At 72.7% G+C, this 54,354-nt stretch carries 68 protein-coding genes and 1 tRNA gene (1 of these 69 only partly in view); 51 read left to right on the plus strand and 18 right to left on the minus strand.

The window, feature by feature from the left end; translation table 11 throughout:
* Window positions 1-98: 98 nt before the first annotated feature.
* From murG to SH587_RS19620, 9 genes are all read right to left on the minus strand, one after another.
* Window positions 99-1,157 (minus strand): undecaprenyldiphospho-muramoylpentapeptide beta-N-acetylglucosaminyltransferase, encoded by a 1,059-nt coding sequence (gene murG / locus SH587_RS19580; protein ID WP_320672342.1) that lies wholly within the window; start codon window positions 1,155-1,157, stop codon window positions 99-101.
* On the minus strand, window positions 1,069-2,505 hold the full coding sequence (gene ftsW / locus SH587_RS19585; protein WP_320672343.1) for a putative lipid II flippase FtsW: 1,437 nt from the start codon (window positions 2,503-2,505) through the stop codon (window positions 1,069-1,071). Before ftsW ends, murG begins: the two co-directional genes overlap by 89 nt.
* 64 nt (window positions 2,506-2,569) lie before the next feature.
* Window positions 2,570-3,538, minus strand: a complete 969-nt coding sequence (gene mraY, locus SH587_RS19590; protein WP_320672344.1) for a phospho-N-acetylmuramoyl-pentapeptide-transferase — start codon at window positions 3,536-3,538, stop codon at window positions 2,570-2,572.
* A 3-nt stretch (window positions 3,539-3,541) separates the two neighbouring features.
* Window positions 3,542-4,894 (minus strand): UDP-N-acetylmuramoyl-tripeptide--D-alanyl-D-alanine ligase, encoded by a 1,353-nt coding sequence (locus SH587_RS19595; RefSeq protein ID WP_320672345.1) that lies wholly within the window; start codon window positions 4,892-4,894, stop codon window positions 3,542-3,544.
* Window positions 4,887-6,350, minus strand: a complete 1,464-nt coding sequence (locus tag SH587_RS19600) for a UDP-N-acetylmuramoyl-L-alanyl-D-glutamate--2,6-diaminopimelate ligase (protein ID WP_320672346.1) — start codon at window positions 6,348-6,350, stop codon at window positions 4,887-4,889. The genes SH587_RS19595 and SH587_RS19600 overlap by 8 nt, the downstream gene beginning before the upstream one ends.
* A 144-nt stretch (window positions 6,351-6,494) precedes the next feature.
* Window positions 6,495-8,192: a peptidoglycan D,D-transpeptidase FtsI family protein gene (locus SH587_RS19605; RefSeq protein ID WP_320672347.1), complete on the minus strand. Its 1,698-nt coding sequence runs from the start codon at window positions 8,190-8,192 to the stop codon at window positions 6,495-6,497.
* 198 nt (window positions 8,193-8,390) lie between these two features.
* Window positions 8,391-9,431 carry a hypothetical protein gene (locus SH587_RS19610; protein WP_320672348.1) on the minus strand — a complete coding sequence of 347 codons (1,041 nt, stop codon included), beginning with the start codon at window positions 9,429-9,431 and terminating at the stop codon, window positions 8,391-8,393.
* The gene (gene rsmH, locus SH587_RS19615; RefSeq protein ID WP_320672349.1) at window positions 9,428-10,399 is read right to left on the minus strand and encodes a 16S rRNA (cytosine(1402)-N(4))-methyltransferase RsmH; all 972 of its coding nucleotides are present in this window, start codon (window positions 10,397-10,399) and stop codon (window positions 9,428-9,430) included. Before rsmH ends, SH587_RS19610 begins: the two co-directional genes overlap by 4 nt.
* A gap of 3 nt (window positions 10,400-10,402) precedes the next feature.
* Window positions 10,403-10,900, minus strand: a complete 498-nt coding sequence (locus SH587_RS19620; RefSeq protein ID WP_320672350.1) for a division/cell wall cluster transcriptional repressor MraZ — start codon at window positions 10,898-10,900, stop codon at window positions 10,403-10,405.
* Window positions 10,901-11,394: 494 nt separating this feature from the next.
* Here SH587_RS19620 and SH587_RS19625 point away from each other — a divergent pair, with 494 nt between their 5' ends.
* Entirely contained in the window at window positions 11,395-13,134 is a 1,740-nt protein-coding gene (locus tag SH587_RS19625) for a hypothetical protein (RefSeq protein ID WP_320672351.1), read from the plus strand.
* Between the two features lie 61 nt (window positions 13,135-13,195).
* Here the strand turns inward: SH587_RS19625 and SH587_RS19630 are convergent, their stop codons facing one another.
* From SH587_RS19630 to SH587_RS19655, 6 genes are read right to left on the minus strand one after another with little or no spacing between them, the layout of a single operon-like run.
* Window positions 13,196-14,266, minus strand: coding sequence for a type II secretion system F family protein (locus tag SH587_RS19630; protein WP_320672352.1), 1,071 nt, complete (start codon window positions 14,264-14,266; stop codon window positions 13,196-13,198).
* Window positions 14,263-15,081 carry a type II secretion system F family protein gene (locus SH587_RS19635; protein ID WP_320672353.1) on the minus strand — a complete coding sequence of 273 codons (819 nt, stop codon included), beginning with the start codon at window positions 15,079-15,081 and terminating at the stop codon, window positions 14,263-14,265. Before SH587_RS19635 ends, SH587_RS19630 begins: the two co-directional genes overlap by 4 nt.
* A complete protein-coding gene (locus SH587_RS19640; RefSeq protein ID WP_320672354.1) occupies window positions 15,078-16,196 on the minus strand; it encodes a TadA family conjugal transfer-associated ATPase in 1,119 nt (372 codons plus the stop codon). Before SH587_RS19640 ends, SH587_RS19635 begins: the two co-directional genes overlap by 4 nt.
* Window positions 16,193-16,876 (minus strand): RcpC/CpaB family pilus assembly protein, encoded by a 684-nt coding sequence (locus SH587_RS19645; RefSeq protein ID WP_320672355.1) that lies wholly within the window; start codon window positions 16,874-16,876, stop codon window positions 16,193-16,195. The genes SH587_RS19640 and SH587_RS19645 overlap by 4 nt, the downstream gene beginning before the upstream one ends.
* A complete protein-coding gene (locus tag SH587_RS19650) occupies window positions 16,873-17,586 on the minus strand; it encodes a sensor histidine kinase (RefSeq protein ID WP_320672356.1) in 714 nt (237 codons plus the stop codon). The genes SH587_RS19645 and SH587_RS19650 overlap by 4 nt, the downstream gene beginning before the upstream one ends.
* Window positions 17,583-17,798 (minus strand): winged helix-turn-helix domain-containing protein, encoded by a 216-nt coding sequence (locus tag SH587_RS19655; RefSeq protein WP_320672444.1) that lies wholly within the window; start codon window positions 17,796-17,798, stop codon window positions 17,583-17,585. Before SH587_RS19655 ends, SH587_RS19650 begins: the two co-directional genes overlap by 4 nt.
* A gap of 45 nt (window positions 17,799-17,843) precedes the next feature.
* Here SH587_RS19655 and SH587_RS19660 point away from each other — a divergent pair, with 45 nt between their 5' ends.
* The 43 genes from SH587_RS19660 to SH587_RS19870 all read left to right on the plus strand — a co-directional run bounded on the left by SH587_RS19660 (window position 17,844) and on the right by SH587_RS19870 (window position 50,183).
* Window positions 17,844-18,392: a hypothetical protein gene (locus tag SH587_RS19660; protein ID WP_320672357.1), complete on the plus strand. Its 549-nt coding sequence runs from the start codon at window positions 17,844-17,846 to the stop codon at window positions 18,390-18,392.
* On the plus strand, window positions 18,389-19,132 hold the full coding sequence (gene tas / locus SH587_RS19665; protein ID WP_320672358.1) for a TIGR-Tas system RNA-guided endonuclease: 744 nt from the start codon (window positions 18,389-18,391) through the stop codon (window positions 19,130-19,132). The genes SH587_RS19660 and tas overlap by 4 nt, the downstream gene beginning before the upstream one ends.
* Window positions 19,129-19,311 carry a hypothetical protein gene (locus tag SH587_RS19670; protein ID WP_320672359.1) on the plus strand — a complete coding sequence of 61 codons (183 nt, stop codon included), beginning with the start codon at window positions 19,129-19,131 and terminating at the stop codon, window positions 19,309-19,311. The genes tas and SH587_RS19670 overlap by 4 nt, the downstream gene beginning before the upstream one ends.
* The gene (locus SH587_RS19675) at window positions 19,308-20,000 is read left to right on the plus strand and encodes a hypothetical protein (RefSeq protein WP_320672360.1); all 693 of its coding nucleotides are present in this window, start codon (window positions 19,308-19,310) and stop codon (window positions 19,998-20,000) included. Before SH587_RS19670 ends, SH587_RS19675 begins: the two co-directional genes overlap by 4 nt.
* Complete coding sequence (locus SH587_RS19680) at window positions 20,000-20,527, plus strand: hypothetical protein (RefSeq protein WP_320672361.1); 528 nt, start codon at window positions 20,000-20,002, stop codon at window positions 20,525-20,527. The genes SH587_RS19675 and SH587_RS19680 overlap by 1 nt, the downstream gene beginning before the upstream one ends.
* A complete protein-coding gene (locus SH587_RS19685) occupies window positions 20,527-20,793 on the plus strand; it encodes a hypothetical protein (protein WP_320672362.1) in 267 nt (88 codons plus the stop codon). The genes SH587_RS19680 and SH587_RS19685 overlap by 1 nt, the downstream gene beginning before the upstream one ends.
* Complete coding sequence (locus tag SH587_RS19690) at window positions 20,783-21,124, plus strand: hypothetical protein (RefSeq protein WP_320672363.1); 342 nt, start codon at window positions 20,783-20,785, stop codon at window positions 21,122-21,124. Before SH587_RS19685 ends, SH587_RS19690 begins: the two co-directional genes overlap by 11 nt.
* The gene (locus tag SH587_RS19695; RefSeq protein ID WP_320672364.1) at window positions 21,121-21,462 is read left to right on the plus strand and encodes a hypothetical protein; all 342 of its coding nucleotides are present in this window, start codon (window positions 21,121-21,123) and stop codon (window positions 21,460-21,462) included. Before SH587_RS19690 ends, SH587_RS19695 begins: the two co-directional genes overlap by 4 nt.
* A 161-nt stretch (window positions 21,463-21,623) precedes the next feature.
* Entirely contained in the window at window positions 21,624-22,064 is a 441-nt protein-coding gene (locus SH587_RS19700) for a hypothetical protein (RefSeq protein WP_320672365.1), read from the plus strand.
* Window positions 22,061-22,663, plus strand: a complete 603-nt coding sequence (locus tag SH587_RS19705; protein WP_320672366.1) for a hypothetical protein — start codon at window positions 22,061-22,063, stop codon at window positions 22,661-22,663. Before SH587_RS19700 ends, SH587_RS19705 begins: the two co-directional genes overlap by 4 nt.
* A gap of 401 nt (window positions 22,664-23,064) precedes the next feature.
* Window positions 23,065-23,136 (plus strand) — tRNA-Met (locus SH587_RS19710).
* Window positions 23,137-23,287: 151 nt separating this feature from the next.
* The gene (locus SH587_RS19715; protein WP_320672367.1) at window positions 23,288-23,572 is read left to right on the plus strand and encodes a hypothetical protein; all 285 of its coding nucleotides are present in this window, start codon (window positions 23,288-23,290) and stop codon (window positions 23,570-23,572) included.
* Window positions 23,573-23,675: 103 nt separating this feature from the next.
* Window positions 23,676-24,131, plus strand: a complete 456-nt coding sequence (locus SH587_RS19720; RefSeq protein WP_320672368.1) for a hypothetical protein — start codon at window positions 23,676-23,678, stop codon at window positions 24,129-24,131.
* On the plus strand, window positions 24,128-24,322 hold the full coding sequence (locus SH587_RS19725; RefSeq protein ID WP_320672369.1) for a hypothetical protein: 195 nt from the start codon (window positions 24,128-24,130) through the stop codon (window positions 24,320-24,322). The genes SH587_RS19720 and SH587_RS19725 overlap by 4 nt, the downstream gene beginning before the upstream one ends.
* Window positions 24,323-24,324: 2 nt before the next feature.
* Window positions 24,325-24,576 carry a hypothetical protein gene (locus SH587_RS19730; protein WP_320672370.1) on the plus strand — a complete coding sequence of 84 codons (252 nt, stop codon included), beginning with the start codon at window positions 24,325-24,327 and terminating at the stop codon, window positions 24,574-24,576.
* On the plus strand, window positions 24,573-24,908 hold the full coding sequence (locus tag SH587_RS19735) for a hypothetical protein (RefSeq protein ID WP_320672371.1): 336 nt from the start codon (window positions 24,573-24,575) through the stop codon (window positions 24,906-24,908). Before SH587_RS19730 ends, SH587_RS19735 begins: the two co-directional genes overlap by 4 nt.
* Window positions 24,909-25,247: 339 nt before the next feature.
* Window positions 25,248-25,685 (plus strand): hypothetical protein, encoded by a 438-nt coding sequence (locus SH587_RS19740; RefSeq protein ID WP_320672372.1) that lies wholly within the window; start codon window positions 25,248-25,250, stop codon window positions 25,683-25,685.
* A 61-nt stretch (window positions 25,686-25,746) separates the two neighbouring features.
* Complete coding sequence (locus SH587_RS19745) at window positions 25,747-27,123, plus strand: terminase large subunit domain-containing protein (RefSeq protein WP_320672373.1); 1,377 nt, start codon at window positions 25,747-25,749, stop codon at window positions 27,121-27,123.
* Between the two features lie 10 nt (window positions 27,124-27,133).
* Entirely contained in the window at window positions 27,134-27,313 is a 180-nt protein-coding gene (locus tag SH587_RS19750; protein ID WP_320672374.1) for a hypothetical protein, read from the plus strand.
* Window positions 27,310-28,542 (plus strand): phage portal protein, encoded by a 1,233-nt coding sequence (locus tag SH587_RS19755; RefSeq protein WP_320672375.1) that lies wholly within the window; start codon window positions 27,310-27,312, stop codon window positions 28,540-28,542. The genes SH587_RS19750 and SH587_RS19755 overlap by 4 nt, the downstream gene beginning before the upstream one ends.
* Complete coding sequence (locus tag SH587_RS19760; protein ID WP_320672376.1) at window positions 28,539-29,318, plus strand: HK97 family phage prohead protease; 780 nt, start codon at window positions 28,539-28,541, stop codon at window positions 29,316-29,318. Before SH587_RS19755 ends, SH587_RS19760 begins: the two co-directional genes overlap by 4 nt.
* A gap of 11 nt (window positions 29,319-29,329) precedes the next feature.
* Window positions 29,330-30,544, plus strand: coding sequence for a phage major capsid protein (locus SH587_RS19765; RefSeq protein ID WP_320672377.1), 1,215 nt, complete (start codon window positions 29,330-29,332; stop codon window positions 30,542-30,544).
* Between the two features lie 82 nt (window positions 30,545-30,626).
* The gene (locus SH587_RS19770) at window positions 30,627-30,803 is read left to right on the plus strand and encodes a hypothetical protein (RefSeq protein WP_320672378.1); all 177 of its coding nucleotides are present in this window, start codon (window positions 30,627-30,629) and stop codon (window positions 30,801-30,803) included.
* Entirely contained in the window at window positions 30,803-31,624 is an 822-nt protein-coding gene (locus tag SH587_RS19775) for a hypothetical protein (protein WP_320672379.1), read from the plus strand. Before SH587_RS19770 ends, SH587_RS19775 begins: the two co-directional genes overlap by 1 nt.
* Window positions 31,621-32,076 (plus strand): hypothetical protein, encoded by a 456-nt coding sequence (locus SH587_RS19780; protein WP_320672380.1) that lies wholly within the window; start codon window positions 31,621-31,623, stop codon window positions 32,074-32,076. The genes SH587_RS19775 and SH587_RS19780 overlap by 4 nt, the downstream gene beginning before the upstream one ends.
* 2 nt (window positions 32,077-32,078) lie before the next feature.
* Window positions 32,079-32,297, plus strand: coding sequence for a hypothetical protein (locus SH587_RS19785; RefSeq protein WP_320672381.1), 219 nt, complete (start codon window positions 32,079-32,081; stop codon window positions 32,295-32,297).
* 72 nt (window positions 32,298-32,369) lie between these two features.
* Window positions 32,370-33,359, plus strand: a complete 990-nt coding sequence (locus SH587_RS19790) for a phage tail tube protein (protein WP_320672382.1) — start codon at window positions 32,370-32,372, stop codon at window positions 33,357-33,359.
* Window positions 33,360-33,362: 3 nt separating this feature from the next.
* Complete coding sequence (locus tag SH587_RS19795; protein WP_320672383.1) at window positions 33,363-33,878, plus strand: hypothetical protein; 516 nt, start codon at window positions 33,363-33,365, stop codon at window positions 33,876-33,878.
* A gap of 102 nt (window positions 33,879-33,980) precedes the next feature.
* Window positions 33,981-34,331 (plus strand): hypothetical protein, encoded by a 351-nt coding sequence (locus tag SH587_RS19800; RefSeq protein ID WP_320672384.1) that lies wholly within the window; start codon window positions 33,981-33,983, stop codon window positions 34,329-34,331.
* A gap of 163 nt (window positions 34,332-34,494) precedes the next feature.
* Complete coding sequence (locus tag SH587_RS19805; protein ID WP_320672385.1) at window positions 34,495-40,293, plus strand: phage tail tape measure protein; 5,799 nt, start codon at window positions 34,495-34,497, stop codon at window positions 40,291-40,293.
* Window positions 40,293-42,335 (plus strand): hypothetical protein, encoded by a 2,043-nt coding sequence (locus SH587_RS19810; RefSeq protein WP_320672386.1) that lies wholly within the window; start codon window positions 40,293-40,295, stop codon window positions 42,333-42,335. The genes SH587_RS19805 and SH587_RS19810 overlap by 1 nt, the downstream gene beginning before the upstream one ends.
* A complete protein-coding gene (locus tag SH587_RS19815) occupies window positions 42,332-42,613 on the plus strand; it encodes a hypothetical protein (RefSeq protein ID WP_320672387.1) in 282 nt (93 codons plus the stop codon). The genes SH587_RS19810 and SH587_RS19815 overlap by 4 nt, the downstream gene beginning before the upstream one ends.
* On the plus strand, window positions 42,610-44,310 hold the full coding sequence (locus SH587_RS19820) for a hypothetical protein (protein ID WP_320672388.1): 1,701 nt from the start codon (window positions 42,610-42,612) through the stop codon (window positions 44,308-44,310). Before SH587_RS19815 ends, SH587_RS19820 begins: the two co-directional genes overlap by 4 nt.
* A 48-nt stretch (window positions 44,311-44,358) precedes the next feature.
* Window positions 44,359-44,739, plus strand: a complete 381-nt coding sequence (locus SH587_RS19825; protein ID WP_320672389.1) for a phage tail fiber protein — start codon at window positions 44,359-44,361, stop codon at window positions 44,737-44,739.
* A gap of 15 nt (window positions 44,740-44,754) precedes the next feature.
* Complete coding sequence (locus SH587_RS19830; protein ID WP_320672390.1) at window positions 44,755-46,143, plus strand: hypothetical protein; 1,389 nt, start codon at window positions 44,755-44,757, stop codon at window positions 46,141-46,143.
* Entirely contained in the window at window positions 46,144-46,419 is a 276-nt protein-coding gene (locus SH587_RS19835; RefSeq protein WP_320672391.1) for a hypothetical protein, read from the plus strand.
* A gap of 17 nt (window positions 46,420-46,436) precedes the next feature.
* Window positions 46,437-46,640, plus strand: a complete 204-nt coding sequence (locus SH587_RS19840; protein ID WP_320672392.1) for a hypothetical protein — start codon at window positions 46,437-46,439, stop codon at window positions 46,638-46,640.
* Window positions 46,633-46,995, plus strand: a complete 363-nt coding sequence (locus SH587_RS19845) for a hypothetical protein (RefSeq protein WP_320672393.1) — start codon at window positions 46,633-46,635, stop codon at window positions 46,993-46,995. Before SH587_RS19840 ends, SH587_RS19845 begins: the two co-directional genes overlap by 8 nt.
* Window positions 46,992-47,780: a peptidoglycan recognition protein family protein gene (locus SH587_RS19850; protein WP_320672394.1), complete on the plus strand. Its 789-nt coding sequence runs from the start codon at window positions 46,992-46,994 to the stop codon at window positions 47,778-47,780. The genes SH587_RS19845 and SH587_RS19850 overlap by 4 nt, the downstream gene beginning before the upstream one ends.
* 144 nt (window positions 47,781-47,924) lie before the next feature.
* Window positions 47,925-48,167 carry a hypothetical protein gene (locus SH587_RS19855; protein ID WP_320672395.1) on the plus strand — a complete coding sequence of 81 codons (243 nt, stop codon included), beginning with the start codon at window positions 47,925-47,927 and terminating at the stop codon, window positions 48,165-48,167.
* 200 nt (window positions 48,168-48,367) lie between these two features.
* Window positions 48,368-49,276 carry a hypothetical protein gene (locus SH587_RS19860; protein WP_320672396.1) on the plus strand — a complete coding sequence of 303 codons (909 nt, stop codon included), beginning with the start codon at window positions 48,368-48,370 and terminating at the stop codon, window positions 49,274-49,276.
* Between the two features lie 26 nt (window positions 49,277-49,302).
* Window positions 49,303-49,869: a hypothetical protein gene (locus tag SH587_RS19865; protein ID WP_320672397.1), complete on the plus strand. Its 567-nt coding sequence runs from the start codon at window positions 49,303-49,305 to the stop codon at window positions 49,867-49,869.
* A gap of 107 nt (window positions 49,870-49,976) precedes the next feature.
* A complete protein-coding gene (locus SH587_RS19870) occupies window positions 49,977-50,183 on the plus strand; it encodes a hypothetical protein (protein WP_320672398.1) in 207 nt (68 codons plus the stop codon).
* On the opposite strand, the gene SH587_RS19875 is transcribed toward SH587_RS19870, so the two are convergent.
* On the minus strand, window positions 50,174-50,437 hold the full coding sequence (locus SH587_RS19875) for a helix-turn-helix domain-containing protein (RefSeq protein ID WP_320672399.1): 264 nt from the start codon (window positions 50,435-50,437) through the stop codon (window positions 50,174-50,176). The genes SH587_RS19870 and SH587_RS19875 overlap by 10 nt on opposite strands.
* 58 nt (window positions 50,438-50,495) lie before the next feature.
* Between SH587_RS19875 and SH587_RS19880 the strand changes: the two genes are divergently transcribed.
* On the plus strand, window positions 50,496-50,699 hold the full coding sequence (locus SH587_RS19880) for a hypothetical protein (RefSeq protein WP_320672400.1): 204 nt from the start codon (window positions 50,496-50,498) through the stop codon (window positions 50,697-50,699).
* A 307-nt stretch (window positions 50,700-51,006) separates the two neighbouring features.
* On the opposite strand, the gene SH587_RS19885 is transcribed toward SH587_RS19880, so the two are convergent.
* Window positions 51,007-51,519, minus strand: coding sequence for a hypothetical protein (locus SH587_RS19885; RefSeq protein WP_320672401.1), 513 nt, complete (start codon window positions 51,517-51,519; stop codon window positions 51,007-51,009).
* 10 nt (window positions 51,520-51,529) lie between these two features.
* Entirely contained in the window at window positions 51,530-52,252 is a 723-nt protein-coding gene (locus SH587_RS19890) for a helix-turn-helix domain-containing protein (protein ID WP_320672402.1), read from the minus strand.
* A 282-nt stretch (window positions 52,253-52,534) separates the two neighbouring features.
* Between SH587_RS19890 and SH587_RS19895 the strand changes: the two genes are divergently transcribed.
* From SH587_RS19895 to SH587_RS19920, 6 genes are all read left to right on the plus strand, one after another.
* Window positions 52,535-52,717, plus strand: coding sequence for a hypothetical protein (locus SH587_RS19895; protein ID WP_320672403.1), 183 nt, complete (start codon window positions 52,535-52,537; stop codon window positions 52,715-52,717).
* A 66-nt stretch (window positions 52,718-52,783) separates the two neighbouring features.
* Window positions 52,784-52,990, plus strand: coding sequence for a hypothetical protein (locus tag SH587_RS19900; RefSeq protein WP_320672404.1), 207 nt, complete (start codon window positions 52,784-52,786; stop codon window positions 52,988-52,990).
* Window positions 52,987-53,202 (plus strand): hypothetical protein, encoded by a 216-nt coding sequence (locus tag SH587_RS19905; protein ID WP_320672405.1) that lies wholly within the window; start codon window positions 52,987-52,989, stop codon window positions 53,200-53,202. Before SH587_RS19900 ends, SH587_RS19905 begins: the two co-directional genes overlap by 4 nt.
* Window positions 53,199-53,687, plus strand: coding sequence for a hypothetical protein (locus SH587_RS19910; RefSeq protein WP_320672406.1), 489 nt, complete (start codon window positions 53,199-53,201; stop codon window positions 53,685-53,687). The genes SH587_RS19905 and SH587_RS19910 overlap by 4 nt, the downstream gene beginning before the upstream one ends.
* Complete coding sequence (locus SH587_RS19915) at window positions 53,684-54,031, plus strand: hypothetical protein (RefSeq protein WP_320672407.1); 348 nt, start codon at window positions 53,684-53,686, stop codon at window positions 54,029-54,031. Before SH587_RS19910 ends, SH587_RS19915 begins: the two co-directional genes overlap by 4 nt.
* Window positions 54,031-54,354: the beginning of a winged helix-turn-helix domain-containing protein gene (locus SH587_RS19920; RefSeq protein WP_320672408.1), read on the plus strand. It continues 636 nt past the right edge of the window; only the first 324 of its 960 coding nucleotides appear in the window; its start codon is at window positions 54,031-54,033; its stop codon lies off the right edge, out of view. The genes SH587_RS19915 and SH587_RS19920 overlap by 1 nt, the downstream gene beginning before the upstream one ends.

The following is a 54,354-nucleotide window of genomic DNA, read 5'->3' on the forward strand; positions in this document are numbered from 1 at the left end:
TCCGCGGCGGCGGTGAGGGGCGGGCCGGCCCGCCCCAGCCGCCGCGGCGCCGCTCCCCGGCAGCGATGAGCGGTCGGAGGACCAGGCGGGACGGCGGCTCAGCCAGCCGCGGCGGCCAGCACCTCGGCCGCGATCGCGGCGGCGGCGTCGGGCCGGGCCAGCGCCGCCGACGCCTCGCCCATCGCCCGCAGCCGCGCCGGATCGGCCAGCAGCCCGTCGACCGCCCGCCGCAGCGACTCGGCCGTCAGGTCGCCGTCGGCGATCACCGTCGCGGCGCCGTGCTGCTCCATCCAGCGGGCGTTGGCGGTCTGGTGGTCGGCGGCGGCGTGCGGGTAGGGCACGAGGATCGCCGGCCGGCCGTGGGCGGTGACCTCGGCGATCGAGCCGCCCGAGCGGGCCACGACCAGGTCGCTGGCCGCCAGCGCCCGGCTCAGCGGCGACAGGTAGTCGAAGAGCCGGTAGTGGCCGCCCTCGGGCACGCGGTCGACCAGCGCCTCGTGGTCGCGGCGGCCGCTGGCGTGGAGCACCGAGACCGCCGGATCGGTCAGCCCGGCGATCGCCGCCTCGTTGACGCTGCGGGCCCCGAGCGAGCCGCCGAAGACGAGCACCGTCGGCTCGTCGCCGAGGCCGAAATGGGCTCGCGCCGCCGCCCGGTCGGTCCACGGCGGCGGCACCGGCCGCCCGGTCACGCGGAAGGTCGGCTCGTCGCGGCCGGCGATCGGGAAGCCCAGGCAGACCCGCCGCGCGCGGCCGTGCAGCAGCCGGTTGGAGACCCCCAGGTGGCTGTCGGCCTCGGTCAGCACCAGCGGAATCCGCAGCGAGACCGCCGCCGCCCCGACGACCCCGGCCACGTAGCCGCCGCCGCCCATCACCGCGTCCGGCCGCAGCTCGCGCAGGATCCGGCGGGCGGCCGCGGCCGCCCGGACCGCCTTGCCGCCGGCCCGGGCCGCCTTCAGCGGGTTCGAGCGGCTGAGCCCCTGGACGTCGATCTGGCGCAGCTCGTAGCCCGCCTCGGGCACCAGCCGCGTCTCCTCGCGGTCGCCGCCGACGACGACGACCCGGTGGCCCTCAGCCCGCAGCGCGTCGGCGACCGCCAGCGCGGGCACCACGTGCCCCGCGGTCCCGCCGGCTGCGATCACGATCGTCCGCTCCGTCACGGGCGGATCGTGACGTATGGGCGCCGTCGCGCGCGTCCTCCTCGACCAGCCGCAGGTGGCCGCCGCGGACCAGCTCGCGGGCCGACGCGAACGACGGCGTGGTCGGCGCCGGCCGCGGCGCGACCGGCCGCGGACGCCGCCGGGGCGCGGGCTTCGGCTTCGGCCGCGCCGGTCGCCGCCGGCGTCGCGAACCCCGCCCGCCCGGATCGGGCGCGTCGGCCGCGGTCTCCACGTAGGGCGTGCCGCGGGCGATGTTCAGCAGCACGCCGATCCCGGCCAGCAGCACCACCAGGTTGGTCGAGCCGTACGAGATGAAGGGCAGCGGGACGCCGGTCAGCGGGAAGATCCCCAGCACCACCCAGACGTTCAGCAGCGCCTGGCAGACGATCACGCCGGTGATCCCGATCGCCAGCAGCTTCTGGTAGGTGCCCTTGGTGCGGTCGGCGATCCGCAGCCCCAGGTAGGCGACCGCGCCGTAGAGGAACAGCAGCATCAGGACGCCGATCGCCCCCAGTTCCTCGCCGACCACGGCGAGGATGAAGTCGGTGTGGGCCTCGGGCAGCCACTCGGCCTTCTGGACCGAGTTTCCGAGCCCGTTGCCGAAGAAGCCGCCGGAGCCGATCGCGATCTGGCCCTGGGTCGCCTGGTAGCCGGTGCCCGCCGCGTCCGACCACGGCGAGAGGAAGTTCGTCAGCCGCGCCATCCGGTACGGCTGCATCAGCACCAGCACCAGCAGCCCGGCGCCGGCGATCCCGCCCAGCGGCATGAAGAACCGCAGCGGCATCCCGTAGGCGACCATCACGCAGAGGCTGGCGCCGGCGATCACGATCGCCGTCCCGAGGTCGCGCTGGAGCCCGGCGACGATCATCACGAAGACGCCGAGCACCGCCAGGTAGGGCAGCGCGTCGCGGAACTCGACCATCGGCCGCTTGCGCTGCGACAGCGTCAGGGCCAGGAACGCGACCATCGAGAACTTGGCCAGCTCGGAGGGCTGGAAGCCGACCGCGCCGGTGCCGAGCCAGCGGTAGGCGCCGTTCACCTGCCGTCCGACCCCCGGCACCACCACCGCCATGCAGAGCACCAGCGCCACGGCCAGCATCGGCAGCGTCAGCCGCCGCAGCGTCGCGACGCCGGCCCGCGAGGCCGCCGCCAGCACGGCGAAGCCGATCGCGCCGAACATCACGTAGCGGATCAGGAAGCTGGTCCCGTCGCCCCCGCCCTGCAGGATCTGCTCGGAGCTGGAGGCGCTGTAGACCCAGATCGCGCCGAGCACGACCAGCACGAGCACGACGCTCAGCAGGCGCTCGTACTCGCGGCGGAGTTCGGGGGCACGACGAAGGGGCGGCATCGGCTGCACGTTCGCCGCCCGGGATATGAACCCTCCCCCGACCCGCGGTCGAGGCGCCCCGCCGCTACTTGATCGACTGCACGTAGAGCGTGAAGCCGATCGCCGAGCAGGCGATCGCGATGATCCAGAAGCGGAGGATGATCTTCGTCTCCGACCAGGCCTTCATCTCGAAGTGGTGGTGGAGCGGCGCCATCAGGAAGACCCGCTTGCGGAAGGTCTTGAACGAGAAGACCTGGACGATCACCGACAGCGCCTCGACCACGAAGATGCCGCCGATGATCAGCAGCAGCTCCTCGGTCTTGGTCATGATCGCCAGCCCCGCGACCAGGCCGCCGAGCCCGAGCGATCCGGTGTCGCCCATGAAGACCGTCGCCGGGTGGGCGTTGTACCAGAGGAAGCCCACGCAGCCGCCGGTCGCGCAGGCGGCCAGCAGCGCCAGGTCGGTCGCCCCGGTCGCCCGGTAGGTGATCCCGATGTAGGCGGTGAAGACGATCGCCGAGACGCCCGCCGCCAGCCCGTCGAGCCCGTCGGTCAGGTTGACCGCGTTCGAGATGAACGCCACCACCAGGTAGATCCAGACCGGGTAGAGCGGCCCGAGGTCGATCGTCAGGTCGAGCGAGCGGATCCGGACGGTCGGCTGCAGCCCCGCCTGCTCGGTCGCGATGTACCAGAGCAGCAGCGAGATCGCGACCATCGAGACGAGCTTCGCCTTGCCGCTCAGGCCCAGCGACCGCTTGCGGATCACCTTCGTCCAGTCGTCGACGAAGCCGACCGCGGCCAGGCCGATCCCGGCCGCGAAGACGCCGACCGCCCGCCAGTCGTAGTCGCTGAGGATCAGGAACGGGACCGAGATCGAGACGAAGATGATCAGCCCGCCCATCGTCGGCGTGCCGGCCTTCGTCTTGTGGCCCTCGGGCCCCTCCTCGCGGATGTACTGCCCGAACGACTGCTCGCGCAGCCACTCGATGAAGCGCGGCGCCAGGAAGACGCAGATCAGCATCGCGGCGGTGCCGCCGATCAGGATCTCGCCCACGGCTCAGGCCTCCTCGTGGCGGCGGTCGCCGTCGGTCAGCGCCGCGGCGACCCGCTCCAGGCCGATCCCCCGCGACGCCTTCAGCAGCACGGTGTCGCCCGGCTCGAGCACCCGCGGCAGCAGCTCGGCGGCGGCCGCGGCGTCGGGCACCCAGTGGACCGCCCCGGCGAAGCCGGTGCCGGTGTGGCGGCTGAGGTCGCCGACCGCGACCAGCACCTCGACCCCCGCGTCACGGGCGTGGGCGCCGATCTCCGCGTGGTAGCGGCGCTCGTCGGGACCGAGCTCCAGCATGTCCCCGAGCACCGCCACGCGGCGTCCGGAGGCCGTGGCGGCCAGGTCGTCCAATGCGGCGGTGACCGACATCGGGTTGGCGTTGTAGCAGTCGACGACGACGACCACGTCCCCGGCCAGGTGCAGCCGCTCGCCGCGGAGGGCCGAGATCCGCGGCGCGATCCGCCCCGCCGGCTCGACCCCGACCGCGCGCGCGGCGGCGACCGCGGCCGGCAGGTTGCGCAGCAGCGTCGGCGAGACGTCGCCGTCGAGCTGGAAATCCGGCCAGTCGGGACGGTCGGGCGCGACGTCGGCGCCCGAGCCGGCCGGCCCGAAGGTGGTGATCGCGACCCCGTGCGGGCGGTGGCGGTCGAGCCGCGGCTCGTCGACGGGGACGATCGCGGTCCCGCCGGGCACCAGCCCGTGCAGCAGCTCGGCCTTGGCGTCGGCGATCGCCTGCAGCGAGCCGAGCAGCTCGACGTGGACCGGGGCGACGTTGGTCACGATCGCGACGTCGGGCTCGGCGATCCGGGCCAGCTCGGCGATCTGGCCGGCCCCGCGCATCGCCATCTCCAGCACCAGCACCTCGGTCCCGGCCGGCGCGCCGAGCACCGTCAGCGGCAGCCCGATCTCGGTGTTGAGGTTGGCGTCGGTGGCGACGGTCCGCCGCTGCGGGGCGAGGATCGCCGCCAGCAGGTCCTTGGTCGAGGTCTTGCCGACCGAGCCGGTGACGCCGACGACGGTCGCGCCCAGCTCGCGGCGCCAGGCGGTCGCCAGCCGCCCGAGGGCCGCGGCGGGGTCGTCGGCCAGCAGGATCGCCCCGCTGGTGCCGGCGGCGGCCGCGGCGGCGTGCTCGGGGCGGACCAGCACGCCCCAGGCGCCGGCGGCCAGCGCGTCGGCGGCGAAGCGGCCGCCGTCGACCCGCTCGCCCGGGATCCCGACGAAGAGGTCGCCGGGACCGACCCGGCCGGCGCGGGAATCGATCGCGACCCGCGAGGGGCCTGGACCGTCGGCGCCGTCGGCGATGTCGCGGTGGAGCTCGGCCCCGGCCACGGCGGCGATCCAGCGGGCGTCCTGGTCACGCACGGGCGGCCTCCGTGGTCGGGTAGCCGACGGCGGCCAGCGCCTCACGGGCGACGGCCACGTCGTCGAAGGGGATCGTGCGGTCGGCGAAGGTCTGGCCGTGCTCGTGGCCCTTGCCGGCCAGCAGCACCACGTCGCCGGGGCCGGCCAGCGCCACCGCCCGCTCGATCGCGGCCTGGCGGTCCTCGATCCGCTCGACGGTCGCGGTCGCGTCGCCCATCCCGGCCAGCACCTCGTCGAGGATCGCGGCCGGATCCTCGCTGCGGGGGTTGTCGGAGGTGGCGATCGCCACGTCGGCGTCGCGGCCGGCGATCGCCCCCATCAGCGGGCGCTTGCCGCGGTCGCGGTCGCCGCCGCAGCCGAAGACGCAGAGCACCCGCCCGCGGCCGGCCTCGCGCACGACCCCGCGGGCCGCGGCCAGCACGTTCTCCAGCGAGTCGGGCGTGTGGGCGTAGTCGACCAGCACGGCGAACGGCTGGCCGGCGTCGACCGGCTCCAGCCGCCCGGGCACCCGCCCGGCACGGGCCAACGCCGCGGCGGCGGTCTCCTCGTCGACCCCCAGCGCGCGGGCCACCACGTAGGCCTGGAGCGCATTGCGGACGTTGAAGCGGCCGGTCAGCGGCGTCCGCAGCGGACGGCCGTCGACGACGAAGCGGCTGCCGCGGAGGTCGGAGACCACGTCGGTGGCGCGGATCCGGGCGTCGGGGGCGTCGAGCGCGACCGTGATCGCGTCGGGGTGGGCCTCGGCCAGCCGGCGGCCGTAGGGGTCGTCGACGTCGACCACCTTCGGCGCGCTCCCCGCGGCGGAGAACAGCCGCGCCTTGGCGGCGAAGTAGTCCTCCATGTCGGGGTGGAAGTCCAGGTGGTCCTGGGTCAGGTTGGTGAAGACCGCCGCCGCCCAGTGGATCGCGTCGGCGCGGCCGAGGGCCAGCGCGTGGGAGGAGACCTCCATCACGCAGGCCGCGTCGCCGCCGGCCAGCATCTCGGCGAAGGTCGGCTGCAGGTCGATCGCCTCGGGCGTGGTGCGGCCGGCGTCGCGCTCGCGGCCGCCGACGACCTGGGTGACGGTGCCCAGCAGGCCGGTCTGGCGGCCGCCGGCCTCGAGCAGCTGGCGGATCAGGAAGGCGGTGGTGGTCTTGCCGTTGGTGCCGGTGATCCCGACCGTCGTCAGGCGCGCCGTCGGGTCGCCGGCCAGGCGGGCGGCGGCGGGGGCCATCGCGGCCCGGACGTCGGGCACCACGACCTCGGGGATCCCGCTGCCGAGCGGGTGGTCGACGACCAGCGCCGCCGCCCCCGCCGCGACCGCCTGGGGGGCGAAGTCGTGGCCGTCGCGGGTGAACCCGCGGACGCAGAAGAACGCCGTGCCGTCGCCGACGCGGCGGTCGTCGTAGGCCAGCGCGGAGACCGGCGTGTCCGCGGCCTCGCGCGGCGCCTGGTCGAACAGGTCTCCGAGCCTCATCCGCACCGCAGCCTAGTTGGTCGGGGTGGCGGCACGACGGCTCCGCCGGCCGTCGACGATCGTTGCGCGGAGGGCAATGATCGCCAACCGCGCCCGCGATCGCCCGTCACCGCGGGCGATCACCGGAGGACGCAGTACGCACGGCTACTTCGGCGGGATCTTCAGGTACTGGAGGGCGAAGCGGGCGATGTCGCCGAAGGCCGGACCGGCGACCGTCGCGCCGTAGCCGCCGCCGGCCGGCTCGTCGGCCACGACGACGATCACCAGCTTCGGGTTGCTGGCCGGGGCGAAGCCCGCGATCGAGGCCACGTTGCGGTTCTCGACGTACTCGCCCTGCTTGACGTCGAAGACGTTCGAGGTGCCGGTCTTGCCCGCCAGCTGGTAGCCGGGGACCTTGACCGCCGAGGCGGTGCCGCCGGCCTCGAAGACGCCCGCCAGCATCCCCCGCAGCTCCTTGGCCACCGTCGGCCGCAGGATCCGCTTGCCGGCCGGCCGCTCGACCCGCTTGCCGCCGACCTCGCGGACGAGCGACGGGTGGCGGAGGACGCCGCCGTTGGCGATCGTGGCGTAGAGGTTGGCGATCTGGATCGGGGTCACCAGCTGGCCCTGGCCGATCGGCAGGTTGCCCATCGTCGAGCCGGAGTACTTCTCGACCGGCAGCAGCAGGCCCCGCTCCTCGCCGGGCCAGCCGAGCCCCGACGGCTGGCCGAAGCCGAACCGCCGCATCCAGCCGTCGAAGCGCTTGGCCCCGAGCTTCTGGCCGATCTGGATCGTGCCGACGTTCGAGGACTGGGCCAGGATCTGCCCCGGCGTCATCACCTCGGTGCCGTGGCCGTGCGAGTCCTTGATCACGCGGTCGGCGACCTGGATCGAGTACGGGACGGTGAACTGGCTGGTCGGGTTGACGGTGCCGTCCTGGAGCGCGCCGCCGACGGCGACCGCCTTGAAGGTCGAGCCCGGCTCGTAGGTGAAGCTGGTGGCCTGGTTGGCCTTCGCCCACTGCGGCGACTCGCCGGGCGCGTTCGGGTCGACCCGCGGCCAGTTGGCCATCGACAGGATCTCGCCGTCGGGCCGCATCACGATCGCGGTCGCCTTCTTCGGCCGGTAGGTCTGGCCCAGCTCCTGCAGCGCCTCCTCGGTGACGGCCTGCAGGCGCGAGTCGAGGGTCAGGCGGACGTCGCGGCCGGGGACCATCTGGCGCTCGGTGACGGTCCGCAGCGCGCTGCCCGTCTGCGAGCGGGTCTCCAGCTCGCTGCCGTAGGTGCCGCGCAGCGAGCGGTCGTAGGCGACCTCGAGGCCGGCGAGGGCGCGGTCGTCGTCGCCGTAGGCGCCCAGCAGCTGGCCGGCGAGCGGCCCGGAGGGGTAGCGGCGGCGGTTGCGGGGCTCGAAGGTCAGGGCGGCGAGGCTGATGCCCATCTTCGCGGCCCGCTCGCGCAGCGCCTGGACCTTGCGGTCGGGAATGCTGCGGCCGAGGCGCACGTAGCCGGCGTTGGCGGTCAGCTTCTTCAGCACCTCGTCCTCGGGCAGGTCGAGCTCGCTGGCCACCAGGTCGGCCAGCTGCTGCGGTCGCTGCGGCGGCTTCAGGGTCAGCTGCTCGGTGACCGCCCGCGGGCTGACGGCGACGTCGTCGGCCGGCTCGCTGATCGCCAGCGGATCGCCGTAGCGGTCCTGGATCTCGCCGCGCAGGGCCAGGACCTCGCGGGTGATCGTCTGCTGCCCGCGGGCGGCGGCGCTGAGCGTGTCGGCCTTGGCCAGTGCGAACCAGATCGAGCGGCCCCCCGCGATCACGAGCAGGGCCATGGCGATCGAGAACAGCACGCGCAGGCGGCGATCGGCGTACATAACCCGACGTTCGCCGCCGGCGACGGGGGTCCTTCCGCGGTCGAGGCGGGGGCTCGATCGTGGCGTGTCGGGAGGGTTGGTGGGGGTCTCGGTGGCGGTTCGGTGGAGGCGGTCCGGTGGGGGCCGGTGGGCCTGGTCGTGGTCGGCGGCTGGCGGTCGGCGCAGCGACCGCGAGCGGTCCCGGGGCGCGCCCGGTTCCTACGGGGTCCCGGTGGTCGTCCCGCCGGTGCCGGTGGTGCCCGCCCCGGTGCCAGTGGCGCCGGTGCCCGTCCCGCCGGTGCCCGTCCCGGTGCCGGTCCCGCCGGTGCCGGTACCCGTGCCCGTCCCGGTGCCGGTCGCGCCGGTCCCGGTCCCCGTTCCCGCGCCCGTCCCGGCGCCCGTGCCGGTCTCGCCGGTGCTCGGAGCCGCACCGCCCGCGGCGTCGCCGGGCGTCGAGCGCGCGCCCGCCGCCCCGGTCGCGCCGGTCGTCCCGGCGGTCCCCGTGCCGGTCGCACCAGTTCCCGTCCCGGTCTGCGGGGTCGTGGCGGTCCCCGTCCCCGCGCCCGCTCCGCCCGCGGCGTTCGGCGCCGCGACGCCGTTCGGGGGCACCGGCAGCTCGTCGCCGTTCTGGGCCGAGATCCCGGGGGCCGGCTTCCAGCTCTCCGAGGGCGGCGCGATCCCCTGCGCGGCCCGGTTCGGATCGACCCCACGCGCGCTGAGGTAGCCGATCCCGGCCGGATCCGGCATCACCAGGCCCTGCTCGCGCCCGTAGCGGCTGACGCGGTCGGGCGAGCCCAGCTGAACCACCTCGGACCGCAGGCTGGCCGTGCTCCGCTCCAGCTGCGCCACGCGCTGCTCGCGGTCGACGACCGTGCGGTTGATCTGGAGCGTCTGCGCGTGGAGCGCGATCACGCCGCAGCCGAGCAGGAGGATCAGCGCCAGCCACGGCCGGCCGCCGGTGATCCGCGAGAGCAGCAGCACCGCGACGCGCAGCGGCAGCGCCGCCAGCCGCGCCAGGGCGATCAGCAGCCGCGATCCGAGCGGCTGGGCGGGCGCCGCCGAGGCCGCTCGCTTGCGCCCACGGGGCACCGGCCGGCCCTTCCGAGCGGCGGGCTTCGACTTCGGCTTCGCGACCGGGCCGCGGGTCGGACGGCCCGCCGGACGACCGCCGCTCGGGCGGGCGGCGGGACGCGACGGCCGGCTCGGCGGTGCGTCCGGGCGGCGGCGCGGCGGCAGCCGCTCGGCGGGCATCGCGCTCATGCGGTCACCTGGATCCGGCGGGCGCCGCGGACGCGGGCCGAGCGCGAGCGCGGGTTGCGCTCCTGTTCCTCGGCCGAGGGCGCGATCGAGCGCTTCGACAGCAGCTCGGCCTCGGGCGTCCGGCCGCAGCCGCAGACCGGCAGGTCGGGCGGGCAGATGCAGCCCTGGGTGCGATCGGCGAGGAACCGCTTGACGCGGCGGTCCTCGAGCGAGTGGAAGCTGATGGCGACCAGCCGGCCGCCGGTCCGCAGCAGCCGCCAGGCCGCCGGCAGCGCGCGGTCGATCTGGCCCAGCTCGTCGTTGACGACGATCCGCAGCGCCTGGAAGGTCCGCTTGGCCGGGTGGCCGCCCGCGAACCGCTGCGGGGTCGGGGTCGCCTCGGTGACGACGTCGACCAACCGGCTGGTGGTGGCGATCGGCTCCCGCTCGCGCTCGCGGACGATCGCGCGGGCGATCCGACCGGCGTTGCGCTCCTCGCCGTAGGTCCGCAGCGCGTGCGCCAGGTCGCGCTCCGACCAGTTGGCGACCACGTCGGCGGCCGAGATCTGGGGATCCTCGCCCGCGTCCGACCGTCCCACCCCCATACGCATGTCGAGGGGAGCGTCGCGGGTGTAGGCGAAGCCGCGCGGAGCTTCGTCGATCTGCATCGAGGACATGCCGAGGTCGAAGTACGCCCCGTCGGCCGTGAACCCTTCCTCGGCCAGGCCCTCGAGCGCGTCGGCGAACGGGGCCGCGACGATCCGGACGCGGCAGGCGACCTCGGCGGCGAACCGCTCGGCGATCGCCAGCGCCACCGGGTCGCGGTCGACCACCACCAGCGTGCCCGTGGGGCCCAGCCGCTCGGCCACCAGCCGCGCGTGGCCGCCGGCGCCGAAGGTCGCGTCGACGATCGTCTCGCCCGGCCGGGGATCCAGCAGGGCCAGCGTCTCGTCGGCGAGCACCGGCAGGTGCGGAGCCGACTCCGTCATCGCCTAGGCCCCGCCCGTCGGGCCGCCGGGAGCGAGCCCCGGGCCCGGCGCGAAGCCGGAGGCGCCGATCGCGTTGCCGATCTCCAGCATCGCGTCCTGGAGCGTCGGCGCGTAGCCGGCCCACTGCTCGCGGTCCCAGAGCTCGAAGCGACGGCCGCTGCCGACCAGCAGCACGTCCTTGCCGCTGATCCGGGCGTGCTCGAGCAGCGACGGGGAGACGGTCACCCGGCCCTGGCCGTCGAGCTCGGCCGGGGTGGCGGCGGAGTTGAGGAAGCGCTCGATCTGGCGCGTGGCGGGATCGAGCGGGTGGCGTCCGGCGAGCGACTGCTGCACGAACTCACGGTAGTCGGCCAGCGGCTCGACCCCGACGGCGGGGACGTCGTGCGAGCGAACGAGGACCAGTCCGGCCTTGAAGGGATCGCGGAACCGCGCCGGGATCGTCAGGCGGTTCTTGGCGTCGAGCGTGAGCTCGAACTGGGACTGGAGCTGCAGATCGCTCACGGCGGGACCGGCGGATTGACCGGTGCGAGCCGGGCCGGAAGCGGTGGGAGGAACCGCTCCCGGCCCGACTCGCTGGGGGCAACATACCCCACTTCAACCCACTCTGCACCACCGATCTGGACGTTCGCCCCACTCGGCGATACCACCGGTTCCGGCGGAACACCTGTTCGGTGGACGTAATCACCGTCTGCACCGTATGTTTCGCCCACCTTTCGGCATCCTTCGGAGCCCCTCGCAGGGTTCGTTGCAGGGGAAGGACGAACACCCGTTCGTGGACGCTTTCGCGCCAACGCGCGTCAGGATCCGTCCGGAGACCTCGCTAGTTGCGACTTTCGGGGCTCGCGGTGGGGCGTTGTGGGGCATCCGGTGGGGCACGGTGGGGCCACTCGCGGGGGCGGCGTGGGGTGCCCGCGGCGACGGACCGGTCCTCGGCCGGGCCCGAGCCCGTACGATCAGGGGATCCGCGACAGGCCCCGCCGGCCCGGAGATCCCCTATGAGCTCGCTGCTTCCGTCCCGTCCCGCCCTTCGCCACGCGTCGCTGGCCGCCCTGGCGGCGGGCGCGCTGGCCGTTTCCGGTTGCGGCGACGACGGCAAGGACCCGACCACCACCGCCGCGGCGCCGACGACGGGCGCTCCGGTCCAAGCCGCGCTGGCCGACGACGTGCCGGCGACGGCGGTCGCCTTCGCGCAGGGCGACATCCGTCCCGAGGGCGACACGAAGGCGGGCGTGCTCGAGGTCTCGAAGGCGCTCGGGATCGCCGATCCCGGCAAGGCCCTGATCGACGAGCTGGACCTGGACGACCTGGCGCCCGACGGCAAGCGCTTCCAGGCCGACGTGCTCCCCCACCTCGGCGACCACGTCGGCGGCTTCCTGATCGAGCGGCCGGCGAAGGGCCGGGGCGACGGCCCGACGGCGTCCGGCGCGCTGGTGGCCGAGGTCCGCGACGCGAACGCGCTCCGCGCGGCGCTCGGGCCGGAGCTGCGCAAGGGCACGAAGCTCGACGTCGACGGCCAGGAGGTCTATCGCGAGCGGGGCGACGACAAGGACCCGCTGACGGTCTGGATCGGCGACCGGACGCTCTCGATCGGCAAGGAGGACGCGGTCCGCCAGGCGATCGCCGCCGGCGCCGGCGACGACCTGGCCGGTGCGGCCCGCTACCGCGGCGCGATCGGCCAGGTGCGCGCGACCGATCCGCTCGCCGTCGCGTGGGTCGACCTGCGGCACGCGCAGGTGCTCGACGGGCTGCTGGAGGAACTGAGCGGCTCGGTCGACGCCGAGGTCCTGAACCGGGCCGGGATCGGCAAGCGCCACGGCGGCCGCGGCGACCACGGTGACCGCGGCGCGCTGGGCCTCGGCGCCGCGATGCCGAACATCGACGCGACCCTGGCCCTGGCGGCCGAGGCCACCCCGGGCCGGATCGCGATCCAGAGCGGCGGCACCCAGCCGGAGGGCGCCGGTGGCGCGGCCGGCGGCGGCGCGGACGCCGTGGCGGCGCTGCCGTCCGGCTCGTGGCTGGGCGCGGGCCTCGGCGACCTGCGGTCGGGGCTGCTCGGCGGCCTCGCCGGCGGCGGGGTCGAGGGCAAGGCCAAGGGCGAGGATCCGAAGGAGACGGTGCGCGGGCTCGGCGAGCTGCTCGGCGTCCGCCTGCCCGACCAGCTGCTGGAGGATCTCGACGGGATCCGTTCGGTGACGCTCGGCGCCCGCGGCGACAGCCTGCTCAGCCTCGGCGGCGCGGTCGTGGTCCAGGCCAAGGACGCCGGCGCGGCGGATCGCTTCCTGACGGCGTTGACCGACGTCCTGCGCGAGAAGGGCCTGCGTCCGCAGCCGCGCGACATCGCCGGGGCGCAGAAGGGCGTCGTCGGCCAGTTCAGCGGCCTGCCGCTGCAGGTGGCGGCGGCCGTCTCCGGCGACAAGGTGGCGGTCGGGCTCGGCCCCGACTCGGTGGCCGGCGCGCTGCAGCCGAAGGGCCGGCTGGGCGACGACCCGATCTACCGCGAGGCCCAGGAGGCGCTGGGCGGGACGAAGCCGCAGCTGCTGCTCAACGCCCGCCGGATCGCCGACCTGCTGGGCAGCCTGCCGATGGGCCGCTTCGAGGGCGTGCTGCAGGTGGTGCGGCGGCTGCAGCTGCTGACGGCCGGCTCGCAGAGCACCGGCGCGACGACCTGGCGCGGCAGCGTGGTCCTGAAGTACGGCCCGCCGGCGAGCGGGTCGAGCGGCGCCAGCTCCCGCTAGCCCGACCCCGACCCCGACCGGGGCGCGTTTCGAACCGCTGCGGTTCCAAGCGCGCCCCGGTTCAGCCCCGCTGGAGCTGGAGCAGGACGGCGGCGATCAGCAGCATCGCCGCGGGCACCAGCAGCAGGGCGACGACGAGCTGGACCTTCGGCGCGGCGCGGGCGGCCCGGTCGATCGCGGCGCGGGCGCGGCGGGCCCGCAGGTCTTCGCCGAGGGCGGAGAGGCCGGCGGTGGCCGAGCCGCCGTGGCGGTGGACGCGCAGCAGGACGGCCAGCAGCTCGCCGGCGCCCTCGGCCGGGCAGCGCCGGCGCAGGCGGACGAGGGCGGTCTCGCAGGGCACGCCGAGCCGGACCTCGGCCGCGGCCCGCCGCAGCTCGCCGCCGAGCAGCCCCTGCTGGTGCGTGCCGACGGCGGCGATCGCGTCGGGCAGCGGCCCGCCCCGGAGCGCGATCCGCAGCAGGTCGATCGCGTCGGGCAGCTCCCCCAGCATCAGGGCCGCGCGCCGCTCGATCCGCCGCCGGATCAGCAGCTCGGGGACGAGGACCAGCGCGACCGGAGCGACGGCGGCGAGCAGCAGACCGGCGCTGCCGGCGGCCGACCCGAGCACGACGGCTCCGGCGATCCCGACGACGAGCCCGGCGCCCCGCAGCGCGGCCAGGTCAGCCGGCGCGACCGCCGGCGAGAGACCGGCCGCCTCGAGCCGCGCCGCCGAGCCGGGAGGACCGGGCCACCGGGCCCCCACGCGGCCGCCGAGCCGACGACCGACGCGGACGATCGCGCCGAGGCCGCCGAGGTCGGGTGGGGCGGTGAGGTCGTCGCGGTCGGTCGGGCCTGCCGGGCTGGTCGGGCCGGTGGGCCACGCCGGGCCGATCAGACCCGGAGGGCTGGCCACGCCGGTCGAGCCAGCCACGCCGGTCCGGCCAGCGTTGTCCGCCCAGTCCGCTGGGCCGGTCAGGTCCGCCAGTTCGCCCAGCCCCGCCGCACCGCCCGAACCGGCGTGGCCGGTCCGGCCCACCGCCCAGTCCGCCCCGCTCCGCCGATCGGCGCGCCGCACCGCGCGCGAGGCCAGCAGGTCGCCGATCGCGGCACCGCCGGTCGCCCCGGCGAGGGCCGCGAGGAGGACGGCGCTCACCGGACCAGCCCCGCGGTCAGCCGTCGGACGGCGACGGTCGCGGCGACCTGGAGCAGCACCGCGCCGGTCACCAGCGCGACCCCGAGCGGCGTGGCGGTGATCGCCCGCACCGCCGCCGGCGCGAAGAGCGCGGCGCCGACCGCGATCACCACCGGGATCCCGCCGACGATCCGGGCCGCCGTCCGGGCCTGGACGGTCGCGCTGTCGGCCTCGGCGGTGGCCCGGCGCGCCCGTTCGAGGGCGTCGGCCTGCTGACGCAGGACGTCGGCCAGCTCACCGCCCGCCTCGCCGTGCAGCAGCAGACCGGCGACGACGGTGGCGTGGGCCGGCTCCGAGGCCCGGGCTCGCCACGCCGCCAACGCCGCCGGCAGCGGATCGCCCGCCTGCAGCCGCGCGGCCACCCGCCGCAGCTCGTCGGCGGCCGGTCCCGCCGGGCCCGCGGTCCCCGCCGCCTCCAGCAACGCCCGCCGGACCCCGTGGCCGGCGTCGAGCGCGTCTGCGATCGCTCGCGCCACGGCCGGTGCTCCACGGGCGACGGCCGCCCGTCGCCGGCCGACCCGACGACGCCCGAGCGTCCGAGCCGTCAGCGGTCCGCCGGCCACCAGCACCCCGACCGCGGGCGCCCCGACCAGCACCAGCAGCGACCCGGCCACCGCCGCCCCCGGCACCGCCCGATCCCAGCGGTCGAGCGATCCCGCCGTACCCCAGCGTGCCCGGACCACGACGACCACCCGCACCAGCTCGGGCGCCGCGGTGACGATCGCCACCGCCAGCAGCCCGCCCGCCAAGGCGGCCAGCAGCACCGCCACCGTCACGTCCCCACCGCCCGATCACGCAGCCGCCAGCCACCGGCCGTCGCCTCGACCCACGCGATCGCGACCACCCGCCGGCGACCGTCGGGCTGGCGGGCCTGCTGCACGACCAGGCCGATCGCATCGCCGATCAAGCGCCGGATCGCCGCGTGGGGCAGGCCGCTGTCGGCCATCAGGCAGAGCGTCTCCAGCCGCCGCAGCGCTGCCTCGGGCGAGCGGGCGTGGATCGTCGACAGCGAGCCGTCGTGGCCCGTCGTCATCGCCAGCACCATGTCCAGCGCCTCGCCGCCACGGACCTCGCCGACGACGATCCGGTCGGGGCGCATCCGCAACGCGTTGCGCACGAGGTCGCGGATCGTCACCGCAGCATGCCCACCCGCCAGTCCCGGCCGCGCCTCCAACCGCACCACGTGCGGCTGCGGCAGCCGCAGCTCGGCCGTGTCCTCGACCGTCACGATCCGCTCCTCCGGCGCCAGCAGGCCGGCGATCGCTCCCAGCGTCGTCGTCTTGCCCGTACCCGTCCCGCCGCTGACCAGGATCGAGCGCCGCTGGTCGACCACCTCGCCGATCGCGTCGGCCACCGCCGCGCTCCAGCTGCCGTCCTCGACCAGCTCCGCCACCGTCCAGCGCCGGGCCCGGAAGCGGCGGATCGTCACCGCCGGTCCGTCGACCGCCACCGGCGGCAGCGCCACGTGGACCCGCGACCCGTCCGCCAGCCGCGCGTCGCAGAGCGGCTCGGCGCGATCTGCCCGCCGCCCGGCGGCGGTCAGCATCCGCTCGATCGCGTGCCGCAGCTCCTGCTCGTCGGCGAAGCGGACCGCCGTCGGCTCCAACCGGCCCCGACGCTCGATCCAGACCGGACCGCGGCCCGAGACCATGATCTCGTCGATCGTCGGGTCGTCGAGCAGCGAATCGAGCGGCCCCAGGCCGACCGTCCGCTCGACCAGCAGCCGCCGCACCTCGTCGCGGTCCTCCGGCGGCAGCAGCGGCGCCTCGTCGCGCAGCACCCGCTCCAGCAGCGCCTCGGGCGCGGCCCCCACCCCGTCGACCGCCGGCCGCGCCGCGAGCGACACCACCCGCCGGTGGAGGTCGTCGGCGATCCGCCGGTGGACGCTCACCGCACGCCCTCCAGCCCCGCGCCCGCCGCCGTCCCCTGAGCCCCGCGGCGATCGTCGTCGGCCCCGCGCGGCAGCACTCGCAGCTCGCTGGCGAAGTTCTGGGCCGCGGCCAGGTAGACCGCCTGGCGAACGTCGACCCGCAGCGAGACCGCGATCCGCTCGCCGGCGGCCTCCTCCCCCGCGCCCGCCGGCGCCGGCCGCACCCGCAGCACCTCGGCGTCCTCGAGCGCCAGCCGCGTGCCGCCTCCGCGGCCCTCCTGCTCGCGGGTGACCAGCAGGTCGACCCGCCCGCCCGGCTGGACCAGCCGCGGATCGCCGATCGCGACGATCTCGGCGATCCGCTCGCCGGGCCGCAGCCGCGGACCGCCGCCGCCGTCGACCAGCGCCAGCGAGAGGTCGGTGCCGGCCGGCACCGACACCCGCGGCCGGCGTCCCAGCAGCGCCCGCGGATCGGCCAGCCGCGCCGCCGGGGCGTAGCGCAACGGCACCCGTCGCAGGCCCAACCGCGCCGGATCGACCGGCTCGCCGCCCGGCAAGGCCCGCTCGGCGACCACCACCGGGACGACCGGACCGATCGCCCGCCGCAGCGCCCGCTCGCGCCGCCCGACGTCGCCGGCCGCGAGGCTGCCGAGCACGATCGCCAGGCCGAGGGCGAGCAGCGCCCGCCGTCGCCGGGTCACCGCGCCACCGCCCGCAGCCCGTCGCCCAGCCGCGGCAGCTCGGCGATCAACCGCGCCCCCGACGGCGACGGACCGGCCCGTAGCGTGCCGCCGTGGGCGGCCAGCGCGTCGCGGACGATCCGCATCCCGCGACCGCGCTGGCCTCGCCGCGGCCGCCGCATCAGCGCGGCGACCGGCACCGGCAGCCCCGGACCCTGGTCGCAGACCTCGATCCGGACCGCCACCGCAGTCGCTCGCGTCGCCACCGTGACGGTGCCCGCGCCGTGCTCGATCGCGTTGTGGATCAGGTTGCCGATCGCCTGCGCCAGCCGTGCCCGGTCGCCGAGGACGACCGCCGGACCGCCGCTGAACCGGACCCGCCGCCCGACCGACCGGGCGGCCGCGTCGTGGGCCGCCGCCAGGCCGCGAGCCAGCTCGGCCACGTCGACCGGCCGCCGCTCGTCCGGCGCCCGCCGGCGGGCCGCGGCGGCGCTGACCTCGTCGCAGGCCCGCCGCGCCCGCACCAGCTCGGTCGCGACCGCCCGCGCCAGGTCGCCCGGACGCGCCGGCGGCCGGTCGAGGGCCAGCAGCACCGTCGTCAACGGCCCCCGCAGCTCGTGGCAGGCGCGGACGACCCGCTCGGCCGTCCGACGGGCGGCCCGCCGCTCGTGGCCGAGCAGGCCGACGGCGACCACGGCCACCAGCCAGCCGCTGCCGACCAGCGCGCTCACGCCGCCAGCTCCAGCTCCAGGGCCCGTCGCGGCGCCGCGCCGTCGACGAGCCGGTAGCCGACGCCCCAGACGTTGACCACGAAGGCGTCGCCGTGGGCGCTCAGCTTGCGCCGCAGCCGGCAGGCGTGCGAGTCGATCGTGCGCGAGCGCGTCGCGTGCGGGTGGTGGTCCCAGACCCGCTGCAGCAGCTGGGACTTGGTGTGGACGAACAGCGGTCAAGGCTCGCATGAGCGTTGCCCGTCTGTTCCGGGGACACGATGACGGAGAAGAACGAGACAGCGGAGCACGATCCGCGCCACTACGCGTTCGCCGAGGCGGTGTTCGAGGCGTCGGCGATCCTCGCTGGCGACCGCTGCGAGGTGGAGGGCTGCGCCGGCTGCACCGATGAGGTCGAGCAGGCGTTGGCGATCCTTCGCCCCGCCCTCGCCGCGGCCACGCTGGAAACCGTGGATTCCACACCGGCGGCCGTTCCGAAGGCGGAGCGCTCGCGAAGGCGGTCGCCGGCACGAAGCGCGGACGCCCCTTCCGCGCCTGTCTCGGCGCGCTGGACGCAGGCCGCCGAGTTGCAGGGCGCGGGCCGCCTCCTCGACGTCGTCATCGCCACACGCCGCGGCGACCTGCCGTTGCGCGACTGCACGATGTCCGACCTCGTGAACGCAGGCCGTGACGCGCTGCGAACTGCCCAGGATCTCTCGGCGATCGTCGCTGAGATGCGGCGGCGCAACGTCGCGACCGTCGCCGAGCTTGGCGAGTCCGGCGTACGTGCGGCGCTGGCCCATGAAGCCCGCCTGGAGGTCGCATCGTGAGCGCCCTCGCCCCCGATCTTCCCGCCAGCCTCCTACGATGCGATACCCATACAGCCCCCGCTGGCGGGAACCACCTTCCGCAGGGCCATTCTGAAACCGACGCCCAGGCCGACCGCGCCCCGCGGAACGGCCAGCACGACGCCCTGCTGCTCGTGCTGGCCGACCACCTCGACGACCTGGAGGCGCAGCGGATCGCAACAGCGAACCGCCTCCGCGCCCTAGTGACTGACAAGGGCATGGCCGGTACGGCTCCGGCCGTCCGCCTCGCCGCGCTGCTGGACCACCTCGCCGCGCTGGAGCACCAGGCCGCCCTGGACCTCCGCCGGGCGATGCGCACCCACCCGCTCGCCGGCTGGGTGGCCGTCACCGTGGGTGTCGGTGAGAGGCAGGCGGCCCGGCTGCTGGCCGCGATCGGATGGCCGACGGCTGGTCGCCCGAACCCGGCGAAGCTGTGGCAGTACTGCGGCCACGGCGACCCGGCTCGCTCGCGCCGCCAGCGCGGCGCCCGCATCGCCTACTCCCCCACGGCGAAGGTCCGGACCCGGCTGATCGCCGAGAGCTGCATGAAGCAGCGCTCCAGCCCTTACCGAGCCGTGTACGACGCGGAGCGGGAACGCTGGGCAGACCGCGAGACCACCGACGCGCACAAGCACAGCCACGCCCTGCGCGTGGTCGGCAAGCGGGTCCTGCTGGACCTCTGGCGCGAGGCCCACCGCATCGACCTGGAGGCCACCGCATGACCGCCACCTCCCCTGATCCGGTCGACGTCTGCCGCTGGGCGTTGCAGCGCATCCGCGACGTGACAGACCGCCGGTCGGCGACGTACCGCCACACCGGCGCGATGAACGCCGCCGACGTCGCCCACCAGACCGCGGTCGACGCGCTGCGACGCCTGCCCGACGAAGAGGGGAACCGTTGACCGCCTCGATCCACACCACGCCCGAGATCGCCCACCGCATGGCCAAGGGCACCGTCCGCCAGCACCGGGCACGTCTGCGCCAGCCCGCTGCCGGTCGCCCGCTCGAGTATCCCTATCGGCCGGGCCGCAGCTACACCGTCGTCCCCGCCGGCAAGGACGCGATCTGCCGCGTCGCCGTCACCGACGTGACGGTCCGCCAGGTCGGCGATCTCCAGCCCGACGACCTCGACCGGCTCGGCCACCGCCGCGGCGGACGCGCGTCGTTCGCGAGGCACTGGCTCGGCTCCGATGCGCCCGACGACGACGCCGAACTGCTGGCGCGGTTCGATCGCTACTACGCCGGCCGGACGTGCTGGGTGGTGACGATCGAGCCGGACCCGACCGCCGCGGGCACGTTGCTGCACCGCGATCCCGCCCGCAACTACACGTCCCAGCTCGCGCTGGCAGCACAGGGCGAGCCGGAGGCGATGATCGACCACGTCCCCCGGTGGGCGACGAGCAACGCCCAGGCGAAGCGCGAACAGCAGATCGCCGACGCCGAGCTAGCCCTCGCATCCCTACGGGCCTCGCTTGCCCGCCTTGACCGGATTCCGGGCCTGGACGCCCGGACGGACCGGCGCGTGATCGAGCGCAGGATCGAGTCCATCGAGCGCAAGCTCGCGAACCGCAACGAGAAGGAGGCGTGCTGATGGCACTCGACGAGACAACGGCCGGAATCCTGCGACTCACCAGCGCGGCGGAGCAGTCGACCATAGACGTGCATCTGCCGATCCCGCTAGCGACGCTGGGGCGCATCAGCGAGGCCCTAGGCGACTCGTGGAGCATGGCCCACCTGTCGCCCGATCGGGCGACCTTGGTCGCCCGCCACGCGCTCGTGACGTACATGAGCCACCTCTCTGAGGCGCGGTTCTCCGCTGCCTGGATGGACGGGTGGGAGCACGAGTGCCGCTCCCAGGTGACGCCGGCCGAGCGGGTCATCCTGCTCCACCTAGAGGCGGCTGCCGGATGGTGGCCGACGTCGCCCGACGACGCGGCGCGTTACCGCGACAGCAGCACGCTGTTCGCGGACCTCGAGGATGATCCAGCAGTCGGGGCAGCGGCCCCCGGTCAGGGTCCGCAAGGCCACTCCGATCCCCGCGGCCACGCCGGCGTCTGCCGCCACGAGGGCGGCGGAGCCTTCCCGACCGTCCGCGACTTCCGCGACGAGGCTTCCTGATGCTCGTCGTCGCCCTCCGGCTGCTCGTCGCGGTGGCTCTCGCCGTCCTCTCGGTCGCTGCCGACAGCATCGTCTGCCTGGTCGGCGCCTCGATGTGGTTCCTGCTCGTCGGCGTCGAGTTCGCCGAGCGCTACGGGCCTACAACGGCGTCGATCACGCTCTCGCGCGCCAACGCCCTGGAGCTCGCCGACGCGCTTCGGACGGCGGCGCTGGCGGTCAACTCGGACGAGCCCATGACGATGAAGGTGGTGGGCAGTGGCCGCTGATCGCCCCTCAGAGCTTGCCCTGACCCTCTCGGCGCTCCCGTCCTCAGGCCACTCCGGGTGGATCACGGCCGACGAGATAGCGGCCCGCCTTGCGCTGCTCGGCTTCCGCCGCACGGCCCAGCAGCTCTCGCCGCTCCTACGCCAGATGTGCGAGGTCGAGTGCCCGTGGCTGGAACGGCGCACGTCCTCCGGACCGTGGCTGTACCGCGTCACGGGATACGGCAAGACCGACGTCCGCAACCGGCTCCGCGAGACGGAGCGGGTGTGGTCATACGAGGAAGGGAACGAGATGCTGCGGAAGTTGCTCGCCAACCGCCAGGAGGACACATGAGCACCCTCGTCATCGTCCTGCTGGCGGTCGCCTACACCGCGGTCGGCGCGGGCTTCACCCGTGCGACCGCCGGCCACCTCGCCTACGCGTGGCGCAACACGGAGCACGCGAGGGACCGCGTGCGCTACCCGGCCATCACGCCGAAGACCCCGCCGCCACCAAGCAACGACCAGTGGATCGGCGGCCTGCTGGTCGGACTGCTCGTCGGCGTGATCTGGCCCCTCGTCCCGCTCGCGCTCCTGCCCACGTTCAAGGTCGGCGCGGAGCGACGCGAGCTGGAGCGCCGCCAGGCCGAGCGGATCGCCGACCTAGAGCGCCAGCTCGGCGTGGAACGATGAGCATGTGAGCGACAAGCCGCTGCCCCCTCTCGACCTGAGCGGCGTCCAGACGCTCTCGACAATCAGGCGCGTGTGCAATAGCGTGGCGCGTAGTCGCTCGCTTGCGCGTTACGAGCGGGCGGCGCCCCGTCACCTGTCCCTAAGCACCGAAAGGACCGGAAGTGGCCCTGTCGCTTTCCCGGATGCCGCGGCGCGCCACCAGCAGCCTGCTGGCCGCCGCCGTCACCGTCTCCCTGGGCGTATCCGCTCTCGCTGCCGACCGCGCATCAGCCGTTGAGTGGTACTACGGCCCCGTCACCCTCCTGCCGTACTCGGCCGACCTGCCGGCGTTCCTCACCGACGCCCTGACCGACGAGCCCCACAGCGTCCGCCGCGGCAAGTGGACCTCCGGCAACGGCCACTCGACCCGCATCAGCTACAACTGGCCGTCCAACTACCTGATCTTCGAGAACACGGACAACATCCCCGCGCATTCGACGACGTCCAAGCACTTCACCACCGCGCACCCGGGCTACTTCGGCCCCTCTGGCGTCTACGTCCACATGCGCGCCCGGAACCTCGGCCCGAACACGATCACGCCGCGCGGAAAGGCCCTCCTGTGACCGCCCACATCAACGGCCGTCGCCTCGGGGCCGCCCTCGCGGTCGTCGCCGCAGTGGCCGTCGCCCTGATCCTCTTGATGTCGAACTCCGCCCAGTCCGAGCCGAACGGCAACGCCGACCCCGCTACCCCGCTCGGCAAGGTGGCCGCCCTCAAGACCGCCCCGACACTCACCCGGGCGCCCGGCGAGGGCGAAGCCAGCTACGCCCCGAGTGAGGTCCGCAAGGTCGCGGCCGTCGTCAGCGCCGCCGAGATCCCGCTGCCGCCCGGCCTCAACACCGCCTCCACCATCCCGTGGGACCGCCAGGCCGGCGCGATCGGCTACCGCCAGTTGCCCGACTCCGAGGTCCGGCGGCTCCTCCAGACCAACGCCCTGTTCGACTGGCTCTGGTACGCCGCCCACAACGACCTCACCGCCGAGCAGCGCGAGATCGTGCTGAGCATCCCGTCCTGGCCGGCGTTCCGCGACTCGGCCGTCCGCGGCCACTTCGAGGACGCGATCGACCGGATCGCCGTCAAGGGTGACCGCAAGTTCGGCGAGGACTTCACCGCCAAGCTGTTCCCCGAGAAGGGCCACCCGCCCGCCCCCACCGGCTGGTAGCAGCCCCTCACCTTGCAGGTCCGCCCGGTAGCGTCCGGCGGACCTGTCATGGTTGCTCGAACAGCGGCCCCGGATGCGTCTGGACCCGGCCGCTGAGACCCCTCTGGATGGCCGGCCCATATCCCCGGCGCCCCCCGGGGTGTACTCCTAGTACGCCCTAGACCAGACAGGGTCTCCCCCACGTTCGGGACACCCTGCGCTCCTTCTCCCGCCGGGCCTCCCTGACGACCGGGCCCGCCGGTGTTCTCCACCGGCGTTCAACTAGGCGGGCCTGTTGCTGCCGACGATCCCTCGGGATTCGCCGGCCCCCTCGGACGACGACACCGGGCAGGTGTTCTCGCTCCACAGCGCAGCCTCCGGCCGGTCATCGACCCCTGCCGGCCGGAGGCGCGCACCACCTGAGCAGGGTGGGCCAGAGGAACGGCCGCCGGCCCCATAAGCCGGAGACCCGGGTTCGACCCCCGGCCCTGCCACTCGGCGTCAAGCCCGAACCGACGGGCCGACCCATCCGCGACGACGGATGGCCCGAGGCAGAGCGCGGGCAGCACCCGCCGACCTCGACGCCGACCACTTCCCGCGGACAGACCGCGGGACCCCTCCACCCCTCTCTACCGGGAGAGAACGATGTCCACATCCGACAACGCCGCCTGCGCCAGCAGCGACGACTGCTGCGCAGCCCGGACGTTCCAAGCGCTGACAAGCTTCCCAGGCAGACTGCTGGAGAGCATGCTGCCGGAGCGCGAGCAGGAGGCTCAGGAGTGCCGCCAGTGGGCCGCGCTCCTGAACAACACCGCAGAGGGCTGCGTGGTCGCGATCGCCCGCCTGGCTGACCGCAAGGACCAGCCGGCCCCCAGCACCATCCGCGTGGACGTCGTCGGCGACACGTCCCGGGTCGAGAAGTCGTCATGACCTGGCTCGACCACGTCCGCGGCTGGCTGTTCCGGCGCCAGCGCACGACCCGCCCCACCCCGACCGGTACGACGCCCTCGGGGCGCGGCCTCATCTACTGACCATGGCCACGACCGACGCCGGCGAGGCGACCGACGGCAAGCCCGCGGTCGACCTCGTGACCGCCCTCCAGGACTACAAGTCCCTACGCGGCGCGTACGACCTCCACCCGACGGCCGTCCCATACAACGACCAGGGGCGCGTCCTCTGCGGCCTCGCCTCCGGTCGCCTCGTGCTCGCGGCGCCGACAGAACGACGTCCCGTCGTCGGCATGGAGGACGTGAGCATCGAGTCGAAGACCGCCGTCCTCGAGGACCGGGACCCGGACCGCGACCGCGTCCTCCTCTGGCAGCTCTTCCTCCACGACTGGATCTCCCCGTACGGCATCACGCCCCCCGGGCGCATCGCCGCAATCCGGTACGTCGAGGCCGTCGACATGCGGACCCGGCAGACCATCAGCCAGATCCAGGAGCACAGCCGCGAGGTCGCTCCTCCTCCGCCACCGGAGAGCTGGCGATGACGCTCTACTGGTTCAAGGCCGACGTCACCTGGGAAAACCCGAAGGCCGCCAGGTGCGCGGCCCGGACGACCCGAGAAGGCAAGGAGCGAACCGTGCGCCGGGTCGAGATCCGAGAGGCCAAGATCGCTTGCGAGTTCGTCTCGGTCGCGCGCTCGGCCGCCAGGTCCGTCGTCAGCGCCACTGACGCATAGCGATGGCCTCCACCCCGAACGTCTCCCTGCGGATCATCACCGTCCCGATGCTCGACACCGGCATCGGCCACGAGGCCGGCTACGCCAACGACGCCGAGCTGATCGCCGCAGCCGAGGCTGAACGTCAGCAGTGGACGCTGACGGAGCGAGCACTCGCCGACGCGGTCGCTGCCGAGATCGACCGCCTGTGGCTCACGGGCGAGCAGCGCTCAACGCCACCGACAGCCCCACAGTGCACCAGGAGCGAGCCGTGACCGAGACCGACGAACGCAGTGCGACCCGGGCAGCTCTCGTCGAGTACGCCGAGAGCTGCGGCGGCACACTCCGCCCCGACCAGCATCCGAACAACGCGCAGGGCCTCATCCTCTGCGGCATCCTGTCCGGCCGCCTCACGCTCTACACCGCAGAGGCCGCCGTCGAACCGTTCCCGTGCGACCCGACGCCACGGGACCGCGCCCACGACCGGACGGTCCTCTACCAGCTCTGGATGCACGACTGGATCGACCTGAATCCAGGCGGCGTCACCGACGCTGGTCGCCTCGCCGCGAAGCGCTGGCTCGCAAGCTTGCAGGGTCCGACCTTTTAGGAATCGGGCCCCGATGCCACCCCGGCATCGACGTTTCTCCCCCCGAGCGATTTCGACACCGGAACGCCCCCCGATGGCCCGCTCTGCTGACCACTCCCGCCGGTACGGACCTGCCCACCGGCGCCTGCGCCGGTCGTTCGCCGCTGCGGTCGCTGCTGGCTCGGTGCTGTGTGCGCGGTGCGGCGAGCTGATCGAGCCGGGCACGCCGTGGGACCTCGGTCACGACGACGACGACCCGTCGCGGTACTCGGGGCCCGAGCACGCGGCGTGCAACCGAGCGACGATGACCCACGCCCGTCAGCGGGCGGAGAGTCGCGGGCCTCGGACGTCGAGGGTCTGGTGACCGGCGTCCCGGAGTGTCCGTACGACCTCGCTGAGGCTGGCGCGGCGTGGTGGGCGTGGGCGTGGTCGACGCCGGCGGCCAAGACGTGGGACGGAGGCGCGCTCTACACCGCGGCCCGTCGTGCGCGGCTGGAGGACGTGGCGGCGCTGCTGGAGCTGGCGGACGACCTTGACCTGCTGCCGGACCTGCTGGCCGGCGCCGTCCCGGAGGCCATCTCCCGGGTGCGGTTCGCGATCCGACAGCTCGCCGCTGCGGCGACCGGGATCACCGGCCTGTCGCGGGAGATGCGCGAGCTGGAGACCCAGCTCGGTCTCGGGCCGCGGGCGTCGAGGGATCTCGGCGTCAAGGCCGAGGTCGAGACCCCGAAGAAGAGTGGCCTTGACCAGCTCGCCGAGCGTCGCGCCCAGCGTCTTGCTGGGGCATCAGGAACCTAGGATCTGCTCGGTCCCGGCCTACACGTCGTCGGCCGGCCAGGAGGCAATCGAGCTGGCCGCGTTGGCTGGCCTGAACCTCGATCCGTGGCAGCAGCTCCTGCTCGGCCACTCGCTCGGCGAGAAGGCCGACGGCACGTGGGCAGCGCAGGAGGTCGGCGCGGTCGTCGCGCGACAGAACGGCAAGGGCGGCGCTCTGGAGGGCCGCGAGCTGGCCGGCCTGTACCTCCTGGGCGAGAAGGACATCGTCCACTCGGCGCACCTGTTCGACACGGCGTTGGAGGCGATGGAGCGCCTGCTCGTCTGGATCGAGTCCACACCGGACCTCGACCAGAAGGTCAAGCGCGTCGTGCGCACGAACGGCAAGGAGCGGATCGTCCTGAAGGACGGCGCTCGCATCCGGTTCCGGGCGCGGACGAAGGGCGGCGGCCGCGGGTTCACCGGCGACTGCCTCGTCCTGGACGAGGCCATGATCCTGCCGGAGGTCACGATCGGCTCGCTGATGCCGACGCTGTCGGCCAGGCCGAACACCCAGGTCTGGTACACCGGCTCAGCCGTCGACCAGCAAGTCCACGAGCACGGCAAGGTCTTCGCCCGCGTCCGTGACCGCGGCCTTCGCGGCGACGACCCGGGCCTCCTCTTCATCGAGTTCTCGCCCCCCGGATTCGACGGGCCGGACGAGGTCACCGCCAAGCAGGCGGCTGACCCCGAGCTGTGGGCGTACGCGAACCCGGGTCTCGGCATCCGGATCAAGCCGGAGTCGATCGAGCGCGAGCGTCGAGCGATGGCATCCCGCACGTTCGCGGTCGAGCGGCTGTCGATCGGCGACTGGCCCGACCCGGACGACGACGGCGACGACGCGATCTCCAAGGACGATTGGGAGGCGTGCGAGGACCCGAAGTCCAAGCTGTGCAACCCCGTCCGGATCGCGCTCGACGTCCGGCCGAACCGTCGCCACTCGTCACTGGTGGCCGCCGGCTACAACAAGGCCGGCAAGCCGCACGTCGAGCTGATCGAGCGCCGCCCCCAGACATCGTGGGTCGTGGAGCGAGCCGGCGAGCTGCTGAAGAAGCATCGGGCCGGGAAGCTCCTGATCGTCGCGCGGTCTCCTGCGGCCTCGCTGATCCCCGATCTGGAGGAGGCGTCGGTCCCCTACGAGGAGATCGACGCCGCCGAGTACGGCGACGCCTGCGGCCGGTTCCTCGACGCCGCGCAGGAGACCAAGGTCGTGCACACCGGCCATGGCGAACTCCAGGCCGCCGCCCTCGGCGCCCGGCTGCGATCCGCCGGCGACACCCCGGTCTGGTCGCGCAAGTCCTCCGCCGTCGACATCTCCCCCATCGTCGCCGCCACGGTCGCGTTCCACGCCGCCACCAAGGGCGGACGCCGCTCGGTGTACGAGCGCCGCGACCTCGTCGTCCTCGGTGACGACGACGACTGACCCCCTCTTCATGACCCTCACCATCTGGAACGGCATCGGCGCGCTGCTGCTCGTCGTCGGATCTCTCGCGCTCGCGTACGGGGCGTTCCTCCTCTACGCCCCGGCAGGCGTCTTGGTCGGGGGCGCGGAGTGCGTTGCGCTCGGCGCGCTGATGCTGGCGGAGACGTCGTCGAAGGGCGGCAGCTCGTGACGATCCTCCGCGCGCTCGCGCCGCGGCACGAGGAACGCGGCCGGGTCATCGGCGACGGCAACGACCCGGCCCTCCTGGGCGCTTCCCCGTCGGGCCGGTTCGGGTTCTCCGACGAGGCGGCGCTGGCCGTGACGGCGTTCTACGCGGGCGTGTCGCTGATCGCTGAGACGTGCGCCATGGTGCCGATGGAGATCCGCCACGAGTCGCCATCGGGCGAGATCACGCGTGACCGGACGTCGCGCCTGGCGACGATCTTCGGCGAGGAGATCAACCCCGAGCAGAACACGGGCGAGGTCATCGAGTTCTGTGCCGCGTCGATCAAGATGCGCGGCAGCGCCTACCTGTGGAGGCTGCGCACCCCGGACGGCCGGTTCAACGGCTACGTCCCGGTTGCGCCCCAGCGGGTGCAGCCGTTCCGCAACCGCGACGGCGAGCTGCGCTACCTCGTCAGCGAGGACCGCGACTCGCAGGGCGACATCGCCGGCACGACGCGGGACATCCTCCACATCCGCGGCACCAACCAGGGCGGGCTGCGCCCTTGGTCGCCGATCGAGGTCCAGCGTGACCTGCTGCGTCGCTCCCGCAGCGAGGCCGAGTACCAGCAGTCGGTCCTGGACCAGGGCGTCCGTCCGTCCGGGGTTCTGACCGCTCCCGAGGAGCTGTCCGACGAGGCGATCGAGCGCCTGTCGAAGCGCTGGAACGCCGCGAACGCCGGCTACCGCAAGGGCGGCAAGACGGTGCTGCTGGAGGGCGGGGTCACCTGGCAGCAGGTCTCGCTCTCGGCGGCCGATGCGCAGTTCCTCGAGCAGCGACAGTTCTCGCGTCAGGAGATGGCGATGATGCTGCGCCTGCCGGCAGGGGTGTTGCTGGCCGACACCGGCGGGACGCTGCATTACACGTCGGCCTCGATGGACCTCCAGTGGCTCGCGCAGTACTCCATTGCGCCGGTCCTGAGCCGGATCTGTCGCGCGATCGCCTGGGACCCGGAGGTGCCGTGGCGCTCCGCTGTGGCCAAGCCGGGGCGCACCTTCCCGGCGTTCAACCTCGACGCGCTCTCGGACGCCGATCCGACGACACGCGCGCAGAACCACGTGCTGTTTCGGCAATCCGGGATCACCACCGCCAACGAGCGCCGCCTGCTGGAGGGCCTGCCTCCGATCGAGGGCGGCGACGTACTGCCTCCGGTCAAGCCGGGCGGCGAAGTCAGCGTCACGGAGCCCAAGGGATGACCCACTTCGACCTGCGCGACCTCCCGGCCACCGCCGCGGAGATGCGCTCCCGCGAACGGCTGCTGGTGCCGGAGTTCCGGACCGTCGACCTCGCGGAGGTCCGTGCCACCGTCGAGAACGGCGTCGTGCGCGCCGGCGGCCTGGCGATCGTCTTCGACTCGCCGTCCGTCGACATGGGCGGCTGGTACGAGGTCATCAAGCGCGGCTCGCTGCGCAAGCTGCTCCGGACCCGCCCCGACACACGGCTCCTCGTCAACCACGACGGCCTGCCGCTCGGCCGGACGGTGCCCGGAACGCTGGAGATCGAGGAGATCGCTCGCGGCCTCTCCTGGGAGGCCGAGTTCCCCGACACCCAGCTCGCGCGCGATGTCGCCGTCCTGCTGGAGCGGGGCGACCTGGACCAGATGTCGTTCCGGTTCCAGGTGGCCGCCGGAGGCGCTACCTGGACCACGGAGAGCGACGGGCGCGAGCGCCGCGACGTGACCGAGATCTCCCATCTGCCGGAGATCTCGATCGTGACCTTCCCGGCCTACGAGGCCAGCACTGCCGGACTGCGGTCCGACACCACCCGCGAAGACGAGGACGCCGAGCAGCTTGCCGGCGGCGAGGGGCGCGAGGCCCCGGATGCCGCCGACTCGGGCACGGCGGACCGCTCGATCGCCGACGCGGACGACGCCAACGATGGGGTGGCCGACGAGGAGTCGGCCGCAGCGATTCGACGGCTTGCCATCGCCCGCCGCCAACTGGCGGCACGGCGCCTGAACTACCCCCGTTAGGGAGGCAACCCATGTCGTCGACCCTGTCGACCACCCGCACCTCCGATCTGCTGGAGGAGCGCGCTCGCCTGCACGGCGAGCTGAAGGACCAGGTCCGCGCGGCCGAGGAGGCCGGTGAGGGCTTCTCGGCCGAGGATCTGGCGAGCTACAACCAGCGCGGCGAGCGCCTCGACCGGCTCGACGCCGAGATCTCGGCCCGCAACCGCGTGGCGAAGCTGGACGAGCAGGCGCGCAACGATGCCGCCGACGCCGCGAAGCTGACCCGCGAGCAGGCCAAGGCGGAGGACGAGACCCTTCGCGCCGCGCTCAACACCGATGAGTACCGCGACGCGCTGACCGCGTTCGCGTGCGGCCGCGAGCTGGACGACGAGCAGCGCTCGACGCTGAACGTCGGCACCGACGGCGAGGGCGGCTACGCCGTCCCGGAGGAGTGGGGCTCCCTGCGCGAGCCGCTTCAGCAGGCCGCCAAGCTCCGCGGCCTTTCCGAGGTGCTGACGACCGCCACCGGCGGCGACCTCCACATCCCGTTCGTCTCGGCCGACGCCGCTGAGCCGGGCATCGTCGCCGAGCAGACCACGATCCCCGACGACGCCGAGGAGTTCGACGAGGTCATCCTGCGGGCCTACAAGGTCCCGCAGATCGTCAAGGGCTCCGAGGAGATGGTCCAGGACGCCCTGTTCGACGTGCCGGCATTCGTAGGCCGGCGTCTCGGGTTCCGGCTCGGGATCAAGGCCGACAAGCTGTACACGATCGGCACTGGCACCAACCAGCCGCAGGGCATCTTCGTCGGCTCCGCGGTCGGCGTCGCCGCCGCTCCGGCGGTCGGGTACGACCAGCTCATCGACCTGTACCACTCGGTCGCCGAGCAGTACCGCGACGGGGCCGTGTTCATGATGCACGACCTCACCGTCGCGGCCCTGCGCAAGATCAAGGACACCACCGGCCGTCCGCTGTGGGAGCCCTCGGTCCAGGCGGGCGAGCCGCCGCGGATCATCGGCGTTCCGACGATCACGAGCCAGTTCGCCCCGCAGATGGGTGCCGGCAGCCGGTCGGTCCTGTTCGGGAACCCGGCCCTCGGGTTCACGATCCGCGACGTCCTCGGCGTCACGATCAAGTACCTGGACCAGCGGTACGCCGACAACGACCAGCTGGCCTGGCGCGGCAAGCTGCGCACGGACTCCAAGGTCACCGACCAGAACGCCCTGAAGGTGCTCGTCCAGGCGTAGTTCCCATGGTCGTCGCCTCGCTTCGCGGCGGGGCGACGACCGGCCCCCTTCCATCCACCCACTCTCCCTCTGGAGCGCACGCATGCCCAAGGTGAAGCTGACCGCTGGCGCGATCGTGGACAACCAGGTCCGCGACGCCGGCCACGTCTTCGAGGTCACCGGCGAGCAGGCCGAGAAGATGATCGCCGACGGCCAGGCCGAACTCGTCCGCGCCGCCGGTGGCAAGGGCCGCCGCGGGACCGAGACCGCCGACGCCTGATGCTCGCCGCCGCCGGACAGCCGTTCGAGGTCGTCCGGTCGTTCCGCGACATCGACGGCGCCGCCGTCGACCCGTCCCCGGCACCGACCGCCACCGTCTCCCTGAACGGCGCCCCCGCCGCCACGGCGACGGTGCGGTCACTGGCCGAACCCGGCCTGTTCGGCGCACGAGTCCCGGCGGCGATGCTCTCGTCGCTCGGCCAGGTGACCGTGGTCTGGTCGTGGTCTGACGACGGCGACGCGATGACCGCCGAGGACGTCGTGGACGTCACCACAGTCCCGGTCTGCACGATCTCCGACATCGAGGCGCTGCCGGCCAGCGAGTCCCGGATCTACCCGGCCGGCCGGCTGATGCTGTACGCGATCTCGGTCGCGACGTCCCAGTTCGAGGTGGCCACCAACGAGACGTTCAGTCCGCGCCAGGCGACCGACCTAGTGTCGGCGCGCTACCCGAAGGTGCGGGTGCCACGGCCCACCACGATCGTCGCGATCTCCCGCGATGGCGTCCCGATCGCTGACCTCACCGGCGTGAGCGTCGACCCTGACACCGGGGTCATCTACGGGCTGCCTCCCGCCTACCAGCCTGCCACGTGGGAGATCACGGTCCGCTACGGCATGGACCGGCCCCCCGCCGACGTGACCCGCGCTGTCGCGATCCTCGCCTCCTCGATCGCGGTCGCCGGCCCGTGGGACGACCGCGGCGTCGCGCTGCTCGGCGACATGCCCGCCCGCATGCTGACCGCCGGCGTCGGCCGCACCAAGTTCTCGATCCCCGAGGTCGAGGCGGCCGCCCGCCGCTACCGCGTTCCCACCATCGCATGAGCACCCCACGCGAGATCCGCGCAGCGCTCGTTCGCGCGATCACGGAGACGATCGACGACTGCCGTGTCTTCGACGGCCCGCCCGCTGGCGACCAGCCGCCTTTCGAGGCGGTCTGGATCGAGCGCAAGCACTCCGCAACGTTCGAGCCGCGCGCGCTCGGTGGCCAGCCGTGGGGCCGGGAGCAGCACCTCCGGTTCCACGTCAAGGTCGCCGCGTACCGCGAGGCCCCGTCCCACGACGTCGCGCACGCGGCGGCATCCGAGCGTGTCGACGACCTCGTCCACCGCATCGAGTGGGACGCGATCGGCCGCAACCAGACGCTGTTCGACACCTGCACCGACGCCTACGTCGTCGAGACCGACACCGACGACGTCGCCGAGCCCAGCGGCTGGGAGGTCCACTGCGACCTCACCGTCGCTGTCCGCCAGCTCCCCTCGATCCCAGGACTCTGACCATGGCTAACCCGAAGACCAAGACCGTCACCTACACCGGCTCTCACGACTTCGTGGAGGTCGCCGGCCACCCCGAGGCGATCGTCCGCGGCAAGCCGACAAAGATCGACGCCGCCCTCGCGGACGGCCTGCACGGCAAGGACTGGAAGATCGGTCCCGTCACGGCCGATCCCGACCCCGCTCCGGACCACACCCCGGAGCCGAAGACGACGGGCAAGTAGCCCGCCTCACCCGTTCGAGCGCGGCGTTCCGGGCCGCAGCGCGACACCACACCACCAAGGAACCACACCACCATGGCTCTCGCTAGTGGTCTCGGCGCGCAGCTCGGAATCGCGCTCGAGACGGCCCCGGGCACCTACCAGGCCCCCTCCTCCTGCCTCACCCTCCTCAACGAGACGCTGAAGGAGAAGAAGGACAAGGTCAAGCTGAAGGGGCTCCGCCCCGACGTTCTGGTCCAGCAGGACGGACTCCACCTCGACACGACCCGCCACGTCGAGGGCGACATCGTCCCCATCCCCCTCTCCAAGGGCCTCGGGAAGATCTTCACCCTCCTCAACGGCCTGACGCCGACCCCGACCGGGGCGGGCACCGCCAAGACGTGGACCTTCCCGATCGGCACGTCCGCGCCCGACGGCAAGTCCGCGACGCTCCAGGTCGGGGTCCCCGGCACCGACGGGGTGACGCAGGCCAAGAGCGTGATCGGCTGCGTCATCAGCTCCCTGACGCTGTCGATGGAGCGCGGCGGCGCGCTCCAGATGACGGCGAACGTCTGGGGCGCCGACATGCTGACCGAGGAGCCGCTGGTCACCGCGGTCTACCCGGCCGGCGCTGAGGCGTTCGGGTTCCGCGGCTCGGTCCTCCAGTTCGACGACGCGGCGATCGGGTCGTGCGTCCGCTCCATCTCGATCACGTTCACGTTCCCGAAGGCCACCGATCGTTTCTGCCTCAACGGTTCCGGGACGGCGCTGACGCCGATCACCAACGACCAGATCACGGTCACCGGCAACTTCGAGTTCGAGTTCTCCAACGGCTGGACCCAGGTCGACGCGTTCCGCGACTCCACCCGCCGCAAGCTGACGCTGACCAACACGGCGCTGACCGAGATCGAGACGGGCATCAAGCCCCAGATCAACGTCGAGATCCCGAAGTTCGTCGTGATCGACGACGCGACCCCGGTGGTCGCCGGCCCGGACCTCGTCACGATGACGGGCCAGTTCGAGGCCGTCGCCGGGACGGCGCCGGCGGCGACGATCACGTACGTCACCACCGACACGGCCCTGTAGACCATGGCGCGCGGCCTGGTCCAGGTCCAAGGGCTGGCCGAGACCCGCCGCGCGCTGCGTGACCTCGGGCGGGCGACCGGCCGCGAGTTCGACCGCGAAGGCCGCCGGATCGCGGTCAAGGTCCGCGACGTCGCCTCGAGCAACACGCCGAAGCTGACCGGCACCGCGGCCCGCTCGTGGAAGGTCTCCTCGACCTACCGCGGGATCGCGGTGCGGTCGACGCTGGAGTACATCGGCCAGATCGAGCGCGGCTCCCAGGTCTGGCTGCGCCGCGGCCTGCCATACGCCGCCGGCCTCTCGGGCCCGCGGTCGGCGGCGGGGCGTCGCGGAGCGCTCGCGATGCGCCAGGTGCCGGCACCTCCCGGCCCCAACGGCCAGGCGCGCGTCGTCAACGAGGCGCGCTACCTACGCCCCCGCCTTCGGCCGCTGAACCAGGCGGCCACCACCCTTGCCCCGCAGATCGGGCGCGACGTCGACCGGATGGTCGACCGCCTGATCGCCAAGCACGGCCTCGGCTGAGCACCCGCGGGGCGCCCCACGTGGGGCGGGAGGAGCCCGGACCTCCCGCCCTGCGACCACCTCTCCGGGCGCACCACCAACCCCCTACCGGGAGGGACCGCCGTGTCCACCACATTCGTCGTGCGAGCGACGATCAAGAACGAGACCTACGAACTCGACTTCGGGTCGCTGACCGGCCTGGAGCGCATCGAAGCCAAGCGCATCCTGGGCGTCGACCAGTTCGAGTTCGGGCAGCTCCTCAACGACGAGATCGGCGCCTACGTCATCGCCTACCTCGCCGCCAAGCGCGTGCGTCCCAACCTGTCGCCCGACGACGTCCTGAGCCTGCCGGCCCGGGACCTCTCGATCGACTTCGGCCTGGGCGACGGTGAGGAGAAGGACCCTTTCTCGCCCTCCGCGACGAAGGCGTCCCCCGCGAAGCGGTCCGCCTCGAAGCCCTCCTCCGCGGAGTAGTCGACGCCCGCCGGCTCTGGACGCCCGACTGGGCCGCCCTGTTCGGCCTGCACCCCTGGCACCTGCCGCGCATGACCCCGATCGAGGTCGAGGCGTGCGCGCGCCAGATCGCCGAGCGCCGCGGCGCCGGCGACCCCTCCTCCCCCTCCTCTGACGAATCCTGATGGCTCGCGAAGTCAAGGTCACCATCGTTGGCGACGTCTCGCGGTTCGAGGCGGCGCTCGGCCGCGCGGATCGCGGACTGGACCGGCTCGGCACGTCCGCCCGCCGGGCGCAGCAGGTGCTGGCGACCGCGCTCGCGGGCGGTGCGCTCATCAGCGGCGCCGACAAGCTGATTAGCACCTTCGCGCAGTACGACACCGCGCTGCGTGAGGTCGGCGCGGTCTCGGGCGCCAGCGCGGCGCAGCTCCAGAAGATGGGCGAGATCGCCCGCACCACCGGACTCCAGACAGGTGTCGGCGCGACCTCGGCGACGCAGGCCATGGGTGAGCTGGCCAAGGCCGGTCTCAGCGTCGGCCAGGTCGGCCCCGCCCTGAAGGGGACCCTCGCACTCGCGCAGGCCGGCAGTCTCGGCGCCGCGGAGGCCGCGTCTGCCGCGGCGAACGCGATGCAGACGTTCGGCCTGCGCGCGCAGGACACCGGCCGCGTCGCCGACGCGTTCGCGAACGCGGCGAACCTCACGACCGCCGACGTCGGTCATTTCGCTCAGGCGCTCGAGCAGGGAGGCGCGGCGGCGAAGCTCGTCGGCCTCGACTTCAAGAACACCACGCTGATCCTGACCGAGCTGGCCCGGATCGGCATCAAGGGCAGCGACGCCGGAACGTCGCTCAAGTCGGCGTTCCTCCAGATCGCGAACCCGACCAAGAAGGCCGCGGCCGCGATGGAGGACTACCACCTGTCCTTCTTCAAGGGCAACGGCAAGGTCAAGGACGCCGCCGACATCAGCGAGATGCTGCGCAAGCGTCTTGGTGGCCTGAACCAGCAGCAGCGCACCGCGGTCCTCCAGACGATCGCCGGCACCGACGGGTTCCGGACGTTCGCCGCGATGATGCGCGTCTCCGGCAAGGAGTCCGACGAGCTGATGAAGCAGCTCACCCGCCAGGGTTCGGCGGCGGAGACCGCGGCGAAGAAGAACGCCGGGTTCGAGGGCTCGATGCGGAAGCTGAAGGCCGCCGCCCAGGAGTTGGGCATCAGCCTCGGCGACGAGTTCGCGCCCGACATTGCCCGGTTCGCCGACAAGCTGACCAAGCTCGCGGCGGACCCGGCGTTCAAGAGCGAGTTCGTCGCGACGTTCCGCTCCGGCGTCAACGTCACCAAGGACTTCATCGACACGATGAAGCCGGCGGTCGCGATCGTGGGCGACGCCGTCGACTTCTTCGCCAAGCTGCCCGGCCCGGTCAAGGAGACCGCGATCCAGCTCGGCGCGCTGTCGCTCGTCGCGTCCCGGTTGCAGGGCCCGCTCGGCCTGGTCGGCGCCTCCGGTGCGGTCGGCAAGCTCCGCAACGAGCTCCGCAGCGTCCCCGCGGACGCCCGCAAGGCTCAGGCCGCGCTGGCCACCACCCAGGTCGCGGCGACCCGCACCGCGACCGCTGGCCGGCCCGGGTCGGCACGCAACCCGTTCCTGATGCCCGCGGCCAGTGCGGCGGACCTCTCCGGCGCCGCCCGGACGGACGCGGTCCTGTTCCGCCGCCAGCAGGCAGCGGCGCAGCGACTTGCCGACCAGGAACTGGCCCGTCAGCGGTCGTTCAACGCGCGGGTTCAGCGGCTCCGCGAGTCGACGCTGTCGAAGCTCTCCGCGAACCGGCGCGGCCTCGCTGGCGGCGCCGCGCTGGGCGGTCTCGGCGGCGGCCTGCTGTCCGACGGCGACCCCGTCCAGGGTGCCCTATCCGGCGCGGCTCTCGGTTCCGCTGGCGGTCCGCTGGGAGCCGCCGCGGGTGCGCTCGCTGGTGCCGGGGTCACGGCGCTGGTGAAGGCGTTCAAGGGTGCCGACGCCGAACGGGCGAAGAAGGCCGCCGCAGACTTCGCGCGCCGGGTCGCGGGCGACACGGACGCAGCGCTCGCCACCGGGCTGCGGCCCAACGATGCGCGGCTGGCTGCCGACGCGACAGCACGACTGAATGCGGGCCGCCAGGCCGTCGCGGAGTACCGCCGCGGCTCCCAGCTCATCCGCACCGGCGACACGCAGTCCGAGGCCAACCGCGGCGCCGACCTCCAGCGCGAAGCCCGCCGCCGCGCCCAGGCCGCCCAGCTCGATCTGGACGCCCTGCTGAAGGGCGACTCCAACAACTTCAAGCGCGCCGGGGAGCAGGCGCTGGCCGCGTTCCGGTCGGGGCTCGCCAGCTCCAAGGGGAAGCCCGGGAAGGCGTCCTGGACGTTCCAGGACTTCCGGGCGCTCCTTGCCGACGCGCCGCGCGAGGCACAACAGAAGGGCGCGGACTCGATGATCCGCTTCGCCCGCGAGATGGAGAAGGGCGGCAACCTCCCGAAGGGGAGCGTGCGCCGGCTGGTCAAGGCACTCGGGCGGGAGTTCGACGGCCTCACTCCCATGGTCGGCAAGACCGTGGCGGACACCTCCCGCCAGGTCGACCGGGGCATCAACTTCGAGAAGATCGTCCGCGACGCCAACGTCTTCGTGGGGCGCGTGTCGGACCAGTTCAGCGGCCTGCCTCGCGTCGTCGTCAGGTCCCTTCCTGGCGCCGCTGCCGCCCTCCGCGACCAGCTCGACCGGCTGGGCGCAATCATCGAGAACGACGATCCTTCCACCAAGCTCTACAAGGCGGCGAAGAGGTCGCTTCCACGCGTCCGGCAGGAGTACCGGACCGTCCTGCGCGCGCTCGGCTCACAGATGGGTGGGTCGGAGAAGGACGCGGAGTCCTGGGCGCGGCGGACCGCCAGCGCGGCCCGCCGCGCTGGCAGCGGCGCAACGGACGTCAACAAGCTTCGCGATGCGGTCGACAAGCTCAACGCCAAGCTGCTGGACGGCGAGACCGCCGCGCGGCGGGTCGAGCGGGCGTGGCGCGACGCTGGCGCCTCGGCGAAGCTGGCCGAAGCCGCAGGGTCCGCGGTCGGCGGGATCACCGACTTCAGCACCGGCCTGTTCGACGCCAACAAGAAGCGCCGCGGGGGCCTGATCCGCCGCTACGCGACCGGCGGCCTCGTGCCGGCGATGGTGTCGTCGGGCGAGGAGATCGAGTACGGCGGCCGGTCGATGATCGTGCCGGGCCCGCGGGTGGCGGCGGACAACGTGCCGATGATGCTCCCGGCCGGCGCGAAGGTCTGGACCGAGGACTCCCAGATCAAGCGGTCGTTGGGCATCCCGGTCGACGTCAACAACCAGGTGCCGCACTTCTCGCGGGGCGGGTTCGTCTCGACGGCCTACGGGCCGCCGTGGAACAGCATGAACGGGTCGGGGATCACCGCGACCGGCGTCAAGCTCGCGAAGGGCCCGACCGGGAAGCCGGGCCCGTACATCGTCGCGGTCGACCCATCGGTGATCCCGCTGCACTCCAAGCTCGGGATCTGGCCGAACCCGTTCAACTACCGCGGCAAGTTCAGCGCCGAGGACACGGGCGGGGCGATCAAGGGCAACCGGATCGACTTCCTGGACATGATCTCGCGCAAGCACCAGCTTGCGTGGGGCCGCCGCCCGGTCTCGATCGACACGCCGACCAAGGCCGGATCGAAGGGCTACGGCGGCGGCTCGTCCGGCACGAGCGTCACCTACAAGGAGGCGCTGAAGTACGGCCGCTCGCGGACGCGCGGTGGCCTCCTGCCCGACGCGTTCTCCGCCGGCATCGACGCCGTCTCCACCTTCGGCTCGCTGTCCTCCGCTCGGCGGTACGGCAACCCGGCGCTGCCGCAGATCAGCGAGGCGCTGGCATCGCAGGAATACACCAAGGACGTCACGGTCAACATGCCCGGCGTCACGGGCGGGTCGGCAGCGGCCCGTCGTGCCGCCGCTGCGGCTGGTGCCGGGACGACCACCATCGACGGCAAGCCGGTCGCCAACTGGATCGCGAAGATCCTCCTGCGTGCGCGGGACGCTGGCGTGTCGTTCCGCGTCAGCTCGGGGTGGCGGAGCTACGCGGAGCAGAAGCGGATCTACGACTCCGGCGTGCGGCCTGCGGCGAAGCCCGGCACGTCGAACCACGAGGGCTCGAAGTACCCCCGGGGAGCGGTCGACATCGCCGACAGCCAGGCGCCGCTACGGGCGTGGCTGACCCGGAACGGCAACCCGCTCAAGTGGTACGGCCCTGGCGATCGCTACCACTTCTCCGCGACCGGGCATCGCCAGGGCGGGGTCGTCGGATTCGCGAGGGGCGGGCAGGTGCGCAACGGCGCGACGAACGCTCTCCAGGCGCTGTGGGAGGCGTCGCGCGAGTTCTATCCGGGAGCCGGGGCGAAGATGCCGCCGAACCTGTTCCCGAAGAAGGGCTCCGAGGCAGACCTGTTCGTCGGGATGGCCTACAGCCCGGGCGGGTCGAGGAAGGGCCGGACGCTGGTCTGGCCGACGTGGACCCTGGCCGACCTCGCGAACCCGCGGCGGCGTGGCGCCCAGACGATGGGCGAGACCGCGATCCACGAGTGGGCCCACTACTTCCAGGCGCCGGCGGTCATCAACTCGCCGGGCGAGGTGTACAGCGAGGGCGGCGCCCAGGCATTCACGCGCCAGGTCGCCCCGACCGTCTTCGCGCGGCTCGGGCTGCCGTGGTCGGTCTCCGACCGCAAGCAGGACACCTACCTCAAGTACGCCAGCTACGTCACGCACAAGCTCGGGTCGCAGTGGGTCCGCCGCGACCAGTTCGACGACCGTGCCGCCAAGCGCTACCGCTACCCGTCGGTGAAGGGCATCCGCGGCGGCGGCATCGTCGGCCGCTACGCGACCGGTGGTCGCGTAGCGGGCGGGGGGTCGTGGCTGACCGCTCCCGGGTTCGGCCGCGTCCAGTTGACCGCCCCGGATCGGATGCCGCCGGTGTCGCTGCGCTCTCCGCTGGCGGCGGTCCGCAAGGGCGCGGGGCCTGACCAGCTCAAGGCGCTCGACGACGCGATCGGCCTCGCGTCCGAGGCCCGAATCGAGAAGCTGCGCGGCGACCTGCTGAAGGACATCCGCCGCGGCGGCGACAAGCGCACCGTCGCCCGGCTGCAGGCGGCGGTCTCGGTGATCGAGGCTGAGATCGGCGGCCGCCTCCAGCAGCGCCTCCAGTCCGTGATGGGCGAGGGCGGATTCCTGGCCGGCCTCGACAAGGCGAAGGCCAAGCGGATGCTGCACCTCCAACTGGAGGGCTTGGACGAATCGTCCGTTGGCGGTCTCGGCGTGACGGCCAGCTCCGCCGCTGACTTCCTGGCCGGCTACGGCAAGAGCCGCGCGTCGCTGGTCAAGGCGCGCGAGGACGCAAAGCGCCTGATGCGCTCGACGAAGTCGCCAGAGGCACTGCGGTCGCTCGCCGCGAAGGCCGACGAGGCACGCCAGGCCCTCGCCGAGCTGGACGAGCGTCGCGACCAGGCGCTCGTCGACCGCGCGACCGCAGCGCGGGAGCTTCCGCGAGCCCAAGCTGCCGAGCGCCTGTCGGGCTATGACCTGGAGGCCGCCCTCGCCGCGTTGACGGCGGACCCCGCAGACGACGCCGACGTTCTCCGTCGCCGCAGCGCTGCGACCCGGGAGGAGCTGGACAAGGCCATCGCCCGCAAGGACACCGCGGCCCAGCTCGACCTGGCCACCCAACTCAAGGGGCTCCAGGACGCCGTAGAGGCCAACACCCAGGAGCTGCGCGACAGCGAGCAGGCACGGATGGACCTGGACAAGCAGAAGCTGGACCAAGAAGCGAAGTTGCTGCACGCCATCCAGACCCAGGCCAGCGCGCTGCCCGCCGCCCTGGCCGCGTTCGCCAACGTCGGCGTCGGGACGACGTCCTTGGCCGGGCTCGGCACCTCGTTCATCCCCGGCGTCAAGTGGCGGTCCTGATGATCGAGACGTTCACGATCGACCACGGCACACCCGGCGCCCTCGCGCTGTCCACGGACGTCGGCACCTACCAGGTCACCACCTGGTCGGCACCGCCGCCCGAACGGCGACTGGTGACCGCCGACGCCTACGAAGGCTCGATCCTCGACGAGGACGGCTGGCAGAACCGAGAGCTGTCCCTGACCGTGGCCGTCGTCGCCACGACCGACGTGGCGCTCGACGACGCGCTGAGCCCGTTGCTCGAGCGGGTGGCGAAGCTCCAGCGCGAGAAGGGCACCGTGCGCTGGTCCCGTAGCGGCCGGCAGCCGCTCTGGTTCGACGTCGAGACGGCCACGACGCCCGGTCCGACGTTCGACCTGACCTACTACGCCGCGAAGGCGGCAACCGTCGAGCTGAAGCTGACGTGTCGGCCGCTCCTGCGCGGAACCGAGCGGCAGATCGGCACCGGCACCCGCACCGCCGGCCAGCGGTTCCTGACCGTCGCCGACCTCGACGTCCCGGGCGACGTGCCGGCCCTCGCGCGCCTGGAGTACTCCGGCGCGTCGGTGGCCCAGTCGTCGCTGCTCTGGGCGATCGATCAACCCGACGCGACGTCCAAGGCCACAGGCGTGCAGGTCGCCGCGTCCACACTCCAGACGCCGGGCACCATCACGACCCAGGTCGGGTCGCTTTCGCCGCAGATCGTGCGGATGAGCGCGGTCCCGAGCGGCGTGCCGGCCGGGCTCTGGCAGCCCTGCCTCTATCTCCACACGGCCGCCGGGGCACCGATCGGCCTGACGGGCAGCTACCGCGTCCTGGCCCGCGTCTCGTGCGCGTCGACCACGACCCTGCAACTGCGGCTCCGGTGGACTGCCGGACGCGACGCGGTCTCCCTGGCCGAGAACCCGTGGTGGCAGTCGGCGCCGATGACCGACTGGTGGGAGCTGGCCGACCTCGGCACGGTCACGATCCCGCCCGGAAGCGACGGCCTCGACGGCGTCATCGAGCGGGTCACGCCCTACGGGTCCGACACGCACCTCGACCTGCTGCTGTTCGTCCCGGCCGACTGTGCCGGCTCCGCGTACGCCGCGCCGCGAGAGATAGGCGGCACGATCGCCGCCGACTCCATGACCGGCTCCGGCGTTCTCGGCGGATCGGCCGCCGCCATCGGCGGGTCCTGGACCACGCACTCCGGCACCGGCGATCCCGACTTCGCCCGCGGCACCACCGGCGCGACGCGAACGACACCCACCAGCGGGGCAGGGCGGATGGCCGGCATCCCCGTCGGATCGTCCTCCGCCAGGCGCGTGCAGGTGACCGCCGGCTACGCGGAAGCCGTCAACCCCGTGGGCGGCCCGATCTACGGCGCCTTCCTCGCCAGCGACGACGGCTGGAAGAAGATGCGCAACCTGGCCAACACAACGGCGAACGTCTGGGTCGTCGGAGCGTGGCTCGAGTTCCCCAGCCCGCTGGACCAGACGACCGGGATGCGGCTCACGATCCGTCGAACGATCGGGGCCGGCGCCAACGACATCGTCAGCATCCGCCTCGGCCCCACCGTCAGCTACCAGGCCCACCGGATGACGCTCTCCTACGACCCCACGGTCGGGATCGCGACAGCCGAGATGAGCGACGCTACCGGCCGCCGCATCGCGGCCCCAGCGGTCGCGATCGCCGCACCGCCCGCCACGACGTTCGTCGCCGGCCTCGTCGACTTCGGCGCCTACGGCGCCAGCATGACCCACATCGCCGGCACCTACTCCAACTTCGCCGTGGAGCAGGTCCAGCCCGGCGACCGCGCCCTGTACCCCTCACGCACCGCGAGCGTGGCGACCGGAAGGGCCTACCGGCAGGGAGCGACGAGCGGGACCAAGGACCTGATCGCCGCCGCTGACTGGCCGACGCTTCCGCCATCGGGCCGAGATGGCCGCCTCGCGCGGGTGGTGATGGGCACCAGCCGCGACGACATGCGCACGCTCCTGGACTCCTCGCCGGACGACCTGTTCACGGGCAAGGTGTTCGCGACGCCGCGGTACCTCCAGGTCCCGGACGGCGACGCGTGATCGACCACTCCGTCGACCGGTTCGCGATCAGCGCGGACGGCAGCGCCGAGGTGGTCTTGCGCATCCCCGGCCCGGTCCCCGACGAGGTCTCGGGCCTCCTCGTCGCCGAGCATCAGGCGATCGCAGACGGCGACGACCTCACGATCACGAGGCGCTGGCCGAACAGCACCGTCCCACCGCGCCCTGACGATGCGCTCGCTGACGCGGTGGCTACGACCGTCATCTCCTGGGCGGCTCGCCAGTTCGGCGGCGTCGTTGTCGCGGGAGCCACAGCATGAGCGGCGACCCGACACGCCTCCAGGCCTCGATCGTCCACCCCGACGGCTCGTCGACCCGCTGGAGCCGCGACGAGATCGACGAGGGGATGGTCCCCGGCGGGCTCACCCTCACCACCTCTATGCCCGGCGGCTTCAAGTCCGCCGGCGGGCGCCTGGTGCGCAAGCTCTCCCGCAAGGACCGAGAGGGCCCCTTCGACGAGATCACCCTGACCGGCCCCGGCACCGTCGGTCCGGGCCGCACCGTCGCGTGGCAGGGGCGTCTGGACTCGATGGCCCGCACCTCGGAAGGCGGCGGCGCCGCCGCCCCGCAGGCGATTGGCCACTGCGCGATCCTCGACGACTCCAAGTCGTTCACCGGCACCATCGTCGATCGCACCCTCGAGCGGTGGACGCAGCCGGCGATCGAGCGCCGCCAGGCGGTCATGGCCTCCTACAAGGCCCTTGACGGCCAGACCGGCTGGCACGCCTCCCTGGGCCCGATGCTGGCAGTCACGTGTCCCGGCTACCCGTGGACGACCAACGCCGGCCGCTGCTACGTGATGGTCGCTTACGACGCCGGCCCCGGCATGTCGGCCGCGAAGGTCACGTTCAAGCTGGCGCGCCTGAACGCCGCGGTCGCCGTCGGCGACCCGTTCGTCTTCTACGCCGCCGCCGGCGACACCGCGATCCTGTCGTCCGGCTACGACATCCGGACCGACCTCAACACGCTGGCCAACGGGACGTCCACGTCGCTCGTCGGCACCAAGCCGCGGCGGTACTGGGAGTTCGCGTCCTACTACCCCACGGCCCCCGCAGGGTCCAACGACAGCGGCGAGTACGGCTTCTACGTCTACAACCTGGCCGTCCACGGACCGCACGGCCTTCCCGAACGCACCGGCGCCGGCCTCTACCCAGACGGGTCCCCGATCACCGGCTACCTCGCCAGCGACATCCTCGCCTGGGCACTCCCGCAGGCCGCGCCCGGACTGCGGTTCACCACCGGCGCCGCCGGCACGATCCGGCCGACCGACTTCCCGATCCCGCACCTGGTCTTCGACCAGCCCTCCAACGGCGCCGACATCGTCAACGCCGTCAACGGCTACCACCAGTGGGAGTACGCCGTCTGGGAGGACCGCACGTTCCACTTCCACCCGGTCGGCGCCCGAGCGACGACGTGGCGGATGCGGATCGGCGAGCGGTTCCACCTCTCGCCCGAGGGCGACAAGAGCACCAACATCTACACCGGGGTCGTCGTCTCGTTCACCGGACTGGACGGCCTGCGCCACACCGTCGGACCGCCCGGCACCGCCGTCGAGTTCACCGACCCCAGCCTGGCCGACACCAACCCCGGAAACCCGGCCGTCGCCAACAACACGCCACGGATCAAGGACTTCCAGCTCTCCGACCCCACGTCGACCGCTGCCGCAGCCGCGATCGGCCGCGCGTGGCTGATCGACCAGTCCCGCGCCAGCCGCACCGGCACCGCCACCGCGACCGGCATGGTCACCGACGACAACGGCAACGAGCACCCGCCGTGGGCGATCCGGGCGGGCGACCGCCTCGAAGTCCTCGACCGTCCCGACGACCCTCCGCGCACCATCATCGAGACCTCGTACGACCACGCCACCAGGACGATCCAGCTCACCCTGGACAACACCGCCCCGCGCCTCGACGCCATCGTCCAGCGGTTCGGCTCGTCCCTCGTCGGCGTTATCTAGCCCCCGCCACCAGCCACACCCAACCGCCCCGATTCGGGAGGACCACCCATGGCCAACTGCATCATCGACGCCGAAGAGCGCGCGCTCCTCGACGCGAGCCTCACGGGCAGCCTGACGCTGCACCTCTACACCACCGCCGTGGCCCCTGACGGCACAGGCGGCGTGGAGGTCACCGGCGGCAGCTACGCCGCCCAGACCATCATGCTCGCCGCCGCCGCGACCGTCGGCAACGACACGACGAAGAAGAACTCCGCCGAGGTCGTCTTCCCCACGGCGACCGCGAGCTGGGGCACGATCAAGGGCGTTGCGATCAAGCGCTCCGGCACGATCGTCTGGCGCTCGGACCCGGCGCTGTTCACCCAGTTCTCCGTCGACCCGCCCGTGCAGGTCCGCTACGCCGTCGGCGAGATCGCCGCCGGCATCGGCTAGCCCCGGGCGTCGGCGATGACGCAGTACGGCGTCCCGGTCGCCGACAGCGGGTTCCACGCCGCGATCACCGGCCAGCCGACCGACCCCGGCGCCGGCCAGCGCTGGACCCTCGTCGACGACACGACTCCCTCAACGGCGACCTGGGTCCAGACCGGGTTCAGCTCGGCCAACGGCGCGCAGGTCCAGGGGTTCACCTTCCCGCTCTCCCGGGTCGACGACCCGGGAGTCGACACCGGGTTCTCGGTCAGCGTCCCCGTCGGGCGCACGACCGGGTCGGGCACCGCGGCGCAGACCTACATCGCCTGGACGCTCTGGGCCAACGGCACTCAGATCACCGCCTCCGGCGCCGCCGACGCCAACTACCCCGCCGGCGGCGGGGCGGCGGACTTCACGATCAACTACCCGCTGACCGCGACCCACGTCCAGACGATCCGCTCGGCCGGCGGGTTCGGGACGGGATCAGCGCTGGAGATCCGCTTCTCGGTCACCCAGAACAAGACCTCGGTCCAGGTCCAGCGCCAGGCCAAGATCTACAACGTCCAGGTCATCGCACCGGACCCGTCCTACCAGGACGCCTCGGCCACCCTGGCCGCGACCGCGACCCTGGCCTCCCCGGCCCGTCGCGCCGCCCAGGTCCACGCAACCCTCACCGCAGCAGCGTCGCTCGCCGCGTCAGCGCGGCCGACGATCGCGCGCTCGGCCACGCTCGGCGCTGCCACGACGCTCAATGCGACCGCCGGCCACCGCGCGAACCCGTCCGCACGCCTCGACGTCGCTGTACGCCTCACCGCGACACCCAGGCTGACCGTCGACCGATCGTCGACCATCGCCGCGTCGGGCACGCTGTCTGCCGCCCCGACGCTCGGCCTTCAGCAGGCGGTCGACCTCACGGCCGCCGCTGCCCTCGACGCCGGACCGGCGCTGACGACCTGGCAGTCCGCCGGGCTGCTTGCCGAAGCGTCGCTGTCCGCCGCGACCCCCGAAGTCGTCTACCCCGGACCGATCACCCTTGTGGCCGCCGCGGCCGTCGTCGCCCGCGAGGAGCGCACGATCGCTGCCGCGGTCGCGATCGGTGCCCGGGGATCGCTGGCGGACAACGTCACGTTGGTGGCCAACCTCGCGTCCGCCCTCGGCGCCCGAGCCGCCCTGACGGCGGCCGAGACGCCAGCCATCCAGGTCGGCACAGAGGTTCAGGCCACAGCACGACTGGCCACGACCCCGACTCTCGTCTCGTGGGTCGGCTGCCAGCTCTCCGCGTCGGCGGCCCTGACGGTCAAGGCGCCCGCACCGGCCTCGGTGATCGTCGCCGCGGTGCTGTCCAGCTACCGCGTCACAGCCCGGCTCGACCCGATCCGTGTCGCCGCCGGCATGGACCACCCCACCGTGACCAGCGAGGTCGCCTAGATGCGCACCACCGTCTTCACCAAGACCGACGTCCGGGTTCAGTTCCCGATCCACGGCTACGACGGCGAGCACGTCACCCCCACCCTCTACGACGTGACCGCCCGGATCATCGACCGGGCCTCCGCCACCGTCGAGGTCGCCCCGCCGACGATCAACGCCGACGGCGACGTCGAGACCGTCATCTACACCCCCGACGGCGGCCAGGTCCAAGTGGAACTGCTCGTGACCGCCCCGTTCCGGGCCCGCCACGAAGTCCAGTACACGTCCCGCCCCTAGCCCCGCAGGCCCGATGAATGCCCACTCGCACCCTCGTCTGTGTCGACGTCTCGCAACAGATCGCGTTGCGCGGCGTCCTGCCGTGGCTGATCTGCGGCGTGATCGTCTCCGGCGCGATCCGCGGCACGCTCACGTTCGACACCTCAGCCATCCTCGGCGCCGCCGCCGTCGGCCTCCAGTTCCTCGGACACCGCTCCCGGAAGGACAGCCCTGATGGTTGACCGCGCCCACGACAAGGCGATGAGCGTCTGCGAATGCGTACTGCGCCTGCTGGACCGCCACCGCGTCCTGGAGCTGCTGCCGCTGATCGTGATCGCCGCCACCACGATCGTCATCGGCATCCGGTCCGAACGCGCCGCTGACCGCTCCAGCGACCTGGACGCCGCCCGCTCCTACCAGCGGTGCGAACAGACCGCCGGCCTCGCCCGCACCGTCAACGACATCGCCCGCCGGCTCGACCCGCCCGTCCGCGCCGTGGTCGTCCCCGACTGCCCGCGGCTCTACCCCCGAGGCCGCGACCTCTCCCAACGGTTCCCCGACGCCGCACCGACCCGCCCGACCCTGGAGCACCGATGACCATCCACCTCGGCGACACCGGCCCCGCCGTCCACAAGCTGAAGGCCGCCACCAACACTCGCCTGGAAGGCCGCGACCCGGCGGCCCGCCTCGACAGCCTCGACGGCCCGTGGAACCGTGAGGCCAAGACCGCCGCCGCTCGTGCCGCCTACCTGCTCGGAGTCTGGGGCGCCGAGAAGCGCTGGGGCTACACCCAGGCCGTGCTGCTGGACCCCGACCGCCGCACCGCCGTCGAGCGCGCCCGCGGCAAGACCCGCACCGCCCGCGCGAAGGCCGCCGCGAAGCATCGCGGCCGCCGGCCGAAGATCGTCCTCCTCCAGGCCCCGATGGAGAACCGCTTCGGGTCGATCGGCAGCCTCTACCGCTGGACCGGCCACTACACCGCCGGGCCGCGCGACACCAGCGACGCGCACGCGCTCGAGCTGGACCGCCAGTACAACGCCCAGCACCGCGCCCAGGGCTGGGGCGCGATCGGCTACCACTACAACATCACCAGCGCCGGCACGATCATCGTTCTGCGCCCGGTCGCGTGGAAGGGCGCCCACGTCGCCGCGAACAACACCGGCAACGCGGGGATCATGGTCCACGGCCATCCCGGCCAGCGCATGACCGCCCCGCAGCGCGCCGCGCTGCGCTGGCTGCTCGACAACGCCCACACCACCGCGATGCCCGCCCGCGGCCGGGCACCGAAGCGCCTCTCCTCGCTGCGCGGCTCGGTCCACTCCGACTGGATGTCGACGTCCTGTCCCGGCGACTTCATCGGCGACTACCGCAAGGCGGCCTGACGTGACCGGCTCTAAGCGCGCCCGCCGTCGCCGCCGGCGGGGCAGGCGCCCCTGCTGCGACTACTGCACGCCGACGAACCGCCGCCGCATCCACGGCGCTCGCTGCACCCGCGAGCGCGCCGCCCTCCCCGACCAGGAGACCCGATGACCCCCGTCCGATCTGCCGCCCAGACGGCCACCACCAACCACCCCGCCGGCCTCGCCGCCGCCGCCGTGACCGTCCTGGTCTGGCTCGCCAGCGTCCTCGGCCTCGACCTGCCCCCGGAGGTCGCCGCCGCGATCGTCGGCCTCGCCGTCGGCGCCGTCTCGCTGCGCGCCCCGCGGTTCAGCGCGACGGCCGAGCTGGCGGACAACGTCCCGCCGGCCGGCGGGACCGGGCCCGGTTGACCGGCAGTTCTGACGACGTCCGGGCCGCCGCACGCAGCGCGGACATGCGACGACTCATCGGCTGACCGTGCTGCTGCGGGCCGTGTGGGCCGGACGAAGCTGAGGGCCAGTCGCCGCCATCACACACGGGGCTGTACGTGCGGTGCCTGGTGCCGGTAGCCTGCCCGGCGTACTGGCCCCGATCACGGAAGTTCCGAGGCGTGTCCCACCGAGCAGCGGTTTACGAGATCTATGTCCGCCCAGCAAGGAAGCATGATCCGCCCCTGGAGCGGCTCGGAGACCTCGGCGGGAACGGCATCTGGCTCGGCGACGTCCTAAACGGGTACCTGGACGGAACCTTCGAGGCCGAGAACCAAGAAGGTAATCGGTCGATTTCCTGTGAGTCGACAACAATCGACGGCGACGAGGTCTGCTCGATCTTCTCGCACGGCATGTCCGGCCTTGCGGCGGACATCGTCGCGTCTGACGGAAGTCACAAGGCCCGCCAGAACCCGACCGATACGGCCCACGTCCTTTGCGGCAGCGTCTTCCGGCTGAATCGAAGTCAGACACGTGGATTCTGGGCCGTGCACGTCAACAACGGCCGCAGTACAAAGGGCCTGACGCAGGCCGAGCTGATCAAGAGGTTCAACCTCCAGTTCTCCGATCTGACGCTGAAAGTTGAGCCGGTGGTCAACGAGCAGGCGGTCATCGAGGCCGCCCGCCAGGGGAAGATCGGCTCGATCGTGCTCTCCCGGCTCGAGAAGCCGTCTGACCGCGCGGTCGCCGAAACGGAGAACTGGGTCCATTCGACGGATATCGGGAAGATCGAGGTCAAGCTCAAGGGCGAGAGCCATCTGAGCGGAGATCTCCTGCGCAAGTTCTTCTCCGGCGACAGCCAGAAGGCGGACGCGGCAAAGAAGCGCATCCTCAAGTTCGCCGGGATCGAGTTCGAATCAGCGAAGGTGGAGGTTGAACTCGCCGAGGGTCGACGGAGCTTCAACATCGAGTCTCCCGACTCGGGCCACCCGATCACCCGCGACCTTGAGAACCTGAAGCTGGACCAAGGCGAGCCGACCAAGGATAGTCTCTTCGGGGCGCTCTCTCAGGTTCTCGACGACCTGACGTGAGAGAATTCGCAGACGGGTAACGACGGATGAAGGCCAACCCCAAAACCCTAGTTCGTGCCCACCTCCGAACCCTGGTCGACGCGCGAACTGGGGAGAGGCGCTGGCAAGACTTCGTGCTGTTCTACGGAACCGCTGCTGGGGCTTTCGCCCTGTCCCTGGGGCTCGGTATCGAGATGTCCTCGACGGCCGCCGCAGGCCTGCTGACCGTCACCGGCCTGATCGGGGCTTTCCTCTTCGGCGTGATGTTGCAGATCGCGGATCGCGCCCTGTCGTGGGCGGAGTCCTCGCCCCAGCAGGGCCCAGCGACCAGCAGCCACGCGACGTTCCTCAAGGAGATCTCCGCGAACGCCGGCTACGCAGCGCTAGCTGCGTCCCTGGCCTCGGTCGTCTTCGTCGCTGCATCCGTGACAACCGGCCTCGCGAACCGGATCTCAGCGAGCGTCGGGATCGCCGTGGGCATTCACGCGCTCCTCACACTCTTGATGGTCATGGTGAGGGTCTACGCCCTGACGGAGAGCCGGCTCATAGCCGCGCAGACGGGTGCGGCGGGCTCGAACGTCACTCCCCTCAAACGGACCGCGAAATCGCGCTGAGAGCCCCGCCCAGCTGGCGGGGCTACGTCGTTCTAGGGGCATTCTCGGTTGAGCGCGGGGCCGGGGTGCCAAGCATTCCCTCGGGGACGTCGCCGACCATTGCCGGCATGAACTCTCCAAGCGTCTCGTTGGCCGGCCGCCTACTTCTCAACACGACCGAGGCCGCCGGTGCGCTAGGGATCAGCCGCGACCTGTTCCGTGCCGAGGTCGCTCCCGAGATCCGGCCTGTGATCTTCCGCCGCCGCCAGCACTGGCCGGTAGAGGAGCTACGTCGATGGGTCGCGAGCCGGATGGAGCCCGCCGCCTACGACTGAGCGGACCCGAGGTACCGGTCGATCTCCGACCGCCGGAAGAGCACCTTGCGCCCGTCGCGGACCGGACGCAGATCTCCTTGGTAGCGGAGGGTGTAGACACGCCCGGGCGAGCAGCGCATGTACTCCGCCGCTTCCTTCGCCGTCATCAGGTCGGACGCTTCGGGTGACGGCGGGGCCACAAGCTGCCGGAGCCGGCGCAGAGCTTCCGGATCGTTGGCGATCGCGTCCACGATCTCCCGGGCGAGGGCTGTCATGCGGACATTTTCGCCCCCCCGGCGAGCGTTTTCGGGCCCGTCTGTTCTTCTCCTCGGGGTGAGCAACTACCCGCAGTACCGACACCCGATCTTCGGCGTCCCGCGGACGCTGGACGACCTGCCGCCCGACGTCGAGGCGGCGTTCGAGGACGACGCCCAGCTCTGGGAGAACGTCCTGGCGATGATCCACCAGCGGACGCCGGAGATCGCCCCGGACGACCTCCGGCGGGAGGTGATCCGCCAGGTCCGCCACTACGCCTGATCCGTCGCCTCGCTCGGCCTGGCGCTGGAAGAGATCTACAAGCCCGAAGTAGAGGCGCGCCGCACGGCCAACCTGCCGTCCCAAACGGCTCCCGGGAGCCGTTTGGGACGTGCCGACCCGCCGAAGGTCCGAGTCTGTGAGCGGGGACAGGCGCATGGAACGACCGCGCCAGGCCGACCGGCGAGCGCTTCGGCTCCGGGGAGCCAAAGCGTTGCGGAACCGCCGAGGGCTCGTGTTCGTGAGCAGGAGCTACGCGAAGCCGCAGGCGTTGCGCGAAACCGCAGGACCAAGGCCCGCCCCGCAGGCGCTACCTGCCAGAGGCCAACTCGTCGATGACGGTGTCCGCGACGAGGTCCATTGCCGAGCCCCGGCGATCGAGGGCACATGCCTCGCTCACCTTGGTGTAGAGGCGTCGCGGGGTCGCACCGGGCGCCATGTCCCGGATACCCGCCGACAGGCCGCGCATGGTGGGCAGGATCAAGTCGTCACTGGCGCCAAGCCATGTGGCGCAGGAGACATCGTCCTCTGACCCGCCGGGCGCGACCCCGTCGGTCGCGATGATCAGACGCCGGATGTTGCCTGCGACCTGGCGGATTCCCGGCTGGAGTTCGGTGGGCAGGGACGCCACGCCGGACTTGTTGGGGTCACCGCCCATGCGGGTGAGTAGATCGGTGCGCTCGGAGTTGCTTTCGGTCGTGGTAGCGCGCGCCGATGTTCCGCTCGCGCTCGGCTTCTCCTCGGCCTCGGCGCCCCCGCCACAACCCGCCAGGGCGACCGCGGCCGCCACAGAGATCCCGAGCCATGAACGTCCGTGTCCCATAAGCGGGAGACTATCCGGCGTCTTCAGCTCGGCCCAACTTGTCAAGCCCAAGGGCCCAGCCGCCAGGCTCCCGAACGTCGCCGCCCTCGGCTTCCACCGACTCCGCCAGAGCGCGCACCCAAGTTCCCAGGCGACGCTCGAACTCCGGGTCGGCAGGGAGAACACGCATCCGATCATCGTCGACCTGCATATCCGGGTCGGCCAGCTTGAGTGCGAGAAGCCTCCAGAACACCGGCACCGCTTCCCCGATCCGGATGCGAAGTACCTCGCCCGTAAGATCCTCCGGCGGCCACTTCTCGGGCTTCGCACTCATTCCATTGACGAGGTCGTAGACGGACCTAAACTGGCCCGAAAGCTCGATGACCGTTGTCATGGCTGCGGCGGAGGAAAGCTCCTCCGACCGCGACCGCTCGACTGCGGCTGCCGCCTCGAAAACGATGCCCCTCAGCATCTCGTCGAATCCCTTCGATGGCGTGCTACGCGACGTGCCGGGGGGTCCGGGGGCGGCCTGTCCACGCCCGCTCTCAAGCCATCCGTAGTCGCACTGAAGCGCTTCCGCAGCCCGTCGCAGTGTGCCGGCTCGAGGTCTCGTTGCGCCCCTCTCCCACCGGGAGACCTGGCCCTTGTCGACGCCAACCCTCTCCGCCAACTCGGCTTGCGACCAGCCCCTGCGGCTCCGCGCCGCGGCGATCCGGTCGCCGACCGTCTCCGCATCCTGCTCGTCGTCGCTCATTCTCTGGCCTCTCCGATCGGGACTCGACTAGATCGAGCCCCCGGGCTCGCGGTCGAACACCGCCATTTCCCAGGTGTCTGGCACGCATCCTACGTCATTTGCAGTCATTTGCAGTCATTTGCAGTCATTTGCGGTCATTCCTGGGCATTCTGAAGCATTCTGAGTCATTCCTGGGCATTTTGAGGCATTTTGAGGCATTCTGAGGCACCCACAGGCCCGACGATGTGGGCGTAAGTTGCAATTAGACTTGCAGGAGAGGGCACTTATGGCTACTGTGCCCCCATGGCATCAGTAGCCAGCACCAGCACCGAGCGCCCCTACGTCCTGAGCATCCCGATGCAGCGCGGGCAGATCGACCGCCTGCGGTCGCGTGCCGCAGCCGGCGACCGGTCGATGGCCGGACACGTCCGGCACTTGATCAACCGGGACTTGGAGGCCGGCACCGACGGGCAGTCGGGCGCCTGAGAACGAAGCGAGGCCCGGCGGGTGCAACCGCCGGGCCTCGGAAATAGACGAGTTGAGAGACGTCTGATGAGGAACGCTACCGAACGGGCCGGCGGGTCCGCAACTACGAGGCCGGTCACGGTCGCCGAGGCCCAGAAGTGCCTGGCGACGACGGCCCTCGATCTGGCCGAGCGGATGCCGGCCAACGAGTCCTACCGCGACTTCCTGATCGGGTTCGCCCGCGGGATGTACGACGACGCCACCGCGGCCCGGGTGAATGGAGCGACCCGATGACGACCACCACCGACATCACCGCCACCGACCCCCCTGCCGAGACGGTGGCCCTCGCTCCCCTGACGGGCGAGAAGGCGATCTGGCTCCTGGTCGACCACGCCCAACACCTGGTCCGGCAGCTCGACCCGAGCGATCCCTACCAGCCCATCCTCTGCGCCTTCGTCGGCAACCTGACGACCCTCGCCGTTCCGACTGAACGGTCCGACGGATGAGCGAGGTCAACTATTTGCTGGGCCGGCTTCGGCCGCTCGTGGCCTGCGGCCTCCTCGTCGACCCGACGCAGGACGGCGGCGATGCCGTCCTGGTGGACCTCGTCAACCAGCACGGCCGGCGCGTGGCGTCGGCCGTCACGGGCCGGATCGCGGGCCTGGTCGAGAGTACGGAGGCGCCGCAGAACCTCGCGGGCTTGGTCCCCCGAGCGCTCGCCATCGAGCTGGGCTCCGTCCCCGACATCCCCCGCTTGATCCGCAGCGACGTGGCGATCCTCCAGGCGCTGGAGGAGCGCGCCCAGATGCCCGGCCCAGCCGGCACCGACGACGCCGCGTACGACGCGTACGTGGCCCTCCAGGGCGCCCGCCGGGTACTGACCCAGGACATCGCCCTTCGGGGCGACCGAGACATCGAGACGGCGATCGAGCCCGCGCTGGCGCGGATCGACGCCGCGGCCAACCTCCTGAGGACCGGAGTTCGAGCATGAGCATCAAGCACGTGACCATGGCCGCGACGGCTGTTGACGGTCGGGCGGGGGAGCTGTCGCTGGCCGCCCGCTATCTGCTGCTGCGGATGGCGATGGACTCTGGGCCGCCGGTGGTCCGCCGCCCGGCGGGCGGGGAGTTCGGCATGACGCACGGGCAGCTCGACGCCGCCGTGGACGAGCTGGCCCAGGCGGGCCTGGTGGCGCCGGTCAGGTTCGACGCCTTCGCGGACGAGTTCGTCGGCAACGCGGCCGGCGACTGGCTGATGCTGTTCGACGAGCCCCGCGTGACCGAGGTCGTCGCCCGTCGGATCGGGATCTCGCCCAACCCGGACGGGCGGGCCTGATGGCCGACAGTAGCCCGTGGCGCTTTCAGCGCTGGGCCTTCGAGACCCGCACCGGCCACCCCACGCGCAAGGCCGTCCTGTCGTACCTGGCGATGTCGGCGGACGCTGAGACGGGCCGCTGCGAGGCGAAGCAGGCGAAGATCGCCAAGGGCGTCGAGGCGAGCGAGCGATCGGTTCGCGGTCACCTGGCGGAGCTGGAGCGTCAGGGCCTCATCGCCCGCCGGCCGCAGTACCGGATCGATCGCGGGCGCCGCAGCGACGAGTACCTGCTGCTCGCCCCCGACGTGACCGAATGGCCCGACGGCCAGCCCGTCGGGTACCCC

The sequence above is a fragment of the Patulibacter defluvii genome (genome assembly GCF_034096925.1).
GTDB classification, from domain to species: Bacteria; Actinomycetota; Thermoleophilia; order Solirubrobacterales; family Solirubrobacteraceae; genus Patulibacter; species Patulibacter defluvii.

Coding starts and splice junctions, on each gene's coding strand:
- ftsW (WP_320672343.1), bottom strand. CDS start 2,505: ATGCCGCCCCTTCGTCGTGCCCCCGAACTCCGCCGCGAGTACGAGCGC.
- SH587_RS19600 (WP_320672346.1), bottom strand. CDS start 6,350: ATGAGGCTCGGAGACCTGTTCGACCAGGCGCCGCGCGAGGCCGCGGAC.
- SH587_RS19605 (WP_320672347.1), bottom strand. CDS start 8,192: ATGTACGCCGATCGCCGCCTGCGCGTGCTGTTCTCGATCGCCATGGCC.
- SH587_RS19610 (WP_320672348.1), bottom strand. CDS start 9,431: ATGAGCGCGATGCCCGCCGAGCGGCTGCCGCCGCGCCGCCGCCCGGAC.
- rsmH (WP_320672349.1), bottom strand. CDS start 10,399: ATGACGGAGTCGGCTCCGCACCTGCCGGTGCTCGCCGACGAGACGCTG.
- SH587_RS19625 (WP_320672351.1), top strand. CDS start 11,395: ATGAGCTCGCTGCTTCCGTCCCGTCCCGCCCTTCGCCACGCGTCGCTG.
- SH587_RS19660 (WP_320672357.1), top strand. CDS start 17,844: ATGACGGAGAAGAACGAGACAGCGGAGCACGATCCGCGCCACTACGCG.
- SH587_RS19670 (WP_320672359.1), top strand. CDS start 19,129: ATGACCGCCACCTCCCCTGATCCGGTCGACGTCTGCCGCTGGGCGTTG.
- SH587_RS19680 (WP_320672361.1), top strand. CDS start 20,000: ATGGCACTCGACGAGACAACGGCCGGAATCCTGCGACTCACCAGCGCG.
- SH587_RS19685 (WP_320672362.1), top strand. CDS start 20,527: ATGCTCGTCGTCGCCCTCCGGCTGCTCGTCGCGGTGGCTCTCGCCGTC.
- SH587_RS19695 (WP_320672364.1), top strand. CDS start 21,121: ATGAGCACCCTCGTCATCGTCCTGCTGGCGGTCGCCTACACCGCGGTC.
- SH587_RS19715 (WP_320672367.1), top strand. CDS start 23,288: ATGTCCACATCCGACAACGCCGCCTGCGCCAGCAGCGACGACTGCTGC.
- SH587_RS19720 (WP_320672368.1), top strand. CDS start 23,676: ATGGCCACGACCGACGCCGGCGAGGCGACCGACGGCAAGCCCGCGGTC.
- SH587_RS19725 (WP_320672369.1), top strand. CDS start 24,128: ATGACGCTCTACTGGTTCAAGGCCGACGTCACCTGGGAAAACCCGAAG.
- SH587_RS19730 (WP_320672370.1), top strand. CDS start 24,325: ATGGCCTCCACCCCGAACGTCTCCCTGCGGATCATCACCGTCCCGATG.
- SH587_RS19750 (WP_320672374.1), top strand. CDS start 27,134: ATGACCCTCACCATCTGGAACGGCATCGGCGCGCTGCTGCTCGTCGTC.
- SH587_RS19760 (WP_320672376.1), top strand. CDS start 28,539: ATGACCCACTTCGACCTGCGCGACCTCCCGGCCACCGCCGCGGAGATG.
- SH587_RS19765 (WP_320672377.1), top strand. CDS start 29,330: ATGTCGTCGACCCTGTCGACCACCCGCACCTCCGATCTGCTGGAGGAG.
- SH587_RS19770 (WP_320672378.1), top strand. CDS start 30,627: ATGCCCAAGGTGAAGCTGACCGCTGGCGCGATCGTGGACAACCAGGTC.
- SH587_RS19775 (WP_320672379.1), top strand. CDS start 30,803: ATGCTCGCCGCCGCCGGACAGCCGTTCGAGGTCGTCCGGTCGTTCCGC.
- SH587_RS19780 (WP_320672380.1), top strand. CDS start 31,621: ATGAGCACCCCACGCGAGATCCGCGCAGCGCTCGTTCGCGCGATCACG.
- SH587_RS19785 (WP_320672381.1), top strand. CDS start 32,079: ATGGCTAACCCGAAGACCAAGACCGTCACCTACACCGGCTCTCACGAC.
- SH587_RS19790 (WP_320672382.1), top strand. CDS start 32,370: ATGGCTCTCGCTAGTGGTCTCGGCGCGCAGCTCGGAATCGCGCTCGAG.
- SH587_RS19795 (WP_320672383.1), top strand. CDS start 33,363: ATGGCGCGCGGCCTGGTCCAGGTCCAAGGGCTGGCCGAGACCCGCCGC.
- SH587_RS19805 (WP_320672385.1), top strand. CDS start 34,495: ATGGCTCGCGAAGTCAAGGTCACCATCGTTGGCGACGTCTCGCGGTTC.
- SH587_RS19810 (WP_320672386.1), top strand. CDS start 40,293: ATGATCGAGACGTTCACGATCGACCACGGCACACCCGGCGCCCTCGCG.
- SH587_RS19820 (WP_320672388.1), top strand. CDS start 42,610: ATGAGCGGCGACCCGACACGCCTCCAGGCCTCGATCGTCCACCCCGAC.
- SH587_RS19825 (WP_320672389.1), top strand. CDS start 44,359: ATGGCCAACTGCATCATCGACGCCGAAGAGCGCGCGCTCCTCGACGCG.
- SH587_RS19830 (WP_320672390.1), top strand. CDS start 44,755: ATGACGCAGTACGGCGTCCCGGTCGCCGACAGCGGGTTCCACGCCGCG.
- SH587_RS19835 (WP_320672391.1), top strand. CDS start 46,144: ATGCGCACCACCGTCTTCACCAAGACCGACGTCCGGGTTCAGTTCCCG.
- SH587_RS19840 (WP_320672392.1), top strand. CDS start 46,437: ATGCCCACTCGCACCCTCGTCTGTGTCGACGTCTCGCAACAGATCGCG.
- SH587_RS19845 (WP_320672393.1), top strand. CDS start 46,633: ATGGTTGACCGCGCCCACGACAAGGCGATGAGCGTCTGCGAATGCGTA.
- SH587_RS19850 (WP_320672394.1), top strand. CDS start 46,992: ATGACCATCCACCTCGGCGACACCGGCCCCGCCGTCCACAAGCTGAAG.
- SH587_RS19855 (WP_320672395.1), top strand. CDS start 47,925: ATGACCCCCGTCCGATCTGCCGCCCAGACGGCCACCACCAACCACCCC.
- SH587_RS19865 (WP_320672397.1), top strand. CDS start 49,303: ATGAAGGCCAACCCCAAAACCCTAGTTCGTGCCCACCTCCGAACCCTG.
- SH587_RS19870 (WP_320672398.1), top strand. CDS start 49,977: ATGAACTCTCCAAGCGTCTCGTTGGCCGGCCGCCTACTTCTCAACACG.
- SH587_RS19875 (WP_320672399.1), bottom strand. CDS start 50,437: ATGACAGCCCTCGCCCGGGAGATCGTGGACGCGATCGCCAACGATCCG.
- SH587_RS19885 (WP_320672401.1), bottom strand. CDS start 51,519: ATGGGACACGGACGTTCATGGCTCGGGATCTCTGTGGCGGCCGCGGTC.
- SH587_RS19890 (WP_320672402.1), bottom strand. CDS start 52,252: ATGAGCGACGACGAGCAGGATGCGGAGACGGTCGGCGACCGGATCGCC.
- SH587_RS19895 (WP_320672403.1), top strand. CDS start 52,535: ATGGCATCAGTAGCCAGCACCAGCACCGAGCGCCCCTACGTCCTGAGC.
- SH587_RS19900 (WP_320672404.1), top strand. CDS start 52,784: ATGAGGAACGCTACCGAACGGGCCGGCGGGTCCGCAACTACGAGGCCG.
- SH587_RS19905 (WP_320672405.1), top strand. CDS start 52,987: ATGACGACCACCACCGACATCACCGCCACCGACCCCCCTGCCGAGACG.
- SH587_RS19910 (WP_320672406.1), top strand. CDS start 53,199: ATGAGCGAGGTCAACTATTTGCTGGGCCGGCTTCGGCCGCTCGTGGCC.
- SH587_RS19915 (WP_320672407.1), top strand. CDS start 53,684: ATGAGCATCAAGCACGTGACCATGGCCGCGACGGCTGTTGACGGTCGG.